The 57671-nt window shown below is 73.4% G+C and carries 48 protein-coding genes (1 of these 48 running past the window's edge); 32 read left to right on the top strand and 16 right to left on the bottom strand.

From position 1 onward, the window contains the following. Nucleotides 1–90, bottom strand: the start of a protein-coding gene (locus tag AH6_RS20635; RefSeq protein WP_067482283.1) for an aminoglycoside phosphotransferase family protein. The gene continues 822 nt to the left of window position 1, outside the view; only the first 90 of its 912 coding nucleotides appear in the window; the start codon lies at nucleotides 88–90; its stop codon lies off the left edge, out of view. A gap of 193 nt (nucleotides 91–283) precedes the next feature. Here AH6_RS20635 and AH6_RS20630 point away from each other — a divergent pair, with 193 nt between their 5' ends. Further along, nucleotides 284–2215, top strand: a complete 1932-nt coding sequence (locus tag AH6_RS20630) for a flavin monoamine oxidase family protein (protein WP_067482281.1) — start codon at nucleotides 284–286, stop codon at nucleotides 2213–2215. 76 nt (nucleotides 2216–2291) lie between these two features. Here AH6_RS20630 and AH6_RS20625 read toward each other — a convergent pair whose 3' ends face one another. After that, nucleotides 2292–3911, bottom strand: a complete 1620-nt coding sequence (locus AH6_RS20625; RefSeq protein WP_067482279.1) for a PucR family transcriptional regulator — start codon at nucleotides 3909–3911, stop codon at nucleotides 2292–2294. Nucleotides 3912–4052: 141 nt separating this feature from the next. Here AH6_RS20625 and AH6_RS20620 point away from each other — a divergent pair, with 141 nt between their 5' ends. Both AH6_RS20620 and AH6_RS20615 read left to right on the top strand, forming a co-directional pair. Next, nucleotides 4053–5360, top strand: a complete 1308-nt coding sequence (locus AH6_RS20620; protein ID WP_157431606.1) for an aspartate aminotransferase family protein — start codon at nucleotides 4053–4055, stop codon at nucleotides 5358–5360. Next, nucleotides 5357–6859, top strand: a complete 1503-nt coding sequence (locus AH6_RS20615) for a CoA-acylating methylmalonate-semialdehyde dehydrogenase (RefSeq protein ID WP_067482277.1) — start codon at nucleotides 5357–5359, stop codon at nucleotides 6857–6859. The genes AH6_RS20620 and AH6_RS20615 overlap by 4 nt, the downstream gene beginning before the upstream one ends. Here AH6_RS20615 and AH6_RS20610 read toward each other — a convergent pair. After that, nucleotides 6795–8225, bottom strand: a complete 1431-nt coding sequence (locus tag AH6_RS20610; RefSeq protein ID WP_067482275.1) for a phospholipid carrier-dependent glycosyltransferase — start codon at nucleotides 8223–8225, stop codon at nucleotides 6795–6797. The genes AH6_RS20615 and AH6_RS20610 overlap by 65 nt on opposite strands. 458 nt (nucleotides 8226–8683) lie before the next feature. Between AH6_RS20610 and AH6_RS20605 the strand changes: the two genes are divergently transcribed. The 3 genes from AH6_RS20605 to AH6_RS20595 all read left to right on the top strand — a co-directional run bounded on the left by AH6_RS20605 (nucleotide 8684) and on the right by AH6_RS20595 (nucleotide 12736). Continuing rightward, nucleotides 8684–9031 carry a hypothetical protein gene (locus AH6_RS20605; protein ID WP_067482273.1) on the top strand — a complete coding sequence of 116 codons (348 nt, stop codon included), beginning with the start codon at nucleotides 8684–8686 and terminating at the stop codon, nucleotides 9029–9031. Between the two features lie 416 nt (nucleotides 9032–9447). Continuing rightward, nucleotides 9448–10668, top strand: coding sequence for an extracellular solute-binding protein (locus AH6_RS20600; protein WP_067482272.1), 1221 nt, complete (start codon nucleotides 9448–9450; stop codon nucleotides 10666–10668). Between the two features lie 673 nt (nucleotides 10669–11341). Beyond that, complete coding sequence (locus AH6_RS20595; RefSeq protein WP_067482270.1) at nucleotides 11342–12736, top strand: sensor histidine kinase; 1395 nt, start codon at nucleotides 11342–11344, stop codon at nucleotides 12734–12736. Between the two features lie 7 nt (nucleotides 12737–12743). Here the strand turns inward: AH6_RS20595 and AH6_RS20590 are convergent, their stop codons facing one another. Both AH6_RS20590 and AH6_RS20585 read right to left on the bottom strand, forming a co-directional pair. Further along, entirely contained in the window at nucleotides 12744–13670 is a 927-nt protein-coding gene (locus AH6_RS20590; protein ID WP_067482268.1) for a trypsin-like serine peptidase, read from the bottom strand. 53 nt (nucleotides 13671–13723) lie between these two features. Then, a complete protein-coding gene (locus AH6_RS20585; protein WP_067482266.1) occupies nucleotides 13724–14680 on the bottom strand; it encodes a trypsin-like serine peptidase in 957 nt (318 codons plus the stop codon). A 198-nt stretch (nucleotides 14681–14878) separates the two neighbouring features. Here AH6_RS20585 and dxr point away from each other — a divergent pair, with 198 nt between their 5' ends. The 9 genes from dxr to AH6_RS20540 all read left to right on the top strand — a co-directional run bounded on the left by dxr (nucleotide 14879) and on the right by AH6_RS20540 (nucleotide 26860). After that, on the top strand, nucleotides 14879–16120 hold the full coding sequence (gene dxr, locus AH6_RS20580; protein ID WP_067482264.1) for a 1-deoxy-D-xylulose-5-phosphate reductoisomerase: 1242 nt from the start codon (nucleotides 14879–14881) through the stop codon (nucleotides 16118–16120). A gap of 12 nt (nucleotides 16121–16132) precedes the next feature. Further along, nucleotides 16133–17329 (top strand): M50 family metallopeptidase, encoded by a 1197-nt coding sequence (locus AH6_RS20575; RefSeq protein WP_067482262.1) that lies wholly within the window; start codon nucleotides 16133–16135, stop codon nucleotides 17327–17329. A 112-nt stretch (nucleotides 17330–17441) separates the two neighbouring features. Beyond that, complete coding sequence (gene ispG, locus AH6_RS20570; protein WP_067482260.1) at nucleotides 17442–18635, top strand: flavodoxin-dependent (E)-4-hydroxy-3-methylbut-2-enyl-diphosphate synthase; 1194 nt, start codon at nucleotides 17442–17444, stop codon at nucleotides 18633–18635. Nucleotides 18636–18848: 213 nt separating this feature from the next. Then, nucleotides 18849–20468 carry an alpha/beta hydrolase gene (locus AH6_RS20565; protein ID WP_067482258.1) on the top strand — a complete coding sequence of 540 codons (1620 nt, stop codon included), beginning with the start codon at nucleotides 18849–18851 and terminating at the stop codon, nucleotides 20466–20468. Between the two features lie 249 nt (nucleotides 20469–20717). Beyond that, a complete protein-coding gene (locus AH6_RS20560; RefSeq protein WP_245679391.1) occupies nucleotides 20718–22304 on the top strand; it encodes an alpha/beta hydrolase in 1587 nt (528 codons plus the stop codon). A 120-nt stretch (nucleotides 22305–22424) separates the two neighbouring features. Beyond that, complete coding sequence (locus AH6_RS20555) at nucleotides 22425–24101, top strand: alpha/beta hydrolase (protein WP_083983254.1); 1677 nt, start codon at nucleotides 22425–22427, stop codon at nucleotides 24099–24101. 15 nt (nucleotides 24102–24116) lie between these two features. After that, nucleotides 24117–24959 (top strand): GNAT family N-acetyltransferase, encoded by an 843-nt coding sequence (locus tag AH6_RS20550; RefSeq protein WP_067482254.1) that lies wholly within the window; start codon nucleotides 24117–24119, stop codon nucleotides 24957–24959. A gap of 33 nt (nucleotides 24960–24992) precedes the next feature. After that, on the top strand, nucleotides 24993–25841 hold the full coding sequence (locus tag AH6_RS20545) for a helix-turn-helix domain-containing protein (RefSeq protein ID WP_067482252.1): 849 nt from the start codon (nucleotides 24993–24995) through the stop codon (nucleotides 25839–25841). Nucleotides 25842–25951: 110 nt separating this feature from the next. Next, nucleotides 25952–26860, top strand: a complete 909-nt coding sequence (locus AH6_RS20540) for a hypothetical protein (protein WP_218005892.1) — start codon at nucleotides 25952–25954, stop codon at nucleotides 26858–26860. A gap of 6 nt (nucleotides 26861–26866) precedes the next feature. Here the strand turns inward: AH6_RS20540 and AH6_RS20535 are convergent, their stop codons facing one another. Both AH6_RS20535 and AH6_RS20530 read right to left on the bottom strand, forming a co-directional pair. Next, complete coding sequence (locus AH6_RS20535; RefSeq protein ID WP_083983252.1) at nucleotides 26867–27277, bottom strand: DUF3037 domain-containing protein; 411 nt, start codon at nucleotides 27275–27277, stop codon at nucleotides 26867–26869. Next, a complete protein-coding gene (locus tag AH6_RS20530; protein WP_067482250.1) occupies nucleotides 27274–28101 on the bottom strand; it encodes a HipA family kinase in 828 nt (275 codons plus the stop codon). Before AH6_RS20530 ends, AH6_RS20535 begins: the two co-directional genes overlap by 4 nt. Nucleotides 28102–28133: 32 nt before the next feature. Between AH6_RS20530 and AH6_RS20525 the strand changes: the two genes are divergently transcribed. Then, nucleotides 28134–28799: a cyclase family protein gene (locus tag AH6_RS20525; protein ID WP_067482247.1), complete on the top strand. Its 666-nt coding sequence runs from the start codon at nucleotides 28134–28136 to the stop codon at nucleotides 28797–28799. A gap of 71 nt (nucleotides 28800–28870) precedes the next feature. Here the strand turns inward: AH6_RS20525 and AH6_RS20520 are convergent, their stop codons facing one another. The 3 genes from AH6_RS20520 to AH6_RS20510 are packed head-to-tail and all read right to left on the bottom strand — an operon-like array spanning nucleotide 28871 to nucleotide 31849. Continuing rightward, nucleotides 28871–29752 carry a TIGR03619 family F420-dependent LLM class oxidoreductase gene (locus AH6_RS20520; protein ID WP_067482245.1) on the bottom strand — a complete coding sequence of 294 codons (882 nt, stop codon included), beginning with the start codon at nucleotides 29750–29752 and terminating at the stop codon, nucleotides 28871–28873. 4 nt (nucleotides 29753–29756) lie between these two features. Next, the gene (locus AH6_RS20515; protein WP_067482243.1) at nucleotides 29757–31007 is read right to left on the bottom strand and encodes an LLM class flavin-dependent oxidoreductase; all 1251 of its coding nucleotides are present in this window, start codon (nucleotides 31005–31007) and stop codon (nucleotides 29757–29759) included. After that, nucleotides 31004–31849, bottom strand: coding sequence for an alpha/beta fold hydrolase (locus AH6_RS20510; protein ID WP_067482240.1), 846 nt, complete (start codon nucleotides 31847–31849; stop codon nucleotides 31004–31006). The genes AH6_RS20515 and AH6_RS20510 overlap by 4 nt, the downstream gene beginning before the upstream one ends. Nucleotides 31850–31945: 96 nt before the next feature. On the opposite strand from AH6_RS20510, the gene AH6_RS20505 reads away from it, so the two are divergent. Next, nucleotides 31946–32794: an LLM class F420-dependent oxidoreductase gene (locus AH6_RS20505; RefSeq protein ID WP_245679390.1), complete on the top strand. Its 849-nt coding sequence runs from the start codon at nucleotides 31946–31948 to the stop codon at nucleotides 32792–32794. 14 nt (nucleotides 32795–32808) lie between these two features. Here AH6_RS20505 and AH6_RS20500 read toward each other — a convergent pair whose 3' ends face one another. Further along, a complete protein-coding gene (locus tag AH6_RS20500) occupies nucleotides 32809–33366 on the bottom strand; it encodes a DUF4870 domain-containing protein (protein WP_067482236.1) in 558 nt (185 codons plus the stop codon). Nucleotides 33367–33459: 93 nt separating this feature from the next. Then, nucleotides 33460–34557, bottom strand: coding sequence for an alcohol dehydrogenase catalytic domain-containing protein (locus AH6_RS20495; RefSeq protein WP_067482234.1), 1098 nt, complete (start codon nucleotides 34555–34557; stop codon nucleotides 33460–33462). A gap of 239 nt (nucleotides 34558–34796) precedes the next feature. Here AH6_RS20495 and AH6_RS20490 point away from each other — a divergent pair, with 239 nt between their 5' ends. From AH6_RS20490 to AH6_RS20455, 8 genes are all read left to right on the top strand, one after another. Then, complete coding sequence (locus AH6_RS20490; RefSeq protein ID WP_083983248.1) at nucleotides 34797–36047, top strand: ABC transporter substrate-binding protein; 1251 nt, start codon at nucleotides 34797–34799, stop codon at nucleotides 36045–36047. Between the two features lie 28 nt (nucleotides 36048–36075). Then, a complete protein-coding gene (locus AH6_RS20485) occupies nucleotides 36076–38757 on the top strand; it encodes an ABC transporter permease subunit (RefSeq protein WP_067482232.1) in 2682 nt (893 codons plus the stop codon). Beyond that, nucleotides 38750–39499, top strand: a complete 750-nt coding sequence (locus AH6_RS20480; RefSeq protein ID WP_067482230.1) for an ABC transporter ATP-binding protein — start codon at nucleotides 38750–38752, stop codon at nucleotides 39497–39499. The genes AH6_RS20485 and AH6_RS20480 overlap by 8 nt, the downstream gene beginning before the upstream one ends. 88 nt (nucleotides 39500–39587) lie before the next feature. Continuing rightward, nucleotides 39588–41666: an ATP-binding protein gene (locus tag AH6_RS20475; protein ID WP_067482228.1), complete on the top strand. Its 2079-nt coding sequence runs from the start codon at nucleotides 39588–39590 to the stop codon at nucleotides 41664–41666. 148 nt (nucleotides 41667–41814) lie between these two features. Continuing rightward, a complete protein-coding gene (locus AH6_RS20470; protein ID WP_067482226.1) occupies nucleotides 41815–42174 on the top strand; it encodes a hypothetical protein in 360 nt (119 codons plus the stop codon). A gap of 56 nt (nucleotides 42175–42230) precedes the next feature. Then, nucleotides 42231–42872, top strand: coding sequence for a PaaI family thioesterase (locus tag AH6_RS20465; protein ID WP_083983246.1), 642 nt, complete (start codon nucleotides 42231–42233; stop codon nucleotides 42870–42872). 117 nt (nucleotides 42873–42989) lie between these two features. Further along, nucleotides 42990–44966 carry a hypothetical protein gene (locus AH6_RS20460; protein ID WP_067482224.1) on the top strand — a complete coding sequence of 659 codons (1977 nt, stop codon included), beginning with the start codon at nucleotides 42990–42992 and terminating at the stop codon, nucleotides 44964–44966. Nucleotides 44967–45081: 115 nt separating this feature from the next. After that, entirely contained in the window at nucleotides 45082–45378 is a 297-nt protein-coding gene (locus AH6_RS20455) for a PGPGW domain-containing protein (RefSeq protein ID WP_218005891.1), read from the top strand. 113 nt (nucleotides 45379–45491) lie between these two features. Here AH6_RS20455 and AH6_RS20450 read toward each other — a convergent pair whose 3' ends face one another. Continuing rightward, nucleotides 45492–46280 carry an SDR family oxidoreductase gene (locus tag AH6_RS20450; RefSeq protein ID WP_067482222.1) on the bottom strand — a complete coding sequence of 263 codons (789 nt, stop codon included), beginning with the start codon at nucleotides 46278–46280 and terminating at the stop codon, nucleotides 45492–45494. A 50-nt stretch (nucleotides 46281–46330) separates the two neighbouring features. Here AH6_RS20450 and AH6_RS20445 point away from each other — a divergent pair, with 50 nt between their 5' ends. The 5 genes from AH6_RS20445 to AH6_RS20425 are packed head-to-tail and all read left to right on the top strand — an operon-like array spanning nucleotide 46331 to nucleotide 52971. Then, on the top strand, nucleotides 46331–47452 hold the full coding sequence (locus AH6_RS20445; RefSeq protein WP_067482220.1) for an acyl-CoA dehydrogenase family protein: 1122 nt from the start codon (nucleotides 46331–46333) through the stop codon (nucleotides 47450–47452). Continuing rightward, a complete protein-coding gene (locus AH6_RS20440) occupies nucleotides 47449–48399 on the top strand; it encodes an acyl-CoA dehydrogenase family protein (RefSeq protein WP_067482218.1) in 951 nt (316 codons plus the stop codon). The genes AH6_RS20445 and AH6_RS20440 overlap by 4 nt, the downstream gene beginning before the upstream one ends. Next, nucleotides 48396–50549 (top strand): hydantoinase/oxoprolinase family protein, encoded by a 2154-nt coding sequence (locus AH6_RS20435; protein WP_083983244.1) that lies wholly within the window; start codon nucleotides 48396–48398, stop codon nucleotides 50547–50549. Before AH6_RS20440 ends, AH6_RS20435 begins: the two co-directional genes overlap by 4 nt. Further along, nucleotides 50528–52132 carry a hydantoinase B/oxoprolinase family protein gene (locus tag AH6_RS20430; protein WP_067482216.1) on the top strand — a complete coding sequence of 535 codons (1605 nt, stop codon included), beginning with the start codon at nucleotides 50528–50530 and terminating at the stop codon, nucleotides 52130–52132. Before AH6_RS20435 ends, AH6_RS20430 begins: the two co-directional genes overlap by 22 nt. Beyond that, nucleotides 52129–52971, top strand: coding sequence for a TIGR03619 family F420-dependent LLM class oxidoreductase (locus AH6_RS20425; RefSeq protein WP_067482214.1), 843 nt, complete (start codon nucleotides 52129–52131; stop codon nucleotides 52969–52971). Before AH6_RS20430 ends, AH6_RS20425 begins: the two co-directional genes overlap by 4 nt. On the opposite strand, the gene AH6_RS20420 is transcribed toward AH6_RS20425, so the two are convergent. Next, nucleotides 52968–53468, bottom strand: a complete 501-nt coding sequence (locus AH6_RS20420) for a hypothetical protein (protein WP_067482212.1) — start codon at nucleotides 53466–53468, stop codon at nucleotides 52968–52970. The genes AH6_RS20425 and AH6_RS20420 overlap by 4 nt on opposite strands. Before the next feature lie 27 nt (nucleotides 53469–53495). Here AH6_RS20420 and AH6_RS20415 point away from each other — a divergent pair, with 27 nt between their 5' ends. Both AH6_RS20415 and AH6_RS20410 read left to right on the top strand, forming a co-directional pair. Then, nucleotides 53496–54176, top strand: coding sequence for a response regulator transcription factor (locus tag AH6_RS20415; RefSeq protein WP_067482210.1), 681 nt, complete (start codon nucleotides 53496–53498; stop codon nucleotides 54174–54176). Continuing rightward, on the top strand, nucleotides 54173–55516 hold the full coding sequence (locus AH6_RS20410) for a sensor histidine kinase (RefSeq protein WP_067482208.1): 1344 nt from the start codon (nucleotides 54173–54175) through the stop codon (nucleotides 55514–55516). Before AH6_RS20415 ends, AH6_RS20410 begins: the two co-directional genes overlap by 4 nt. A 21-nt stretch (nucleotides 55517–55537) precedes the next feature. On the opposite strand, the gene AH6_RS20405 is transcribed toward AH6_RS20410, so the two are convergent. Together AH6_RS20405 and AH6_RS20400 are read right to left on the bottom strand one after the other, a co-directional pair. Beyond that, nucleotides 55538–56824, bottom strand: a complete 1287-nt coding sequence (locus AH6_RS20405; RefSeq protein WP_067482206.1) for a threonine/serine exporter family protein — start codon at nucleotides 56822–56824, stop codon at nucleotides 55538–55540. Between the two features lie 115 nt (nucleotides 56825–56939). Continuing rightward, on the bottom strand, nucleotides 56940–57311 hold the full coding sequence (locus AH6_RS20400; protein WP_067482204.1) for a winged helix-turn-helix transcriptional regulator: 372 nt from the start codon (nucleotides 57309–57311) through the stop codon (nucleotides 56940–56942). Nucleotides 57312–57671: the final 360 nt, after the last annotated feature.

The raw sequence follows: 57671 nt of genomic DNA, 5'->3' as shown, positions 1-57671 counted from the left end.
CTCCGGCAGCCGCGCGAGCCACGCCCGGCCCGCCTCTCCGTTGGCGCGCTCCTGCACTTCGGCCAGGGCGGCCGGCACCTCGATCCTCATGATCGGTCCAACGCGGCAGAGGCCCGGAACGCTCCAGTACTCCGCATTGTCACGACGAACGAACCGCGTGTGAAAGGCGGTCCTTGTTTCCGATCCGTCGCCTCGTGGAAGATCTTCCGAGGGGCTTGTGATCGGGGGATCAATGTCGGAAGACAATTCGTACAAGCCTGTCTATTCCGACAAGGAACTCGGAATGGATAGGAAGATCAGCCGTCGGGACTTCCTCGACGGCGTGGCGGTGACCGCCGGGGTGGCCGCGGCGGGCGGCCTGCTGTCGGGCTGCGCCGCGGGCGAGTGGGGCGGCATCCACGACAAGGTCGTCGAGCCGCCGGACGGCTGGAACTACGCGGGCAAGGGCGACCCCGCCTACCCGCCCGCGATGACGGCGCTGCGCGGTTCCACCAACCCGGCGCTGCGCATCCCGCACGAGCTGCGCGACGGCATCTTCTGGTCGGGCGACCGCGACGTGCGCTCCAGCGGCGAGCACTACGACCTGGTCGTGGTGGGCGCGGGGATCAGCGGCCTCAGCGCCGCCTACTTCTACCGGCAGCAGCACCCGGGCGCCAGGATCCTCATCCTGGACAACCACGACGACTTCGGCGGCCACGCCCGCCGCAACGAGTTCCACCCCGACGGCAAGCTGATCATCGGGTACGGCGGCTCGCAGTCGATGGAGGGCCCGTCGGTGTGGAGCCCGGTCGCCAAGAAGCTGGTGGCCGACCTCGGCATCGAGATGAAGAAGTTCGAGAAGTTCTACGACCAGGACTTCAACAAGCGGTGGAAGCTCAACGACTCGGAGTTCTTCACCCGCGACCTGTTCTCCCGCGACCAGCTCGTGGTCATGGAGGGCGACGCCCAGACCGCCGCGTCGATGCGGAACGCGCCGATGTCGGAGGCAGCCAAGGCCGCCTACCTGGAGCTCCAGGACAAGCCCAAGGACTACATGCCCGGCCTGTCCGACGCCCAGAAGAAGGAGCGGCTGGTCGGGCTCACCTACCGCGAGTACCTGCGCGACTACGCGAAGATGCCCGAGGAGGTGCTGAACTACCTCCAGACCTACACCAGTGACGAGTGGGGCTTCGGGATCGACGCGTTCGGCGCCATCGACTCCTGGGCGCTGGAGTACCCCGGTTTCGACGGGTTGAAGTTGGATCGTTCCAAGCCTTACCGGTACTGCGGCCCGACGGTCCAGATCCAGTGGAACGAGGACGACCCGTACATCTACCACTTCCCCGACGGCAACAACGGCATCTGCAAGCTGCTGGTCGGGCAGCTCATCCCGGGCACCGGCGCGCCGCGCACCATGGAGGAGGAGCCGCTCGCGAAGATCGACTACTCCAAGCTGGACGTGGCGGGCAACGACGTGCGGCTGCGGCTGAACGCCCCGTGCGTGCGCGTGCAGCACACCGGCGGCGACATCAACTCCAAGACCGTGGACGTCAACTTCTTCAAGGACGGCAAGGTCTACCAGTGCACCGCCGGCGGGGTGGTGATGGCCTGCTACAACACGATGGTCCCGTACCTGATGCAGGACCTGCCCTCGCCGCAGAAGCAGGCGCTGTTCTACGGCACCAAGCTGCCGATCGTGTACGCCATGGTGCAACTGCGCAACTGGCGGGCCTGGGAGAAGCTGAAGATCTACTACACCCGCTTCACCAGCGGCGACTGGGTGGTGGCCGAGCTGGACTACCCGGTCAGCATGGGCGGCTACGAGTTCTCCAGGGACCCCGACCAGCCCGTCCTGGTGCACATGATCCGGATGGCGACGCAGCCGGGCTACCGCAACCCGCGCGGCGGCATCGGGCCCGGCCGCCGGGACCTGTTCAACCGCCCCTACGCGCAGTTCGAGCGCTCCATCCGCGACCAGCTCGCGCGGCTGCTCAAGGACGGCGGCTTCGACCCGGCCACCGACATCCAGGGCATCACCGTCAACCGGTGGGGGCACGGCTACGCGCTGGAGTACGGGCGTCCGTGGGCGGACTTCTGGCCGGACGGCCCGCTGCCCTCGGTGGAGGGCCGCACGCCGTACGGGCGGGTCACCATCGCCAACTCCGACTCGCAGAACCGCGCCTACGCAGACGCCGCGATCGACGCGGCCTGGCGCGCGGTCCGCGAGCTGAGCTGAGGCACAGACCGCGAACCGGCCTGAGGCACGGACCGCGAACCGGGTGGGACGCGGTCCGGGCCGAAAGACGCCACGGCTAGGAGCGTTCCCAGCGCACCGAGCTGAGCGCCAGCAGCGCCACGTGCAGCGACACGCACGACTCGACGTCGTCCAGGTCGGCGTCCAGCACCCGCTCGATACGGCGCAGCCGCTCGTAGAACGCCGGGCGCGACAGGTGGGCCTGCTGGGCCGCCACCGCCTTGTTGCGCCCGGCGTCCAGGTACAGCTCCAGGATGCGGGTCAGGTCGCTGCCGCGCTGGGCGTCGTACTCCAGCAGCGGCCCGAGCTCGCGCTCCACGAACGTCTGGAGCCGCGCGTCGTCGCGCAGCAGGTGCAGCAGCCCGCGCACCCGCAGGTCGGGCAGCCGGTAGAACAGCCGGCCGCCCGAGCCCCGGCAGGCCACGTCGGCGACCTGCTCGGCCTCCTGGAACGAGCGCCGCACGTCGCGGATCGACTCCACCACCGACCCGGTCGCCATCACGCAGTCGCCGCCGGACTGCTTGCGGACGCGGGTCGCGACCTCGTTCAGCGCGGTCTCGGCGTCGGCGCGGGCGGGCAGCGAGGCCAGCACGCCGACGCGGGCGTGCGGGGAGCCCTCGTCCAGGACGCCGACCAGCGCCGCCAGCCGGGCGTCCTTGCAGGCGGCGGCCGCGACCTCGGCCAGCTCCGACAGCTCGGCGGCGGGGGAGGCGGGCGCGGTGGCGCTGCGCGGCCGCAGCACCACGCCCAGCAGGCGGCGTCCGGCCAGCGGCACGCCCAGCGCGCGGGCGCGCGCGGCGGCCTCCTGGGGGTCGGAGTAGGAGTGCTCCAGGATGCGGGCGATGATCGTGCCGTGCGCCTGGCGCTCCATGCTCTCGGCGTGCCGGTCCAGCAGCCGGCCGAGCGCGAGGGTGGTGGCGGCGCGCTCGATCAGCACGGTCTCGCGCGGGCTGGGCGGCGCGCCCAGCACGATGATCAGCCGGCCCCAGTCCTCGCCGCGCGCGCCGACGGTGGTGACCAGCCAGCCCGACGACTCGTCGTAGGCGGTGCGCTGGTCGGGCCGCACCGCGCGCGAGCGCGTCTCCCACGCCGACAGCAGCTCGGCCGGGTCGCCGCCGTCGGCGTCGGCGGCCAGCACCTGGTGGGTCAGGTTCTCCAGCACCACCGGGTTGCCGCCGAGCGCGGCGACCTGCCGCACCACCTCGTCGGTGGAGGCGCCCTCCACCGACAGCTGGGTGAAGATCTCGTGCAGCTGCTCGGAGGCGCGCAGCTCGGCGAACTGGTCCTGCACGATGCGCGCGTGCACCGACTCGGTGATGTCGACGAACGCGGGCTCGTGCGCCAGCACCACCACCGGCAGGCCGTGGTCCTCGGCGGCGGCGATCAGCGCGGGCGGCAGCACGCTGGCGTAGCGGCGGCCGAGCTCCACCATCAGCCCGCTCACCCCGACCTCGGCCAGCTCGCCGATGTAGGCGCGCAGCCGGGCGGGCTCGTCGGGCAGCGCGATGCCGGTGGTCAGCACCAGCTCGCCGCCGTGCAGCAGGTGCGCGATGTCGGTGACCTCGGCGACGTGCACCCAGCGCACCCGGTTGCCGAGCCGGTCGCCGCCGGCGACCACGCGCGGCTGGCCGCGGCGCAGCGCGTCGAGCTGGAGCACGTCGGCCAAGGTGGGAAGCACCCTCCGGATGATATCCGGACACTTCGTCAGGACGGGTGACCGCGCCGTTACAGAGTGCCGGATGCACACCGTCAATCCGCGGGCCCCGGTCCTGACACTCTGCCGCTGGCCGCGCGGCGGGCCCGCGCGGAGACTGGGGCCATGGCCGAACACGCGACTCTCCTCCAGCGCCACCGGGCCGTGATGCCCGGCTGGCTCGCCCTGAACTACGCGGCGCCCATCGAGCTCGTCGGCGGCAAGGGCGCCCGCGTCACCGACGCCGAGGGCCGCTCCTACCTGGACTTCTTCGCCGGCATCCTGACCAGCATGATCGGGTACGACGTGCCCGAGGTGCGCGAGGCGGTGGAGCGGCAGATCGCCACCGGCGTGGTGCACACCTCCACCGCCTACCTGCTGCGCGGGCAGATCGAGCTGGCCGAGAAGATCGCCCGGCTGTCGGGCATCCCGGACGCCAAGGTGTTCTTCTGCAACTCCGGCACCGAGGCCAACGAGACCGCGCTGCTGCTGGCCACCTACGCCCGGAAGACCGACCAGGTGCTCGCCATGCGGCAGAGCTACCACGGCCGGTCGTTCGGCGCGATCGGCGTCACCTCCAACCGGACGTGGAAGAACAACTCCTACTCCCCGCTGAACACGCACTTCCTGCACGGCGCCGACCGGCACCTGCCGCAGTTCAGGGGCCTGTCGGACGCCGAGTACATCAAGGTGTGCGTCGCCGACCTGGAGCACGTGCTGGCCACCGCCACCGGCGGCGACGTGGCCGCGCTGATCGCCGAGCCGATCCAGGGCGTGGGCGGCTTCACCGCCGCGCCCGACGGGCTGTTCGCCGCCTACAAGGAGGTCCTGGAGCCCTACGGCGCCCTGCTGATCTCCGACGAGGTCCAGACCGGATGGGGCCGCACCGGTGACAGCTTCTTCGGCATCCAGGCGCACGGCGTCACCCCCGACGCGATGACCTTCGCCAAGGGCCTCGGCAACGGCTTCGCGGTGGGCGGCGTCGTCGCGCGCGGCGACCTGATGGACGCCCTGCACGCGGTGGGCCTGTCCACCTTCGGCGGCAACCCCGTCTCCATGGCCGCCGCCAACGCCACCCTCGACTACGTGCTGGACCACGACCTCCAGGCCAACGCCGCCCGCCAGGGCAAGACGATCATCGGCGGGCTGCGCGAGGCCGCGCCCCGGCTGCCGATCGTCGCCGACGTGCGGGGCCGGGGCCTGATGTTCGCGGTCGAGCTGGCCGACCCCGGCACCGGCGCGCCCTCGCCGGAGCTGGCGGTGGCGCTGATGGAGGCGACCCGCGAGCGTGGTCTGCTGGCGGGCAAGGGCGGGCTGTACGGCAACGTCGTGCGCATGGCCCCGCCGCTGACCCTGACCGACGCCGAGGCCGCCGAGGGCCTGGGCATCCTGATCGACTCCCTGGAAAACGTGAACGAGGCCGCCACCACATGACGACCAAGCACATCACCCACTGGATCAACGGCAAGCCCTTCGACGGCGCGGCCGGACGGCGCGGCGACGTCTACGACCCCGCCGCCGGGACGGTGTCCGGCGCCGTGGACTTCGCCGGGACGGCCGAGGTGGACGCGGCCGTCGCCGCCGCCAAGGCCGCCTTCCCCGCCTGGCGCGACGCCTCGCTGTCGCAGCGCGCCAAGGTGCTGTTCCGCTTCCGCGAGCTGGTCGCCGGGCACCGCGACGAGCTGGCGCGGCTGATCTCCGCCGAGCACGGCAAGGTCGTGTCCGACGCCGCCGGAGAGGTCGCGCGCGGCCTGGAGGTCGTGGAGTTCGCCTGCGGCATCCCGCACCTGCTCAAGGGCGGGTTCTCGGAGAACGTGTCGTCGCGGGTGGACGCCTACTCCATCCTCCAGCCGCTCGGCGTGGTCGCCGGGATCACCCCGTTCAACTTCCCGGCCATGGTGCCGATGTGGATGTTCCCGGTGGCGATCGCGTGCGGCAACACGTTCGTGCTGAAGCCGTCGGAGAAGGACCCGTCGGCGTCGGTGCGGCTGGCCGAGCTGTGGTCCGAGGCGGGCCTGCCCGACGGGGTGTTCAACGTCCTGCACGGCGACAAGGCGGCGGTGGACGGGCTGCTGGAGCACCCCGACGTGAAGGCCGTCAGCTTCGTCGGCTCGACGCCGATCGCCCGCTACATCTACGAGACCGCGGCCCGCAACGGCAAGCGCGTCCAGGCCCTCGGCGGCGCCAAGAACCACATGGTCGTGCTGCCCGACGCCGACCTCGACCTCGCCGCCGACGCGGCGGTGTCGGCGGGCTTCGGCTCGGCCGGGGAGCGCTGCATGGCGATCTCGGTCGTCGTGGCGGTGGACCCGGTCGGCGACGAGTTGCTGGCCAAGGTCAAGGAGCGCGTCGCCAAGCTCACGATCGGGCCCGGGGACAACCCGGAGTCGGAGATGGGGCCGCTGGTCACCCGGCAGCACCGCGACAAGGTCGCCTCCTACCTCGACAGCGGCGTGGCGCAGGGCGCGACGCTGGCCATCGACGGCCGCGAGACGCCGGTGCTGGGCGGCGGCGGGGACGGCTTCTGGCTCGGCCCGACCGTCCTGGACCACGTCACCCCCGAGATGGACGCCTACCGGGACGAGATCTTCGGCCCGGTGTTGTCGGTGGTGCGCGCCGGCTCCTACGAGGAGGCGATGGCGCTGCTGGACGCCAACCCCTACGGCAACGGCACCGCCATCTTCACCAACGACGGCGGCGCGGCCCGCCGCTTCCAGAACGAGGTGGAGGTCGGCATGGTCGGCATCAACGTGCCGATCCCGGTGCCGATGGCCTACTACTCCTTCGGCGGCTGGAAGTCCTCACTGTTCGGTGACAGCCACGCCCACGGCATGGAGGGCGTGCACTTCTACACCCGCACCAAGGCCGTCACGGCGCGGTGGCTCGATCCGAGTCAAGGCGGAGTGAACCTCGGGTTCCCCACCAACGGCTGAGGGTTCCATCGGCGGCCCCACCGGCCGCCGCACCGACCGGCCCTGTCGCCCCGCCATCCCCGTAACGGCGGGGCGACAGGGCCAACCCCACCGCCAGGCACGCGAAGGGCGCGGCCGGGACCACGTACCGGTAGTCGAAGTCGGCGCTGGCGATGGGGAACACCAGCAGCGTCACCGCCGTGCCCCAGGCCAGCAGCGACGCGCGCCGCCGCCGTCCCAGCACGATCCCGGCGGCCCCGGCGGCGAAGACCACGCCCAGCGCCGGGCCGGGCAGGTACACCGCGCGCTGGTAGGCGGCGATGCGGCCCGCGTGCGGCTGGACGACGCGGCTGGGCTCGCCGGTGCGCCCGTAACGGATCGCGTCGCTGAGCGCGGTGCCGTTCCCGCCGCCCCAGCCCTTACCGCCGGGAAAGAGTTGCGGGCGTTCGGGGAAGTGGTACAGCCCCTCGGTGGCGGCCGTCGGCACCGGGTGACGGTGCGGGCCGAACGCCATGCCGAGTCCGTCGCCGATCTCGCGGACGTAGTCGCCGGGCTGCGCGAGGATCGCGCGGATCGCGAAGTCGCGCAGGACCTTGTTGGCCTCGGGCGCGGTGACGTTCTCGTACACCCGCCGGGGCGGGACCTCGCTGCGCCAGATGAGATGGCCCGGGGCCATGTGCTGGGCCTTCAGCTCCGGGCTCAGGCACAACGCCTGCATGTGGGAGGGCGGCCGCATCTTCGCGCAGTCGGCGAACACCGCCGTGCGCCCCCACAGGTAGATGCCGTCGCTGCTGGTCAGCGCGTAGGTGCCGTGCGCGGAGTGGAACCAGGCCGCGTACGCCACCAGCGGCACGGCCGCCGCCGCGCCGAACGCCAGCGCGGGCCGCCAACCCCCGCGCCACAGCAGCAGGCACAGCAGCACGCCGGGGATCAGCGGCGCGCCCGCCGACCGCACCAGCACCGCGAACCCCAGCAGCAGGCCCGCCGCCAGCGCCGCCGCCCAGCCGGGCGCGGCGCGCGGGTCGCCGACGCGCCACAACAGCAGAGCCAGGGCGGTGGCGATGAGGAAGGTGAACAGCGCCTCCGACATCAGCAGGTGTTCCAGTTCGACCTGGTAGGCGTCGTAGAGCACCGGCAACGTGACCAGGGTGGCGACCCAGCCCCGCAGGCCCGCGCGGCGCAGCACCGTGTAGCCGAGGACGCCGACCGCCAGTCCCATCAGGTGCTGGAGGACCGCCACGGCGGTCAGGCTGTGCAGGGGTTCCAGCAGCCGCAGCAGGAACGAGTAGCCGAGCGTCTTGCTGGGGGAGGGCTCGGGACGCAGCGCGCGGCCCAGGTAGAAGTAGGAGTCGCCGGTGAACCACAACACACCGGGGTGGCCGCGCACCGCCGTCCAGCGGACCAGCGCCGCGCCCGCCAGGGCGACCAGGAAGAGCGCGTGACCGCGCGCCCCTCGCCCGCCCGGGGGACGAAGCTCCCTTAAAGGGGCAAATAGTGCAAATGCGCGTCCGGGGGCGGACGCTCGCCGCGAGGTGTCCTGGTTCACAATGAAGATCACGTTAGGCGGGCCCGGTGAAGTGGCGATGAACGCCGCATGGCACCCGGTGCGCGGCCGTCGCGCAGCGTGGGGCGCGGCCGGTGGCACGGCCCCGGGACTTTCTGCCGCCCGGATATTTCCGTCGTCAATTTTCGTCAATGGGCCTGTGACAAATAATAGCTACAAGTATTGACTGACTCTGTGGCGGACGACACAATCTGACTGTCCCAATTAATTGGGATGGAATTATAAAAGGTCAGTTCTCCGGAGCAGGTCCGGGGACGGGGTCCGGCGCAGGGAGCCGCGCTATGACTGCTGACGACCACGCCGCCGAGGTCGAGGCGCTGGCACGGCGCTACCCGGGCTGGACCGTCTGGTTCGGCCTGTTCACCGGGCACTGGTGGGCGCTGCCGCCGCGCGAGCGCGACACCGGCGCCTTCGTCGAGGCGGAGACCCCGCAGAAGCTCATCGCACGGATCGAGGTGATCCAGCACGCCGGCCCCCGGCGCGCACCGCACGACGACGGCCGATGGCCGTCCCCCATGCCCCGGCCGGACGCGCGGCGTCCCTCGAATCTCCTCCGTCTCGAGGGCGTCACACCGCCGCCGTTCCGCCGGGTGCCGGTCATCGCGTGGCCAGGCAGCACTGCAAGGTGATCCGCTGTTCCCCAACCTCGCCACGCCGGCCGGTGCCGCCGCGGCGCCGGGACGGGCGGCAGTCCGCGCCATATCCCTCTCCAGCAACCTCCGTGTATGGCGCGGACGCCAGCACCCACCGCCCTCCCGGCCCGCGGCGGTCCTTTTTTCTCGGAAATGGCCGCCGAAAAGCGCGCCGCCTAAAGAATCGCGTCTGCTTTCCATTGGCATTGTGACGTGTTCGCGCGACGGTCCGGCGGTGAGGTCGTGAAAAACCTGCGATCGGCGCGCCCGGCGGCCCTCCGCCCTTCCGACGCGGCACGCCCGCCGTCCCACCGTGGCGAAGGCGCTACGCTGCGCCGGTGGGCCGGAGCGTGCGCGCCCGTCGGCGGACACCGGCGCGCGGCCGGATCGGGGCGGACGGAATCGGGAGCGACATGGGGCTGTGGGCCGGGCGGCTCGGCGGGAAGCCGGTCTTGGCGGCGGCGGCCGCGATCCTGACGCTGGCGCTGGGCGCCTGCAGCGGCGGCGGTGGCGGCGACAAGCCCGCCGGAACGGTCAAGCCCGCCGGAACCCTGGGGCCCGGCGAGGGCGCGCTCAACCTGGTGACGCTGCCGGGCTACCTGGAGAACGGCGGCAGCGACCCGCGCGTGGACTGGGTCACCCCGTTCGAGGAGCGCACCGGCTGCAAGGTGAACTGGCGCGCGGTCCGGGACGTCCGCGAGATGACCGACCTCATGCAGAACAGGGCGCGGCGCTACGACGGCGTCTCGGCGCCGCCCGAGGTCGCGGGGCGGCTGGTGGCCGGCGGCCACGTCGCCCCGGTCAACCCCGACCTGGTGGACGGCTACAAGAAGCTGGAGCCCCGGCTGCGCGGCCTGCTCAGGAAGGGCCGCGAGTACTACGGCGTGCCCTTCGTGTGGAGCTCCAACCTGGTCATGTACGACACCCGGGCGGTGCAGCCCGCGCCCGGCGGCTGGGGCGCGCTGCTGGACCCGGCCCAGGCCCGGCGCTACTCCGGCCGGATCATCATGCGCGACAGCCCGCTCACGCTGGCCGAGGCGGCGCTCTACCTGCGGAACAAGAACCGCAAGCTCAAGATCTCCGACCCCTACTCGCTGACCCCGGCGCAACTCTCCGCGGCCGCCGAGGTGCTGGCCGCGCAGCGCCCGTACGTCAAGACCTACTGGAAGCAGCCCGCCGACGCGGTCGCCGCGTTCGCCGGGGGCGGCGCGGTGCTGGGCGAGGCGTGGCCCTACCCGGTGGACGTGCTGAACCGCGCGGGCCGCCAGACGCAGGCCGTCGCGGCCTCCGACGGCGTGACCGGCTGGATGAACGCCTGGATGGTCGGGGCCCGCGCCGAGCACCCCAACTGCATGTACCAGTGGTTGCAGTGGACCGCCTCGCCGGACGTGCAGCAGCAGGTCGCCGAGTGGAACGGGGTGGCCCCGACCAACCCGCAGGCGTGCTCGGGCGACCGGCTGAAGGCGGGCTTCTGCGGCGCGCACCATGTGGGCGACCGCGGCTACCTGGACAAGGTGATCTTCGCGCACACCCCGGTCCGCGAGTGCGCGGCGGCGGGCGCGGCGGGCGCCAAGCGCGACTGCACCGACTACGACGACTGGACGCGGGCCTGGATCGAGGCCACGCAGAAGTAGGCGGCGCTAGAACGGGGGTGGCGCGCCCAACCGCCCTCCAGACAACGGGGCCGCGCCTGTCTTCAAGCGGAGGAACGGGGGTGGCGCGCCCAACCGCCCCCAGTCGGGCGCGCCTCTCGCGGGTGGTCCCGGGCCTCCCCCCGAATGCCCGGGTCACCCTCTTCCTGGAGAGACCTCCAGTACGGCGGTCCAAGCGTGGTCCGCCGCCTTCGCCGATGCCGGTTCCAAGACCGGTCCTCCGGCGGGCGTGGCCGTCTTTCCCGAGCCGGTGGCCCGTCGGGGCAGCGGCAGGGCGCGCGCGCACTCGTGGCACGCGAAGACCCCGGCGCCTTCCGGGACACGGCCGACTCGAACGGGCGGGCGCGGCCACCTCTTCCCGCACACGACGCACGCGTCGCCATGGCGTTGCGCGCGGCTCAGCGGGCGAGGGTCGAACCTCGGCTCGCTCATCGGTTCCATGTCACCTCCCCGGTGGAAGTCGGCTGCACTGCTTCCTTTATAGGACGCGCTGTGTGATGTGATCGTTACCCCAGGTGAAAGGGGCGGCAAAGGCTTGGGCACCGGCGGCCGTGTCGGCGCCGCGACGATGATCGGCGGGCGCTAGGCGGGTGCCGGACCCGGGCCTGGGGGTCCCTTGGGCCGGGCTTGGCGCACGGCTGCGTACAAAGGAGAGATGCGCCCGGGGGACGCCGTGCCCAGCGTGCGGCCGCGCCGGCCGCGCTCGTTGCGTGCCCGGACCACCCTGGCGGCGACGGTGGTGATCGGCTCGCTGCTGCTGGCGGCCGTGCTGGTCACCGGCGTCGCCGTCCACGCCCTGGGCACGCGCCACTTCGTCGAGCAGGCCGCCACCGCGGCGCGGCAGACCGCCGTCGCCGCCGGCGCCGGGCGGCTGCCCGACCCCATCCCCGCCACCGAGGGGGTGATGCTGATCCAGGTGGTGTCCGACGACACCGGCCAGGTGGTGGCGGCCAGCGCGCCGCTGCGCGGCAAGCCTCCGATCACCACGCTGCGGCCGGGGCCGAAGGACACCCGCGTGGACGGCCGGGTCTGCCCGGACGGCGACCTGGTCCCCGACTGCATGGCCGTGACCGGCTACGACATCCAGACCCCCTCGTATGGCGGCGTGATGGTCTACGCGGCGGTGGCGTGGCCGTGGACGTTGTCCAACGGGCTGCTGGAGGCGGTGCTGGGCGGCCTGTGCGCGGTGGTCCTCGGCCTGCTCGCCTGGGGGATGTGGCGCGCGGTCGGCCGGGCGCTGCGGCCGGTGGCGCGGATCGAGGGCGAGCTGGCCGAGATCAACGCCACCGCGCTGGACCGCCGGGTGCCGGTGCCCGACACCGGCGACGAGATCGAGCGGCTGGCCCTGACCCTCAACCGGACGCTGGACAGGCTGGAACGGTCGGCCGACCAGCAGCGCCAGTTCGTGGCCGACGCCTCGCACGAGCTGCGCACCCCGCTGACGGGCCTGCGCACCCGCGTCGAGTTCGCCTTGGCCGACCCCGACGACACCGACCTGCCGGAGACCCTCCGGGAGGTGCTCGGCGACGCCGAGCGGTTGCAGCGCATCGTGGAGAACCTGCTGGAGCTGGCCCGGCTGGACACCGGGACGGAGTCGGCCCGCGAGCCGCTGGACCTGGGCGAGCTCGCGGCGGCCGAGCTGGCCGCCCGGGAGCCGCGCGTACCGGTCAAGGCCGACCTGTCCGAGGGCGTCACGGTCGTCGCCAACCGGCTCCAGCTCGCCCGCGTCCTGGCGAACCTGCTGGCCAACGCCGACCGGTACGCCGAGTCGTCCGTCGAGGTGACCGTGCGGGCCGAGGGCGGGGACGCGGTGCTGGAGGTGCGCGACGACGGGCCGGGCATCCCGCCCGCCGACCGGGAGCGCGTCTTCGAGCGCTTCACCCGGCTGGACACCGCGCGCAGCCGGGGCGCCGGGGGCAGCGGGCTCGGCCTGTCCATCGCCCGCGAGACCGCGGACCGGCACGGCGGGCGGCTGGAGGCCGCGGACGTGCCCGAGGACGAGCAGGGCGCGCGGCTGGTCCTGCGCCTGCCGCTGGCCCCGAAGAAGTGACGCCGGGTCAGGCGCGCTGCGCCCGCTCGTAGACGCGGCGGACCGAGGCCCCGAACGGCGGCCCGTACAGGACGGTCTGGTCGTCGGCGAACTTGAAGCTGCTGACCGAGGTGATGACGCCCTCGCCCGTCGCCGGATCGAACCCCGTCAGCCACGGTCCGCCGCTGGCCCCGCGCGACAGGTCGCAGCGCAGCCCCCGCCCGGTGGTGTCGCCGCGACGCGGGCGCGCGGGGTCGCCGCTGCAATACGCCAGCCGCTCGCCGTTGTAGGGGGTCAGCGTGGGGTAGCCGAAGGCGTGGGTGCGGCGTCCGCCCGGCCCGTCGAACGCCAGCCGCTGCCCGCCCACCACGTCCATCACGTGCCGCCCGGCGGCCGGGGCCAGCACGACCAGCGCGACGTCGTGGTCGCCGCCGACCGGGCCGCCCGGGTCGCGCAGCCATTCGGCGGTGACGAACATGCGGCGCGCGGTGAAGCCGCCGTACGGGGCGTTGCCGTCCCGGTAGCCCGGCACGAAGATCCAGTTGGTGGCCCAGCCGCGCGCGGGCCGCACGCAGTGCGCGGCGGTGATCACCACGTCGCGGTTGGCGCTGCGGACGGTGGAGGCCGAGCAGACGTGGTCGCGGCCCGTGACGGTGTAGAAGACCTTGCCGGTGGTGCGGGCCACCGCGCCGCCCCGCGCCCACAACCCGCCGACGACCGCCCGGGCGGGCGGGGCGGGTGCGGGCACGGGTGCGGGCGCGGAGGCCGTGGCCATGCGCGCGGGCGTCCAGTAGCGGCGGATCAGGCCGTCCAGCAGCGGGGTGAGGCCCACGTCGTGGCCGGTCACGCCGGTGGGGCCGGGGGCCGACGCGTGCGCGCCGGCCCCCGGCCCCGTGCAGATCGCCACCGTCAGCGCGGCGGGGAGGAGCAGCCGCCCGGTCGTGCGCAGGTCCATGCCCCGCAGTCTCCAGCACGGAATGTGCCCGGGAGGTCGCCTCCGGTTAAAGGCTAGGAGTTCTGTGCCTGGTTGTAGAGGTTCTGGGCGTCGGCGCCGAAGTAGGGCCCGAACATGTAGGCGTTCAGGATCGGCAGGTTGTACTTGAACGAGTTGACCGAGTTCTGCACGCCCGCGCCGGTGCCCTCGTTGAAGTTCAGGAACCAGGGGCCGCCGCTGGACCCGCCGGTCATGTTGCAGCGCAGGCCCAGGTCCTGGCTGCCGAGGAAGTCGTTGACGACCCGCCCGCTGCAGTAGATGAGCTTGGAGCCGTCGTAGGGCGCGGCGGCCGGGTAGCCGAAGGCGTACATGTTCTGGCCGCGCGCCTGGTTGAAGGCGATGCCCTGGCCGCCGACCACGTCGGTGAGGCGCTGGCCGTTGAGCTGGTTGACCACGGCCGCGCCCACGTCGTAGTTGAGGTCCTCGGTCGCGCCCCACTGCGGGGTGGCGAGCGTCTTGGCGGCGGTCCAGGTGCCGTAGGGGGTGCTGCCGTTGTTGTAGCCCGGCACGAACACCCAGTTGGTGTGCCAGGCCCCCTCCAGCTTCACACAGTGCCCGGCGGTGACGACGGTGCTCTTGTTGGCGCTGGTCACCGCGTCGCCGGAGCAGGAGGCGGTGCGGTTCTGGTAGGTGAAGAACACGCGCCCGGCGGTGCGGACGACCTGGCCGCCGCCGGTCCAGGCGCTGCCGCCGTTGGGGATGGACTGGACCTGCACGGGCGGCGCGACCTGCGCCAGGCCGCGCCGGACCTCGGCGGGGGCGACCGGCCGGGGCTTGAACAGCTTCTCCATCGGCGTCGCCGACCTCATGCGCGCGGGCGTCCAGAACGCCAGGACGCGGCGCTGCTGCGCGGCGTCGTCGGCCTGCCGCGTGGAACTGGGCGCGGGGGAGGGATCGGCCTGGGCGGGGGCCGCCAGCAGCGGGAGGGCCAGGGCGAGGCCGCCAGCCAGGGGGAGCAGGGAGCGTTTCATGCGGTCTCCGAACGTCGGGTGGGAGACGGGCCGCGGGGCGCACCGTGGTCGTGACGGGGACGGTGAACACCCGCGGACGGAACGTACGTTCGTGGCCTGTGACGCGCCTAGTGGCAGATCTCGACAAACGCGGTCAAGCCGGTGCACAGCTTTGGCCGTTCGCCCAAGTGGTCCGCCGGTACCGCGCGGTCCGGCCCCATGGCCGACAATGGTGCGGTGACGACTTCCTCCAGCACCGCCGCCGCCCCGGCCCGACGGGACGTGGTCCTGCTCGGCTCCACCGGCTCGATCGGCACCCAGGCCCTCGACGTGATCCGCCGCAACCCCGACCGGTTCCGGGTGGCCGGGCTGGCCGCCGGGGGCGAGCGGGTGGAGCTGCTGGCGGCGCAGGCGCTGGAGTTCCGGCCCGAGGTCGTCGCCGTGGCGCGCGCCTCGGCCGCCCAGGACCTCCAGCTCGCCTTCTACGCCGAGGCGGGCAAGCGGGGCTACGCCACGGGCGACTACCCCATCCCCAAGATCGTCGCGGGGCCGGAGGCGGTCGCCGAGGTCGCCGCCTGGCCCTGCCACACCGTGCTGAACGGGGTGACCGGCGCGCTCGGCCTGGCCTCCACGCTGGCCGCCCTGGACGCCGGGCGCACGCTGGCGCTGGCCAACAAGGAGTCGCTGATCATCGGCGGCCCGCTGGTGCGCGAGCGCGCCCGGCCCGGCCAGATCGTCCCGGTGGACTCCGAGCACTCGGCGCTGGCCCAGTGCCTGCGCGGCGGCCGCGAGCAGGAGGTGCGGCGGCTGGTGCTGACCGCCAGCGGCGGCCCGTTCCGCGAGCGCACCCGCGCCGAGCTGGCCGGCGTCACCGTCGAGCAGGCGCTGAACCACCCGACCTGGGACATGGGCCCGGTCGTCACCATCAACTCCGCGACCCTGGTCAACAAGGGCCTGGAGGTCATCGAGGCGCACCTGCTGTTCGACGTGCCGATGGACCGCATCGAGGTCATGGTGCACCCGCAGTCGGTGATCCACTCGATGGTCGAGTTCGCGGACGGCTCCACCCTCGCCCAGGCGAGCCCGCCCGACATGCGGCTGCCGATCGCGCTCAGCATGGAGTGGCCCGACCGCGTCCCCGACGCCGCGCCCGGCATCGACTGGACCAAGGCGCACACCTGGGAGCTGTTCCCGCTGGACGACGAGGCGTTCCCGGCCGTCGCGCTGGCCCGCCACGCGGGCGAGCGGGGCGGCACCCTCCCGGCCGTCTACAACGCCGCCAACGAGGAGTGCGTTGACGCCTTCCGTGCCGGGAGGCTGCCCTTCCTGGGGATAGTCGACACGATCGCGCGGGTAGTGGAGGAGCACGGCGCCGGAACGCCCGGCGCGCTCACCCTCGACGACGTCCTGGCGGCCGACGGGTGGGCGCGGGCCCGGACCCGGGAACTGACCTCTTCCTGACAGGGAGGCCGCATGGCCTTTCTCCTCGGCGCGGTGGCCTTCGTCATCGCGCTGCTGGCGTCGGTGATGCTGCACGAGGCCGGGCACCTGCTGACCGCCAAGCGCTTCGGCATGAAGGCTGCCCAGTACTTCGTGGGGTTCGGGCCGACGCTCTGGTCGCGGCGGTGGGGCGAGACCGAGTACGGCGTCAAGGCGATCCCGCTGGGCGGCTTCGTGCGGATCGTCGGCTACACGCGGCTGGAGAAGGTGCCCGAGGCCGACCGGGAGCGCGCCTTCTACCGGCAGCCCGCCGGGCGGCGCGCCGTCGTCATCGCGGGCGGCGTGGTCGCCAACTTCGTGGTGGCGTTCGTGCTGCTGGCGGTGATGGCGATGACGATCGGCGTGCGCGACGGCGGCGCGCCGACCGCCACCGTCCGGCAGGTCAGCGCCTGCGTCCCGGCGTCGGCCGGGGCCCCGTGCGAGGCGGGCCGCCCACGCTCGCCCGCCGCCCTCGCCGGACTGCGCGAGGGCGACCGCGTGGTGGCGTTCGACGACGTGCAGGTGGAGGACTGGAACGACCTCCAGCGGGCGATCGGCGCGACCCGCCCCGGCCAGACCGTGCCCGTCGTCGTCGAACGCGAGGACGACGGGCACGAGACCCGCCGCACGCTCCAGGTGCGCTTGGCCGACTCCGAGGGCCGCGCCTTCTTCGGCATGTCCCCGGCACAGCGCTACGTGCGCGAGAACCCCGTCGACGCGGCGGTCTTCGCGGCCCAGGGCATCGGCCGGACCGTCGGCGGCATCGGCACGGCCTTGGCCGACCTGCCGTCGGCGCTGCCCCGGCTGTTCTCACCCGACCGGGGCGACACCCCCGGCGGCCAGGTCGGCAGCGTCGTCGGCGCGACCGGGGTGTCCGGGCAGATCTTCGCGTCCGGCGCGACGTTGCGCGACAAGACGGCGCTGTTCCTGTCACTGGTCGTCTCGGTGAACATCTTCTTGGGGGCGATGAACGTCCTGCCCCTGCTGCCCTTGGACGGCGGCCACCTCGCGGTGCTGGCCTACGAGCGCGCCCGCGCCCGCGTCGCCCGGCTACGCCACCGCCCCGACCCCGGCCCGGTGGACCTGACCAAGCTGATGCCCTTCACCTACCTGGCCATTTTCCTGCTGGTCGGCCTGGGCGTACTGCTCATCCTCGCCGACGTGCTCAACCCGCTGAAGCTGCCCGGGTAGAGCGTTGGGTAACGGAAAGTAGTCGAACGGTCACGGTCTTCGGTCGTTCTCGACGTCATCCCATCGTCCTGGGGCACTTAGGGTTGGAGGGGGTTGAGTCAGAGGGAGAAGGATGAGCGTCTCACTGGGTATTCCATCGGTTCGCGGCGAGGGTCAGGGGCAGGGGGCTCCACGTCCGGTAGCGCCCCGGCGGAAGTCCCGGCAGATCATGGTCGGCAACGTCCCGGTCGGCGGCGACGCCCCGGTCTCGGTGCAGTCCATGACCACCACGCTGACCGCCGACGTCAACAGCACGCTCCAGCAGATCGCCGAGCTGACCGCGTCCGGCTGCCAGATCGTGCGGGTGGCCTGCCCGTCGCAGGACGACGCCGACGCGCTGCCGGCCATCGCGCGGAAGTCGCCGATCCCCGTGATCGCCGACATCCACTTCCAGCCCAAGTACGTCTTCGCGGCGATCGAGGCGGGCTGCGCGGCGGTGCGGGTCAACCCCGGCAACATCAAGAAGTTCGACGACAAGGTCGGTGAGATCGCGCGCGCCGCCAAGGACGCGGGCGTGCCGATCCGCATCGGCGTCAACGCCGGGTCGCTGGACAAGCGGCTGCTGGAGAAGTACGGCAAGGCCACCCCCGAGGCGCTGGTGGAGTCGGCGTTGTGGGAGTGCTCGTTGTTCGAGGAGCACGACTTCCGGGACATCAAGATCTCGGTCAAGCACAACGACCCGGTGGTGATGATCGAGGCGTACCGGCAGTTGGCCGCCGCCTGCGACTACCCGCTGCACCTCGGCGTCACCGAGGCCGGGCCCGCTTTCCAGGGCACGATCAAGTCGGCGGTGGCCTTCGGCGCGCTGCTCAGCCAGGGCATCGGCGACACCATCCGGGTGTCGTTGTCGGCGCCTCCGGTCGAGGAGATCAAGGTCGGCAACCAGATCCTGGAGTCGCTGGGCCTGCGCCAGCGCGGTCTGGAGATCGTGTCGTGCCCGTCCTGCGGTCGCGCCCAGGTGGACGTCTACACGCTGGCCGAGGAGGTCACCGCGGGGCTGAAGGGCTTCCCGGTGCCGCTGCGCGTGGCCGTCATGGGCTGCGTCGTCAACGGGCCGGGCGAGGCGCGCGAGGCCGACCTCGGCGTGGCCTCCGGCAACGGCAAGGGGCAGATCTTCGTCAAGGGCGAGGTCATCAAGACCGTGCCGGAGGCGCAGATCGTGGAGACCTTGATCGAGGAGGCCATGCGCATCGCTGAGGAGATGGGTGTGGAGATCGGTGAGGACGGGTCGGTGAGCGGGCCCGGCGCCGAAGTCGTCGTGAGCTGACGCCAGAACGCGGTCGAAGGCCCCCGGGGTGATCCCCGGGGGCCTTCGCCGTGTCCGGGGAACGGTGTCGGAAACGCCTTACCGCTTTGCGGAGTTCCAACACCTTGATCACGTTTTGGTAACAGCACTGGCGTCCCTTATGTCGCATTAACCAGGCTCCTCCCGACATGCGCTGGGGTTCGGCTCCCGGACCCGCGCAGGAGGAGTGATTCAGTGAGAAGAGTCGTCATCGTCGCGGCGACCGCCGGCCTGGGCCTGACCGGCCTCGGCGCCGTCGGCACCGCGTCCGCCGCCCCCGCCCCCACCACGGGCGGCCTGAAGTGGCACACCTGCCAGGCCGACCTCGTCAACGAGGTCAAGGCGTACGACGGCCTCAGCCCGGTCAAGGTGTCGGAGATCATCCGCTGTGCCGAGCTCCAGGTGCCGCTGGACTACAACCGCCCGTACGGCAAGAAGATCACCCTGCAGCTCACCCGCACGCCGCACACCGGCACGGGCAAGGCCAAGGGCGACATCGTGGTCAACCCCGGTGGCCCGGGCGGCAGCGGCGCGGGCTTCGGCGCGCGCGTGTTCGCCCAGAACTCCCCGGCGATGCAGGCCGCCTACAACGTCATCGGGTTCGACCCGCGCGGCGTCGGCCGCAGCGTCCCGGCGCTGAGCTGCGACGTCAACTACAGCAACGCGCCGCGCCCCGACTACGGCACCGGCGACCGCAAGTCCGTCGCCATCTGGCTGAAGAAGTCGGCGGCCTACAGCAAGGCGTGCGCGAAGGCCGACAAGATCGGTCTACTCAAGCACATCAAGACCGTCGACTCGGCCAAGGACCTGGAGTCCATCCGCCGCGCCACCGGCAACAGCAAGCTCGACTACTACGGCGCGTCCTACGGCACCTACCTGGGCGCGACCTACGCCACGCTGTTCCCCAAGCGCGTGGGCCGCATGGCCCTGGACGGCGTGGTCGGGCCGAAGGGCGTCTGGTACGAGGCCAACCTCAACCAGGACGTCGAGTTCGACAAGAACATGAACTACTACTTCGGCTGGATCGCGAAGTACGACTCGGTGTACCACCTGGGCAAGAAGCAGGCCGACGTGCGCCGCTTCTTCTACGGCCTGCGCGCCAAGCTGGCCAAGAAGCCGGTCTACCAGACCCTGGACGGCACCCGCGTGGCGGTCGGCCCGGACGAGCTGACCGACGTCATCCAGAACGCCGGTTACCGCCGCAGCCAGGCCGTGTGGCACACCTTCGCCGTGGGCCTGTCGGCCTACAAGAAGGGCGACCTCGCGACCTTCGCGGGCACCTTCGGCGCCCAGACGACCGGTGGCTCCGACGACAACAACTTCGCCGTCTACAACGCGGTGCAGTGCACCGACGTCCAGTGGCCGACGAGCTGGAAGAAGTGGCACCGCGACAACACCCGGATCAACAGGAAGCACCCCTTCCTGACCTGGGGCAACGTCTGGTTCAACGCGCCGTGCCTCACCTGGCCGGCCAAGGCGGGCAAGCCGGTGGACATCGGCCGCACCCGTGACCTGCCGAAGAACATCCTGCTGTTCCAGTCGACCAACGACGCGGCCACGCCGTACGGCGGCGCGCTGGACATGCAGAAGCGGCTCAAGGGCGCGCACCTGGTCGTCCAGGACGGCGACCGCACGCACTGCATCGTGCACCGCGGCTCGGCCAAGGTGGACGCCTACTTCGACGCCTACTTCCTGAGCGGCAAGCTGCCGTCGAAGAAGACCGTGCACGTCCCGCAGCTCGGCGACCCCGTGCCGCCGGCGGGTGTGCAGGCCAAGAGCGCTCCGGCGCCGGTGTTCGACGACGTGATCAAGTAGTCGCGCGGCCCGCGGCGCGGGCGGTGTGACGGCGGGGCCCCGGGTGCGACCCCGGGGCCCCGTACGTTTTCGATCATTACGAAGTTCCACGGATCTCGTCACGATCGGGTATCCGCTCGCCCCGCCCCCTGCCGCCACGAAGCCGACAAGGGACACAATCTGCCTCATCCCACTCATCGGCTACTCATCGGCATGGCTCCCCCCGCCCGCCGAACGCGGGCGCGCCGGGCCGCCGATCAAGGGGGCGCAGTGCGCACAATCGTTGTCCTGACCGCCGCGACGGCCATCGCGGCGACCGGCGGCACCGTCGTCGCCGGTGCCGCGGGCGCCGCACCGGCCGCACCCGCCGCGGCACCGGCCGCCGTCTCCGCCATCGCCTGGAGCCCGTGCACCGGCGACCTGGAGGGCCTGGCCGAGTGCGGGCAGTTGCGGGTCCCGCTGGACCACCGCAAGCCGCACGGCAAGCAGATCTCGATCGCGGTCTCGCGGGTCAAGGCCACCGACCGCAAGAACTACCAGGGCGTCCTGCTGGTCAACCCCGGCGGTCCCGGGGGCAGCGGCCTGGCCTACAGTGCCGGGCTGGCGCGCTGGTTCAAGGGCGTCGGCCACCCCGAGGTGCCCGCCAAGTACGACATCATCGGGTTCGACCCGCGCGGCGTCGGCGCGAGCAAGCCCGCGCTGAGCTGCGACCCGAACTACCAGAACCCGATCCGTCCCGACTACGTGCCCTCCTCGGCGAAGGAGGAGCTGGTCTGGATCGCGAAGTCGGCCAAGTACGCCAGGGACTGCACCAAGAAGTTCGGCTACCTGCTGCCGCACCTGCGCACCACCGACGTCGCCCGCGACGTGGACGCGCTGCGCGGCGCGCTCGGCCAGCAGAAGATCAGCTACTACGGCTTCTCGTACGGCACCTACCTCGGCGCGACCTACGCCACGCTGTTCCCCGGCCGCGTGAAGCGCATGGTCTGGGACGGCAACGTCAACCCGAAGACGGTCTGGTACGACGCCCAGCTGGAGCAGGACAAGGCGTTCGAGCGCAACATGAAGCTCTGGTTCGCCTGGATCGCCAAGTACGACGGGCTCTACCACCTCGGCACGACCGGCAAGGCCGTGGAGGCCCGCTACTACGCGATCCGCGCCGCCGCCAAGAAGGCCCCGATCGGCGGCAAGATCGGGCCGTCGGAGCTGGACGACATCGTGCTGAGCGCCGGGTACAACACCGGCTACTACATCCCGTTCTCGCAGGCGCTGTCGGCGTGGGCGAACCAGAAGGACGCCGGGCCGCTGCTGGACTACCTGAACCCCGGCGGTGACGACAACTCCTTCGCCGTCTACAACGCGGTGCAGGCCGCCGACGCCCCCTGGCCCCGGAACTGGGCCAAGTGGCACAACGACGCGGCCCGCCTCTACAAGCAGGGCTACCGCTTCAACACCTGGTCCAACGTCTGGTTCAACGCCCCGGTCGCGTTCTGGCCGTTCAAGGGCGGCCCGCGCCTGCCGCTGCACGGCGGCAAGGGCCTGCCGGGCGTCCTGCTGGTGCAGTCCACGCTGGACGCGGCCACGCCGGTCGCGGGCGGCACCGAGATGCACAAGCTGTTCCCGTCCTCGCGGCTGGTCGAGGAGATCGGCGGCAAGACCCACGCCAACACCCTCAACGGCAACGCCTGCCTGGACGACAAGGTGGCCGCCTACCTGAACGACGGCGCGCTGCCCAAGGGCCGCCCCGGCGCGGACGCCTACTGCAAGGCGGTCCCGGCGCTGAACGACCCGAACCCGGTCGCGGTGAAGTCCGCCGTGGCCCCGGCCGGCAAGGACCTGCCGGTCGGCCGCCCGTAACGATCCGCGCGAACGGCCGTGAGACCCCGGTGGTCTCGCGGCCGTTCGCCGTTTTTCCGCTGGAAACGCGCAAGTCCAGATCACAGCGCCGCGCGGTCGTGCCGCCGATAGAACACCGGAGTGTTGAACGCCGCTGGAAAGACCGCACTGGCGGGCGCCGTCGCCGCCGCGGCCCTCGGGTCGCTGCTCACCCCCGCGTCCGCCGCCCCCGCCGACCCGCAGCCCGGGACGCGCCCCGATCTCCCGTCCGGCCTCCCGTCCGTCCCGCTGCCCTTCCCGCCCCTCGCCCCGCCCCCCGCCGTCGCCTGGAAGCCCTGCCCCGACAAGGACCCCGTCGAGCAGGGCGCCCTGAAGGGCCTGGAGTGCGGCACCGTCCGGGTGCCGCTGGACCACGCCCGCCCCGGCGGCGAGCAGATCACCCTCGCGCTCTCCAGGGCCCGCGCCACCGACCGCGAGCACTACCGGGGCGCGGTCCTGCTCAACCGGGGCGGCCCCGGCGCGCACGGCCGCGACATGCCGAAGATCTTCACCCAGGGCCTGCCGGAGCAGGTCGCGGCCGGCTACGACTGGATCGGCTTCGACCCGCGCGGCGTCGGGGCCAGCAAACCCGCCATGATCTGCGACCGGTCCTACCAGTATCCCGGCAAGCCGCGCGCCGACACCGTGCCCCGCGCCCCGGCCGCCGAACGCGCCTGGCGTGCGCGCGCCCGCGCGTTCGCCGCCGACTGCGCCAAGCGCTACCCCCGGCTGCTGCCGCACATGGGCACCGAGACCTGGGCGCGGGACCTGGACGTCGTGCGCGCCGCGCTCCGCCAGGACAAGCTCAACTACTTCGGCTACTCCTACGGCACCTACCTGGGCGCGGTCTACGCCACCCTGTACCCCGACCGGGTCGGCCGGATGGTCCTGGACAGCGTCGTCAAGCCCAGCAGCGTCTGGTACAAGAGCAACCTCGAACAGAACGTGGCGTTCGAGAAGCGCATCCGGGCGTACTTCGCCTGGATCGCCAAGCACCACAAGACCTACCGGCTCGGCAAGAACCGGAAGGCCGTCGCCGCCGCCTACGCCAGGGCCCGCAAGGCCCTGCGCGCCAAGCCCGCCAAGGGCAGGGTGGGCGCGACCGAACTGGACGACCTGTTCCTGGCCGACGGGTACGCCAACTACTCCTGGCCCGCGCACGCCCGCCTGCTGTCGGCCTATGTCGTCAAGCACGACGCCGCCGCCCTGTCCAAGGCGTGGAACCCGCCCGGGTGGCTGGACCAGAACAACTACGCCGTCTACACCGCCGTGGAGTGCCGCGACGCCGCCTGGCCCCGCGACTGGAAACGCTGGCACGCCGACAACTGGCGGCTCTACCGCGCGGGCTACCGTTTCGAGACCTGGGGCAACGCCTGGTACAACGCCCCGTGCGCGACCTGGGCCGCCCCCGGCCGCGCCAAGCCGCGCGTGCAGGGCCGTCCCGGGCTGCCGCCGATCCTGCTGGTGCAGGCCACCGAGGACGCCGCCACCCCCTACGACGGGGCCGTGGAGACCCACCGGCTGCTGCCCGGGTCGCGGCTGGTGGTGCAGAAGGGGGGCGGCAACCACGGTGTGGCGATGAGCGGCGACGACTGCGTCGACAAGGCCGTGGCCGCCTACCTGGGCGACGGATCGTTGCCCCCGGACCGGCCCGGTCCCGACCTCACCTGCAAGGCCCCCGGCCCGCCCGGCCCCGCATCGGCCGAACGCCGTGCCGGAGGCGCAGGTGACCGGCCGGTAAGGGAGCCGGTGGCCGCACCCCCCGTCGCGCCGTCATAGGCTGGGAACATGCGCATGCTGGGATCGCTGCCGGTGCGGGTCCTGGACGACCGGCACCGCGATGAGGTCCTGGCCATCCTGGACGCCGACCCGGTGTCCAACGTCTTCGTGGGCTCCCGGGTGCACGCCGCCGGGCTGGACCCGCGCCGGCTAGGCGCCCAGATGTGGGGCTATCCCCGCGACGGGCGGCTGACGGCGCTGTGCTACTCGGGCGCCAACCTGATCCCGATCGCGGCCGGGCCCGAGGCCGTGCGCGCGTTCGCCGAGCGCGCGCAGGCCCAGGGCCGCCGCTGCTCCTCGATCGTCGGCCCGGTGGACGCGGTGGGCGAGCTGTGGGACTTCCTCGCCCCCTACTGGGGGCCGCCCCGCGCCGTGCGCTCGGTCCAGCCGGTGATGGCGACCTCCGCCGGGCCGCCGGTCCCCGCCGACCCCTGGGTGCGGCGGGTCGGCATGGACGACTTCGACGTCGTCTACCCCGCCTGCGTCGCGATGTTCACCGAGGAGGTCGGGGTCTCCCCGAACGTCGGCGACGGCGGCGTGCTGTACCGGGCCCGCGTCGCCGAGCTGATCCGGGCGGGCCGCGCGTTCGCCCGCATCGAGGACGGCCGGGTCATGTTCAAGGCCGAGGTCGGCGCGGTCACCCCGCGCGCCTGCCAGGTGCAGGGCGTGTGGGTGCCGCCCGACCTGCGCGGCCGGGGCCTGTCGGTGGCCGGGATGGCGGCGCTGGTGCAGGAGTCGCTGCGCTCGATCGCGCCGACGGTGTCGTTGTACGTCAACGACTACAACACCCGGGCCCGCGCCGCCTACCGCCGGGTCGGGTTCGCCGAGACCGGCGCGTTCATGTCCGTCCTTTTCTGATCGTTTCCCCCGTTCTGGGGATACCATCCGGCCGTGGACTTCGCCGGAGCGCTGCGCGAGGCCGTCCAGGCCAGCGGCCTGACCCTGGAACGGGTCCGGCACCGGCTCGCGGCGCGCGGCCTCACCGTCAGCGTGGCCACCCTCAGCTACTGGCAGCGCGGCCGCAGCCGCCCCCGCTCCCGCGCGGTCGTCGCGGCGCTGGAGGAGATCCTGGGGGTGCCGCCCGGCGTGCTGACCGGGCTGCTGGACGACCGCGCGCCCGAGGCCGCCGAGTTGTGGCCCGACCCCGCCCGGCACGCCCGCGTCGTCGGCGAGCTGGACCGCTCGGGCGAGCACCGGCTGGAGCGCGTCAGCGTCCACGACGTGATCGGGATCGGCGCCGACCGGGCGCTGCGGTCCCTGCGCGTGCGCGAGGTGCTGCGCGCCACCGGCGACGACGTGGACCGGGTCGTGTGCGTGCACCGGCTCGGCCCCGACGGCCCCGACGGCGGCCGGGAGGGCTTCGAGCTGACGGGCCTGCGCTACTGCCGGGCGGGCCGGGTCCGCGCCGAGGGCGGGCTGGTGGCGTTCGAGCTGGTCTTCGACCGGGTGCTGGCCACCGGCCGCACCGCCGTGGTGGAGTACGAGCTGAGGCCGCCGCCCGGCGGCCCGGCCGCCGACCGCTACGAGCGGCGGTTCGCGCGCCCGGTGCGCGACTACCTGGCGATCGTCGGCTTCCACGACGAGGTGTACCCGGCGCGCTGCTACGGCTACTCGGCCGAGACCGGCATCGCCGCCCGGGAACGGCTCGGCGAGTTGTGGATCGGCGCGTCCGGCAGCGCGCACCTGGTGCTGCCCGACGTCCGGCGCGGCGTCATCGGGCTGGAGTGGGAGTGGGAATGAGATCGCTTGGCAGGGGTCGCGCCGGGCCTTACAGTGAACGCTGAGATCGCAAACCCGACTGTCAAGGGCCGTGACGGGGGCCCGGCCGGATCCGATCCGGAGGCCACAGGGTGCAGACCGTCACCGAGGACGATCTCCTCCAGATGCTCCAGTACGGCCCGTTCAACGTCGCGTTGCAGGCGGCGATCCAGGCGCGCGGCCTGAGCCTGGAGGCGTTGCGCCGCAGGCTGGAGGAGCAGGGCATCGCCGTCAGCCTGTCCACCCTCAGCTACTGGCAGCGCGGCCGGACCCGGCCCGAGCGCGCCGACTCGTTGCGCGCGGTGCGCGGCCTGGAGGTGATCCTGGAGCTGCCCCGCCACTCGTTGCTGACCCTGCTGCGGCCCACCGCCGAACGGTCGGCCGGGCCGTGGCTGCCGGTGGAGGAGTTGTGCCCCGAGCCGGGCGTGCGCGACCTGCTGGACGAGATCGGCGACCGGGGCGCGCGCCAGCTCACCGGCCTCAGCCTGCACGACCAGTACGTGGTGGGGCCGCGCCGGGAGCTGGCCGAGATGCGCACCCGCGCGGTGTTCCAGGCCCAGCAGCGCGGCGTGGACCGCTGGGTCGCGGTCTACCACCACCCGCAGCGCGCCCTGCCGTCCTCGCGCACCGCGCACGGCTGCCGGTTCGGGCGGGTGCGGGTGGACGAGGCCAGCGGCCTGATCGCGGCCGAGCTGCTGTTCGACCGGGCGCTCGGCCGGGGCGAGACCTACCTGCTGGAGTACGGCTTCGGGTTCGAGGAGACCGGGCCGCCGATCGCCGAGGAGGGCCGCGGCTTCCACACGCCCCAGCACGAGTATCTGATCGAGGTGCGGTTCCACCCGGCGGCGCTGCCCGCGCGCTGCTACCGGACCTGGCGGCCGGACGCGCGCACGAGCCTGAAGGACGCGGCGGATCTGCGGCTGTCGAGCTACCGCAGCGTGCACTTCATCGAGTTCGGGTTGGCCGCCGGCTACCACGGCATCCGCTGGGAGTGGGATTGACCGGACCTACCTGACCAGCAGGTCCAGCAGTCGTTCCAGTTCCGCTTCGGGGTCGGTGGTCAGTCCCGAGTGCACCGGGCCGGGCTGCACGATCGTGCTGCGCGGGGCCATCAGCCACCGGAACCGGGCCCCGGCGGGCTCGGCGGCGGCCTGCCCGGCGGCCTCGCCACCCGCGCAGACGCCGGAGACGCCCGCGAGCGCCGCGCGTATGCCGTCCAGGTCCAGGCCCTTGTCCAGCGCCCGCAGCCGCGGCTCGTCCAGATGCACCCGGCAGCCCAGGTACTCCAGCGGGCGGCAGTACACGACCACGCCGATGTTCATGCTCTCGCCGCGCTCCAGGCGCGGCACCAGCCGCAGCGCCGCGTACTCGAAGACCTTGCGCTCCGCGCCGGGCGTGATGTTGGACCACTCGCTCACACCGGGCCTCCGAGCCAGCCGGGACGGTTCTCGCCACGCCGCGACCCGGTGTCGGGGCGGTGCCCGCTGACGTCCAGTTCCGGCAGCCAGTCGCGCGGCCGTCCGGCGCGGTCGAGCAGGATCTCCACGTAGGCGTCGCGGACCGCGTCCGGCCCGGCGAAGCCAGGCTCACCCTCCAGCCAGCGGTCGGGCACCTCGGCCACCAGCTCGCGCAGCAGCCCCTCGGTGATCCGCGGGGCGAGCTCGGCCTCGGCGGCGGCGAGGCCGGTCGCGAACGGGGTCAGCACGTGGTCGTCCACGTCGTAGGGCCCGGCGAACAGGCGCGCCGCGTTCGCCCACGCGTGGTGGAAGATCAGCGAGGCGCCGTGGTCGATCAGCCACACCTCGCCGTGCCACACCAGCATGTTGGGGTTGCGCCAGCTGCGGTCGACGTTGCCGATGAAGGCGTCGAACCAGAGCACGCGCGAGGCGAAGCCGCGGTCGGGCCGCCAGCCCAGCGGGTCGAAGCCCAGCGAGCCGGGCAGGAAGTCCACGCCGAGGTTCCAGCCGGAGCTGGCCTTCAGCAGGTCCTGCACGTCCGGGTCGGGCTCGTGCCGGCCGATCACCGGGTCCAGGTCCATGATCACCAGGTCCGGCACGCGCAGCCCGAGCCGGCGCGCCAGCCCGCCGGCGACCACCTCGGCGATCAGGGCCTTGCGGCCCTGCCCGGCGCCGTGGAACTTCATCACGTAGGTGCCGAGGTCGTCGGCCTCGACCACGCCCGGCAACGACCCGCCCTCGCGCAGCGGCGTCACGTACCGGATGGCCGTCACATGGGGTAGCACCTGATCACGTTATCGGACGCGATGATGGGCCGATGGACCTGATCGACCTCACCCACGCGATCACCACGGGCATGCCCGTCTACCCGGGCGACCCGGAGGTGCGGTTGTCAGCCGCGCTCACGGTCCCGGCCGACGGCGTCCACGTGCGGTCGGTGCACATGGGATCGCAGACGGGCACGCACGTGGACGCGCCGTGCCACATCGACGACGCCCTGCCGCGCCTGGACGACCTGCCGCTGACCCGCTTCCTCGGTCCGGCCGTCGTGCTGGACGCGCGCGACGTCGCGGACCGCGCCCCGATCGGGCCCGAGCGGCTGCCGGACGGGCTGGAGCCGGGGACGATCCTGCTCATCGCCACGGGCCGGGCGGGGCAGTGGGGGACAGACGGCTACCTCGCCCATCCGTACCCGTCGCCGGAGCTGGCCGAGCGGATCGTTGCCACCGGGGTCCGCACGGTGGGCGTTGACGCGCTGAGCGTGGACCGCACGCCGCCGCCGGGTGACGCGGACTTCTCCCTGGCCACTCACCGGGTGCTGCTGGGCGCGCACGCGGTGATCGCTGAGAACCTGACCGATCTCGCTCTGCTTCTGGACGCCCAGGAGGAGGGGCGGCGGATCGAGGTGTCGCTGTTCCCGATCCGTCTCCAGCACGACGGCGCGCCCGTCCGCGCCGTCGCGCGCATCACGGACGGCGGCTAGAACCGGGCGAGCCCTGTCCGGCCGTCCTGCGGGCGGCCGGACAGGGCTGTCGGGCAGGGCTGCCGAACGGGCTACATCTTCGCCATGACCTCGTCGGCGAACCGCTCCATCGTGGCGACCTTGAGGTCCAGGCCCGTGCCGTGCCGGGCCTTCTCCTCCGGCGTGGCCAGCCACCACGGGGCCGCCATCGTCCCCGACACGCCCCGGTCGGCCCACTTGCGGTACAGGTCGGCCGACGGCATCGCCCCGATCGGCGCGATCACCTTGAGGTCGGCCAGCGTGCGGCCGTGCTCGGCGAGGAAGCCCGACAACCGCTCCAGCAGGTCGCCGAGCTGCTCCTCGGAGTAGATGCGGTTGCCGATCCAGCCGTCGCCGACACGGGCCGCGCGGCGCAGCGCGGCGTCGCTGTCACCGCCGATGTAGAGCGGGACGGGCTCGGCCGGGACCGGGGCGATGCTGAGCGGGCCGAAGTCGTAGTGCTCGCCGTGGTGCTCGACCATCCCGCCCTTCCACAACTCGCGCAGCGCCGGGATCATCTCGTCCAGGCGCTTGCCCCGGGTGTGGAAGTCCTGGCCCGTCTGGAGGAACTCGTCCTTGCACCAGCCGACGCCGAGGCCGAGGATCGTCCGGTCTCCGGACAGGACCGCGGCCGTGGACACCGCCTTGGCGACGGTGAACAGGTCGCGGGCCGGGGCGATGTAGACGTTGGTGGCGAAGCGCACGCGCTCGGTCACCGCGGCCATCGCGCCGATCGTCACCCACACGTCCGGCCAGTGCGTGTCGGGCTGGTAGGGCGGCGCGCCGGTGTCGGTGTAGGGGTAGGACGCGTCGTAGTCGGTGTAGAAGATGTGGTCCGACACCGCGATCGTGTCGTAGCCGAGGCGGTCCGCGGCCTGCGCCAGGCCGCGGAACTCGGACGTCTCGACGAAGGCCGCTCCGAGCCAGAACTCCACCGCGTCAGTCCTGGAACTCGGGGATGACCTTGGTGGCGAACATCTCCAGGTTGCGCTTGACCGTGTCGAGCGGCAACACGCCCTGCTGGCCCTGCATGAACAGGCCGAACCACTCCAGGTCGGGCATGCGGTCCAGCATGCGCTGGATGCCGCGCTTGACGTCGTCGGGGGTGCCGAGCAGCGCCATCTCGACCTCGTTCATGCGCTTGAAGTCGCCCTTCTCCGGGGAGATGGGCTGGTGCCTGTCGTCCTCCTTCTTGCGCAGCACCTCCAGGTACCCGAAGGGGCCGAAGAACGAGGCGAAGTCCTTCTGCATGCCCTTGCCGTAGGTGGCGATGGCCTCCTCGCGGGTGTCCGCCATGCCGACGATCTTCAGGATGCCGGTGTGCTCGCCGAGCTTGTAGTCCTTGCCCTGCTTGGCGCACTCCTCCTGGTAGAGCTTGGCCTTGGCGGCGTGGTCGTCGGGGTTGGGGGTGAACATCCACGGCATGATGCCCTCCTGGGCGGCGCGGATGACCGAGCGGTCGGAGACGGTGAACGGCTGCCACAACTCCGGGTGCGGGTTCTGGTAGGGCTTGGGGCACACCGACACCGACTGGATGAGGCCGTTCTCGTCGATCTCGCCGGGCGCGCCGAAGGTCTGCGTCCACTCCTGCGCGGGCCAGCCCTCGATGCCGCTGAACGGGGCGGGGATCTCGTAGTCCAGCACCTCGCTCTTGTAGCGCAGCGAGTCCTGCTCCCACGCCATCTTCATGATCTTGAGGACTTCGCCGAACACGTCGAAGTTGCGGGTGTCGGACTTGGAGCCGTCCGAGCGCGCGGCGGCGGCGTGCCAGCGCTGGCCGAGCACGTTCATCCACCGGTTCTGGTAGCCGCGGGCGACGCCGAGGCGCAGCCGGCCCTTGGAGAAGTGGTCCAGCAGCGCCACGTCCTCGGCGGCCCGGATCGGGTCCCAGGCGGGCAGCACGATGCCGAGCGGCGCGAGCAGGATGCGCTCGGTGCGGGCCGCGAGGTCGGTCAGGAACATCAGGGGGTTCACCGAGAACTCGAAGCCCTCGGAGTGGAAGTGGTGCTCGGTCATCATGAGCGCGTCGAAGCCGATCTGGTCGGCGTGCACCGCGATCTCGCGCACCTCGTGCAGCAACTTCTGGTACGACTCGACGTCCCGCCCGATCGGCCGCTTGGCCTTGGCGTTCTCCTCGGCCGCCCAGCCGGAGCCCGGAATCTGCGGGTTGAGGAAGAGGGAAAACTTCACGCGGACTTCTCCTTGTCGAGTTCGTCGAGCCACTGGTCGACGACGAGCAGGAATTCGGCCGGCCGCTCTACGTGCAGCCGGTGCCCGCCGCCGGGCCAGGCGAGGGCCCGGGAGGCGGGATGCTTGAACAGGCCGTTCTCCCAGTCCGCCGAGGCGGCCTGCGCGGCCGACCAGCACGACAGCACCGGGCAGTCGCGGCGGGCCAGGTAGGCGTCGGCGGCGGGGCGCACGCCGAACTGGGCCTCGCCCTCGTACATGGCGGCGAAGGCGTGGGCCAGCGCCTGGGGTGAGGTGCCGAGGATCTTGCGGCGGTGCCACTCGCGCAACCAGCCGGGTGAGGCGGGGGTGTAGCACCACCGGTCGTTGGCGAGCGCGACGGAGTAGGGGTCGTCGCCGCGCAGCGCCTCGATCATCGGGGGGAACATCGCGGCGATCTCGGGCGGCTGCCCGTACCCGGGGTCCACGCACACCAGCGCCCGGACGCGCGCGGGGTGCTCGACGGCCAGGGCGCTGACGACCAGCGCGCCCATGGAGTGGCCGAACGCGGTGACGCGCTCGACGCCGAGCAGGTCCAGCAGCCGCACCAGGTCGCCCGCCAGGTCCTGCGGCCGGTAGCCGGAGCCGGGGGCCGAGGAGTAGCCGTGCCCGCGCAGGTCGGGGGCGATCACCCGGTGCCCGGCGGCGGTCAGCCCGGGGATGTGGAAGGCCCAGTCGTGGGAGTCGGCGCCGAAGCCGTGCACCAGCAGCAGCGGGGTCCGCCCCGCGGCCTCGTGGGAAGGGCTGTCGGAGGGCGCGTCGTCGGTGTAGAACAGGCGCACATCCCCCAGGTCAGCGAATGGCATGGGCACCCTCTCCGGCCGTTGTTCCCGAACAAGCGCACGCTACATCAATACCCACGAGCCGAGCAATCGCTTGGTTAAGTGGATAGGGTGTGACGCATGTCGCGCAAGGAGAGGAGCGGCCGGATGCGCCTCGGCGTCACGATGTTCGCCACCGACCGGGCGATGCGGGTCCACGAGCTGGCCCGCGAGGCCGAGGACCGGGGCTTCGCCTCCCTGTACGTCCCCGAGCACACCCACATCCCGGTCTCCCGGAAGACCCCGGCCCCGACCGGCGTGGATCATCTGCCGGAGGAGTACGCCCGCACCGTGGACCCGCTCGTCTCGCTCGCCGCGGCGGCGGCGGTGACCGGGCGCATCACGCTGGGGACGGGCGTCTGCCTGCCCGCCCAGCGCGACCCGATCGTCACCGCGAAGGCCATCGCGACGCTCGACCGGATCGCGGGCGGGCGCTTCGTGCTGGGCGCGGGCTACGGCTGGAACGCCGAGGAGGCCGCCGACCACGGCGTGCCCTGGAAGCGGCGGCGCGCGATGGTCCGCGAGCACGTGCTGGCCATGCGGGAGTTGTGGACGAAGGAGGAGGCGGCCTTCGACGGGGAGTTCGTGTCGTTCGAGGCGGCCTGGTCCTGGCCCAAACCGGCCGGACGCGTGCCGGTCCTGCTGGGCGGCGCGCCCGGCCCGACGCTGTTCGCGCACATCGCCGAATACGGGGACGGCTGGATGCCGATCGGCGGCGCGGGCATCCGCGAGGCGCTGCCGGACCTGCGCGCCGCGTGCGCGAAGGAGGGCCGGGACATGGTGCCGGTCGTGCCGTTCGGCACCCTGCCGTCCCCGGAGAAGCTGGACTACTACGCCTCGCTGGGCGTCGAGGAGGTCGTGCTGCGCGTGCCGTCGGCGGACCGCGACGCCGTGCTGCCGGTGCTGGACGACTTCACGCGCTACCTGTGAGCTGGACGTGTGGGCTAGCGGACCATCCGGAAGCAGAAGAAGGTCGGGAAGCGCACGTACTGCCCCTTCCCGGCCTTCACCGCGCCGATGACGCCGAACACCCACGGCCCGAAGACCGCCTCCAGGTAGACCACCCCGAGCGGGATGAACAGCGCCGGCTGGTCGGCGAGCAGCGCCGCCGGGACGCAGACCGCCGCCAGGGCCAGGGCGCGCAGCAGCAGCGAGATCTGGTAGTTCAGCGCCTGCGCGGCGTGGTAGCGGACGAACGGCGACTCGTTGCGCTTGATGAGGTAGATCACCAGCGGGCCGATGAAGCCGGTGACGCACATGAGCAGGTAGGAGATCAGCGCCATCGTCGTGTCGTCGGAGGAGCCGCCGCGCTGCGGGCCGTAGGGGCCGCCGGGCGGGCCGTAGCCCCAGCTCGGGTCGTAGGGCTGGCCGGGCGGCGGCCCGTACCCGGGCGGGGGCTCGTACCCCGGCGGCGGGGCGGCGCCGGGCGCCTGCCCGTAGGGGGAGTGGTGGGGCGGCGGCTGATCGTCGGCACCGGATGACGAGGGCGGCGTATCGGTCACTGGTGTTCCTGTTCGCTTATGCGGTGAAAGAGCAGGGCACCATGGAACCGGACGCGGCGGGTCGGCGTCCATCCGGCGGGTCGGCCGGACGGGTCAGTCGAAGACGATGACCGAGCGGGCGACGGCGCCCTCGCGCACGTGCGCCACCGCCTCGTTGATCTCCTCCAGCGGCACCCGCTCGCTGACCAGCGCCTCCAGGTCCAGGCGGCCGCGCCGGTACAGGTCCACCAGCAGCGGCAGGTCGCGGGCGGGGTTGGCGTCGCCGCCCTGGGTGCCCATCAGGCGGCGCGAGCCGAACAGCGTGCCCGGCGGGATCTCCAGGTTCCTCCCGGCGGCGGGGCTGCCCACCATCACGGTGGTGCCGCCCGGCTGGGTCGCGGCGAACGCCTTGGTCAGCACCTCCGGGACGCCGGTGACGTCGAAGGCGTAGTCGGCGCCGCCGCGCACGATCGCGCCGACCTGCGCGGGCAGGTCGTCGGCCAGGACGGTGTGCGTCGCGCCGAACCGCTCGGCCAGCTTCAGCTTCGACTCCACGACGTCGGCGGCGATGATCGTCGTCGCGCCCGCCAGCACCGCGCCCTGCACGACGTTCAGCCCGACGCCGCCGCACCCCACCACCAGCACGCTGGAGCCGGGCTCCACGGCGGCGGTGTTGAGCACCGCGCCGACGCCGGTGACCACGCCGCAGGCCGTCAGCGCGAGCAGGTCCAGTGGCGCGTCGGGAGCGACCTTGACGCACATGGCCTCGCCGACGACGGCCTTCTCGGCGAACGAGCCGATGCCGATGTAGGGGCGCACGACCTCGCCGCCGGCCGACAGGCGGGTGGTGCCGTCGGCCATCAGGCCCATGATGGCGGTCATGCGGGCCCTGCCGCTGCACAGGTGCACCCGGCCGCGCGCGCAGTTGCGGCAGCGGCCGCACGGCCCGTTCATCGCGATGACGACGTGGTCGCCGGGCTTGACGGCGGTGACGCCGGGCCCGGTCCGCTCGACGACGCCCGCGCTCTCGTGGCCGAGCACGCAGGGCAGGTGGGTCACCACCGGGCTCTTGCCGTCGATGGCCTTCAGGTCCGAGCCGCACACCCCGGAGGCGGCGATGCGCACCAGCACCTCGCCGGGCCCCGGGTCGGCCACCGCCACCTCGGCGATCTCCAGGGGAGCGCCGAACTCCCGCAGCAGCGCCGCCCGCATGCTCGTCCCCGCCGTCCCCGCCGTCGTGCCCGTCACCTGGTCCCGCCTTTCCCCGGCCGCGCGCTGAACGGCATCACGGTAGCACCAAGCACTTGCTTGGTATAGCGGCCCGGAATCGTTGACAGCCGCCGGAAGGCGAACTTACGCTCACGCCCAAACGAGCGCTAGGTCATGTCCGATGCCGCGCCCTCGTTCGCCCGTGCCCTTTCGCATGTCCGATCACGTACCGGAGGCGCGCCATGCAGACGTCCCCCATCCCCCGCGCCGCCGCCCTCACCGCGGCCGCGCTGCTGCTGGCGGGCTGCGCGACCAGCAACGAGTCCTCCTCCGGTGGCGGCGGGGGCACGGCGGGCGTGACCGGCACGGCCGTCAAGGTCGGCGGCGTGCTCACCGTGACCAGCGCGACCGGCTACTCCACCGGCGGCGCGCAGCTCGGCGCCAAGGCCCGCTTCGAGCGCGCCAACGCCGAGGGCGGCGTGCACGGCCGCAAGATCGAGTTCATCGGCGTGGAGGACGACGGCATGGCCCCCGACAAGGGGGCCGCCGCCGCCAAGAAGCTGGTGCAGCGGGAGAAGGTGTTCGCGCTGCTGCCGGTCAGCGCCCCGCAGTTCGGCGGCGCGGAGTTCCTGGAGCAGCAGAAGGTGCCGTGGTTCGGCTGGGCGACCGGCCCGTTCTGGTGCGGCAAGCAGAGCGCGTTCGGGTTCAACGGCTGCCTGGCGCCCAAGCCCGGCCAGGGCACCCAGACCTGGTGGGGCAACCAGGTCGCCGCGCAGCTCGGCGGGGGCAAGGGCAGGACGGCGTGGATCCAGGCCACCGACTCCACCGCCAGCAAGTACGGCATCCAGACCATCGGCAAGTCCTTCACCGCCGCAGGGTTCGCGCTCGCGGGCACCTCGGCGGCGCTGCCCGCCCAGGCCCCGCCGCAGGACTGGTCGCCCTACGTCAACAAGATCATGAAGAGCGCCGGCGGCAAGGCCCCTGACGTGGTGGTCTCGGTCATGGCGGGCGGCAAGTTCAACTCCGGGCTGTACGCGGCGCTGAAGAAGGCCGGGTACAAGGGCCTGATCACCGACGCGACCTCCTACGACCCCAAAGTGCTCGCCGACCCCCAGACCCGGCAGGCCCTCGACGGCGTCTACGCCGCGCCGCAGTTCGAGCCCTACGAGTCCGACGCGCCCGAGGTCGCCCAGATGAAGGCCGACCTGCGGAAGACCGGCGGCGCGTCCGCCGTCCTCGACCAGCACGCCGCCACCGGCTACTGGTCGGCCGAGGTGTTCCTGAAGATGCTGGAGAAGGCGGGCAAGGACCTGACCCGCGACTCCTTCTACAAGGCCGCCGAGAACTTCTCCTACGAGAACAAGGGCTTCGGCCGCATCCAGTACCCCGCAGCCAAGACCGAGTCCAACGGGTGCGGCGCGCTGGTGCGGCTCCAGGGCGACAAATTCACCATCGCCCAGAACCTCAAGTGCTTCGACAACACCAAGCTGTGACGGCCCCGAACCGCTGGGGAGGTGACCGGTGACGGAACTGGCCGGTTATGTGCTGAGCGGCCTGGTGACCGGCGCGATCTTCGCGCTGCTGGCGTCCGGCCTGACCCTGTCGTACGCGGCCACCGGGGTGTTCAACTTCGCGCACGGCGCGGTGGGCTTCCTGACCGCGCTGCTGTTCTTCGAGCTGACCGCCGGGCTCGGCTGGCCGGTGTGGCTGGCCGGGCCGGTGGCCGTCGCGGTCTTCGCGCCGCTGCTGGGCCTGCTGCTGCACCGGCTGATGTTCCGGGGCCTGGCGGGCGCGGGGGAGACCGCGCAGATCGTCGCCACCATCGGCCTGACGATCGCGCTGCCCGCGCTCGGGTTGTGGACCGTGGACGTGCTGGTGGACACCTTCGGCGCGGACCTGCCCAAGGTCACCGAGGGCGCGTCCGCGCGCGGGCTCGGGCCGCGTCCGGTGCAGAGCTGGCACCCGTTCGGCGGGGTGGCGCTCGACTCCGACCAGCTCACCACCTTCGTGCTGGCGGTGCTGGCGGCGGGTGTGTTGTGGGCGGTCATGCGGCACACCCCGCTCGGCCTGCGGATGCGCGCCACCGTGGACCGGCGCGAGCTGGCCGCCATGCGCGGCGTGGACGCCGACGCCGCCTCGGCGCAGGCGTGGATGCTCGGCTCGACGCTGGCGGGCCTCGCCGGGGTGCTGGCGGTGCCCGCGCTCGGCCTGGACTCCAACGCCTTCACCGTGCTGCTGTTCGCCTCGGCGACCGCCGCGGTGTTCGGCCGCCTCCAGTCCATCCCGGTCACCTTCGCGGCCGGGCTCGCGCTCGGCGTCGTGCAGAACCTGGTCGCCGGGTACGCCGACTTCGCCGAGAAGGTCACCGGGTTCCGCACGGCCGTCCCGGCGATCCTGCTGTTCGCCGGGCTGCTGGTGCTCGGCCGGTCCCGGCAGCGCGTCGCCGGGTCGATCGCCGAGGACGCGCCGCCGCCCGACTACCTGGCCGACCTGCCGCGCTGGCGGCGCGCGCTGCCGTGGAGCGTGTCGCTGGCGGCGCTGCTGGTGTGGACGTTCACCCTCGGCGACGACTACTGGGTCGGGCTGGTCGCGCAGGGCCTGGTGCTCGCGCTGGTCTTCTGCTCGTTCGTGGTGGTCACCGGGATCGGCGGCATGGTCAACCTGGCGCAGGCGTCGTTCGCGGCGCTGGCCGCGCTGTCGGCCGGGCTCGCCTTCAGCAAGGGCCTGCCGTTCCCGGCCGCCGTGCTGATCGGCGTGCTGGCCGCCGTCGCCGCCGGGGTGCTGGTTGCCCTGCCCGCGCTGCGCCTCGGCGGGCGGGTGCTGGCCCTGGCGACGCTCGCGCTGGCGCTGCTGGCCGACCAGGTGTTGTTCCAGATCGACGCGTTCTCCAACGGCACCGTCGGCTGGAAGTTGCCCGCCTTCTCGCTCGGTTTCGCCGACACCAACGACCCGCGCGTGCGCGTCGTGCTGCTGCTGGCCGTCATCGGGCTGGTCGCGCTGCTGATCCGCAACCTGGAGCGCTCGGCGTCGGGCCGCGCGGTCCTCGCGGTGCGCTCGGCCCCGACCGCCGCCGCCGCGATCGGCGTCTCCGCCACCCGCGCCAAGATCACCCTGTTCGCGCTGGCGTCGGGCATCGCCGGGCTCGGCGGGGTGCTGTACGCGACGTTCAACGGCCAGATCACCGCCACCGACCTGCCCGCGCTCACCGGTTTCGTCTGGCTCGCGGTCGTCGTCCTGCAAGGGGTGCGGCGGATCGGCGGCGCGGTGCTGGGCGGCCTGGTCATGGCGCTGTCGCCCGAGGTGCTGCACCTGGTCACCGACTCGCAGTACGTCGGTCTGGTCCTGTTCGGCCTGGGCGGGGTGATCCTGGCCAAGCACCCGGACGGCGTGCTGGCCCAGTTCGCCGAGCAGCGCTACCGCCGTCGCAAACGGCACGCGAGGAAGGCCGAGGCGGTGGAGATCTCCCACACGCCGCAGGCCCCGCAACCGGCGGACGCGGTGCTGCGCCTAGAGGGCGTCGTCGCGGGATACGGCGACGCGACCGTCCTGTGCGGCGTGGACCTCGCCGTCCCGGCGGGCAGCGTCGTGGCGCTGCTCGGCGCGAACGGCGTCGGCAAGTCCACCGCCTGCGCGGTCGCCGCCGGGACGCTCACCCCGACCGCCGGGCGCGTCCTGCTCGACGGCCAGGACGTCACCGGCCGCCCCGCCCACCTGCGCGCCCGCGACGGCCTCTACCTGGCCCCCGAGGGACGCGGCGTCTTCCCGGCGCTCACCGTCGAGGAGAACCTGACGCTCTGGTTGCCCTCGGCCGCCGACCGCGCCGACGTCTACCGCCGCCTGCCCCGCCTCGCCGAGCGCCGCGCGGTCGCCGCCGGGGCGCTGTCGGGCGGCGAGCAGCAGATCCTCGCGCTCGCGCCCGCCCTGGTGCGCCCGCCCCGCGTGCTCATCGCCGACGAGCCCTCGCTCGGCCTGGCCCCGCTGGTGGTGGAGCAGGTGTTCGAGCTGTTCGGCGAACTGCGCGACCGGGGCGTGGCGCTGCTGGTGGTGGAGGAGAAGGCGGGCGAGGTGCTGGCGCTGGCCGACACCGTCGCGTTCATGGAACCGGGCCGCGTCTCCTGGACGGGCACCCGGTCGGAGGTGGACCAGGACCGGCTGACCTCGGCCTACCTGGGCCTGGCGGGAGTGGGGGACAGCGGTGATTGAGATCGCGGACGTCGGCGTGCGGTTCGGCGGCGTGCACGCCCTCAGCGGCGTCGGCCTCACCGTCGCCGAGGGCGAGACCTGCGGGGTGATCGGCCCGAACGGCGCGGGCAAGACCACGCTGTTCGACGTCATCACCGGCCTGCGCCGCCCCACCACCGGCACCGTGCGGCTGGACGGCCGCGACGTCACCGCCGCCGGAGCGGTGCAGCGCGCCCGCCTCGGCGTGCGCCGCACCTTCCAGCGCCCCCAGGTGTTCGGCCGCCTGACGGTGCTGGACAACGTGCTGGCCGCCGTCGAATGGCACGGCGGGGGCGGCGGCCTGGCCGCCGACCTGCTCGGCCTGCGCGCCCGCCGCCGCCTCGCCGACCGCCGCCGCGAGCACGCCCGCGCCGTCCTGGAGCGCTGCGGCATCGCCGACCTCGCCGACCATTACGCCGCCGACCTGCCGATCGGCCGCCGCCGCATGGTGGAGCTGGCCCGCGCCCTGGCCGACGAGCCGCGCGTGCTGCTGCTGGACGAGCCGACCTCCGGCCTGGACGGCGAGCAGGCCGCCCGCTTCGGCGAGGTCGTCGCCGGGCTGGAGGCCACCGTCCTGCTGGTCGAGCACGACGTCGGCTTCGTGATGGCCGCCTGCGAGCGCGTCGTGGTGCTCGACCTCGGCAAGGTGATCGCCGACGGCCCGCCCGCGCGGGTCCGCGAGGACCCCGCCGTCCGCACCGCCTACCTCGGCGCCTCCGCCTGATTTCACATACTGAAATCGCGGCGAAGGGGTCGTGGGAAGGGGACGGCGGTCGCATACTGAGGTCGGTCGGTGGCGGAGAGGCGGCGCGATGGACGGTCCGTGGCGGCCCTGGGACGACCTGCCCGCGGAGGCGAGCAGCTTCGTCGGGCGGGCGCGGGAGCTGCGCGCGGTCCGCGACGCCCTGGAGCGCGTCCGGCTGGTCACCCTCACCGGGCCGGGCGGCGTCGGCAAGACCCGCCTCGCGCTGCGCGCCGCCCGCGACGCGGCGCTGTCGTTCCCCGGCGGCGTCCACCTGGTGGAACTGTCCGGGCTGCGCGACGGGGCGCTGCTGCCCGACACCGTCGCCGAGGCGATGGGGCTGCGCGACAGCATGGCCGGCACCCCGCTGGAGCTGCTGGCCGGCTTCCTGCGCGACCGGCGGGCGCTGCTGATCCTGGACACCTGCGAGCACCTGGTGGCCGAGAGCGCCGCCTTGGCGGGCACGCTGCTGGCCGGATGCCCCGAGCTGCGGCTGCTGGTCACCAGCAGGCAGCCGCTGGACGTGCCCGGCGAGGAGGTGCTGGTGGTGCCGCCGCTGGCGGTGCCGGACGAGCCGGACGGGCCGCAGGGCGCGGCCGACGCGGTCGCGCTGTTCGCCGCCCGCGCCGCCGAGGCCGTGCCCGGCTTCACGGTCACCCGCGCCAACCGCGACCGGGTCGAGCTGCTGTGCCGGAGGCTGGACGGCATCCCGCTGGCCATCGAGCTGGCGGCGGTGCGGTTGCGCTCGCTCAGCCTCGACCGGCTCGTGCGGCGGCTGGACGTGCTGTTCTGGGTGCTGGACAACGGGCCGTCGGAGCTGACACGGCACCAGGCGCTGCGCACCACGGTCGGCTGGAGCCACGAGCTGTGCGCCCCGCACGAGCGGTTGTTGTGGGCCCGGCTGTCGGTCTTCGCGGGCGGGTTCGACGCGGCGATGGCCGAGGAGGTGTGCGCCGACGACCGGCTGGACCGGGTCGAGGTGGCCGAGCACCTGGCGGGCCTGGCGGAGAAGTCGATCGTGCAGCGCGCCGGGCCCGGCCGGTACGTCATGCTCGACACCGTCCGCGAGTACGGCGCGGCGTGGCTGGAGGCCGTCGAGGACGCCCGCCCGCTGCGCGTCCGGCACCGCGACTGCATGACCCGGCTCGCGTCGCGCGCGTCCGCCGCCTGGCTGACCGACGGCCAGTACGCCTGGGTGCGGCGCATGGAGGGCGAGCGCGACAACCTGCGCGTGGGGCTGGAGTTCTGCTTCACGGCGGGCGGCGAGGGGCGGGCCGGGCTGCGGCTGGCCACCGCGCTGTTCCCGGCGTGGATGTGCGTGTCGCGGTTCACCGAGGGCCGCTACTGGCTGGACCGGGGCCTGGCGGCGGTGCGTGAGCCGTGCCCCGAACGTGTCGAGGCGTTGTGGCAGGCGGCCTACTTCCGTACCAACCAGGGCGAGTCGCCCACCGCACTGCCGCTGCTGGCGGAGGCCATCAAGCTCGCCGAACGCACCCACGACGCGGTCGGGTACGCGCGGGCGCAGCGCACGCTGGGCACCGCCGCCACGTTCATGGGCGACGCCGCGCGGGCCGAGCGCTGCTTCGACGAGGCGCTGGAGGTCTTCCTTGAGGCGGGCCTGCGCAACGACCTGATCATGCTGCGGGTGCTGCGCGGCTTCCACCGCGCCCGCACCGGCGCGTCCGCCGCCGCGCTGGCCGAGTGCGCCGAGGCCGGACGGCTGCTGGCCGACGCCCCGCAGGAGTGCTGGATCCGCGCCTGGGCCGGGTACGTACGGGCCCTGGCGCACTGGTTCCAGGACGAGGCCGACCGCTGCGCGGCGGAGCTGCGGTCCTGCCTGGCGATGTTCCGGCGGATGGAGGACCCGGTCGGCCTCACCAACAGTTTCGAGCTGCTGGGCTGGGTGTTCGCGCGGCAGCGTCGCTTCGCCGAGGGCGCGATCCTGCTGGGCGCGGCGGCCCGCTATCCGGCGCAGGTCGGGGTGCCCCGGCTGGGCGACGCGGCGCTGGAGAGCCAGCACCGCGAGCTGGAGGCGCAGGCGCGCGCCGCGCTCGGCGGCGACGCCTTCGCCCGGCACCACGGCCGGGGCCGGTCGCTGACGCTGGACGAGACCGTGCGCTTCGCCTGCGGTGACCTTCCCGCGACCTGACCGCTTCCGGGCGTAACGCCGCAACGCCGTCCGCGACGACGGCGGCGCTGGCCATAATCCCCGCGTGACCGACGAAAAGCGCGCCCGCAGGCCGGATGACCAGCCAAAAAACCCGCATAACGTCGAATTACGTCCGGAAACGTTCATCGTGACCTACTGCGACTACGCGCGCGCCCTGTACGAGGAGGGCAGGCCCGCGTCGACGGGGGAGTGCCGGGACCTGCTGCACGCGCTGGTGCCGCGCGACGGCAGCTTCATCACCTGTGAGGACGTCGCCGGCACCGTCGTGCAGGCGATCTGGGAACCGGGCCCGGTGGCGTGGACGCCCGTGTTGTGGATGGAGGTCCTGGACCCGGCCGCCGAATGCTCGCACGGCCGCCACGTCACCGTCGCGCAGGCCGCCGGGGTGCTGGCGACGCTGGCCGCCGAGGGACGGGTCGCCCTCGCCGACCTGGGCGCGCTGCGCACCGTCCGCTGGCCCGGCGTGCCGCTGGCCGGACCGGTCTGAGCCCCGCCCGCCGACGATCTAGAATCAGGTTCGGTCAACGGGCACTGGGAGGCCGGATGAGCGGGGCCGAGGCGGCGATGCGGCGCGTGTTCGCCACACGGGAGCGGCACGTGCTGGGCGAGGCGCAGGTGACGGCCCTGGCGGAGCTGGCCGCCCGCGTGCGGGAGTTGACCGACGCGGTGGTGCACACCGACGTCGATCCGGCCGAGGTCGCGGCGGTGTCGGCCGAGGTCGCCGCGCTGACCGAGCGGCTGTCGGCGGCGCGGCGCACCGATCCGCCGGTCGCGCGGCTCGGCCCCGACGGCTCGGTGCGCCAGCTCGCCAGCCCGGTCAGCGGCCCGCTCAACCCGATCGCGCCGCCGGTGGAGATCGAGCTGGGCGCCGACGGGTCGGCCCGCGCGAGCTTCGTGCTCGGCGGCGTCTACGAGGGGCCGCCCTCGTTCGTGCACGGCGGCATGTCGGCGATGGTGCTGGACCAGCTGCTGGGCGCGGCGGCCGCCGCCAACGGCACCCCGGGCATGACCGCCACGCTGGACCTTCGCTATCGCCGCCCGACCCCGCACGGCGTGCCGCTGACCGCCGCCGCCAAGGTCACGCGCGTGGAGGGCCGCAAGACCTTCGCGGAGGCCGCCATCACCGGACCGGACGGCAGGACGACGGTCGAGGCGACGGCGATGTTCGTGATGCCGCTGCGCTGAACGCCACTGCGCTGACCTGCCGGAAGCCGCCGGACCCTTGAAACGTGAGCAATGTTCATGATTGCATCCTGGGGTCCGGGCTCCCCCCGCCCGGCGCCCGGAGCGAGTGGAGCGCCCGTGAACGAGAACGCCAGGCCGGACCGGCGCCGGTTCCTCAAGCTGAGCACCGCCACGGCGGCCGTGACGGCGGGCGGCTTCGCCCTCCCGACCCTGGCCGCCCGCCCGGCCTTTGCAACGGCCGGGACGGTGGCCCTGCATCTCGACAACGTCCAGCAGGCCACCTTCAAGGGCCTCGGCGTGCACTTCTCGCCGTTCGAGACCGAGCTGACCGACGCGCAGTGGGCGCTGGTCCACCGGCGGCTGGCGTTCATGCGGCCCCAAGTGCTGCGCGTGGTCATCGGCGCGGGCTGGTACTGCACCGGCTTCGACGCGGCGGGCGAGCCGGTCTACGACTGGGACTCGGCCAAGATGCGGTCGTTCTACCGGATGCTGGACTGGGCGGAGCAGAACGGCGCGGAGGTCGTGCTCGGCGAGTGGTCGCCGCCGTCCGGCCCGCCGCTGAACCTCAAGGCCGAGGACCCGCGCTGGGCCCGCCTTGTCGGCGACCTGCTGCACCAGGTCCTGAACGTGCGCGGCTACACCTGCCCCAAGCACTACAACCTGCACAACGAGCCGAACCTCTGGTTCCCCGACTACGGTCCCTTCGACCCGTGGCTGACCTCGGCCCGCAACATGCACGCCGAGATCGCGCGGCGCGGGCTGCTCGGCCGGATCACGCTCGTCGGCCCGGACGCCACCGAGGCCGACGACGTGCTCAGCAAGACCGCCGACCTGCTGTCCGGGCAGAGCGAGAGCTGGGTGGTCCGGACCGTCGAGCGCGGCAAGGAGCTGATGGGCGCCTACGACGTGCACAAGTACGAGTACGTCTACAACGTCGAGCGCGGCGACCTGGAGCAGCGCCTGTGGTGGCAGCGCCAGTACATCGACAACCGCGACACCGCCGCCAAGCCGTTCATGGTCCTTGAGGCGGGCATGGACCGGGGCCTGGACGTGCCCGAGATCGGCATGCACGCCCCCGACACCCAGAAGGAGCGCTACGGCTTCCGGTACGGCGTGCAGATGGCAGACTACGCCGTCCAGGTGATGCGCGCGGGCCTGGCGGGCGTGGCGGCCTGGAACCTCGACGACGCCCAGCACACCGGCGGCGAGTACGGCAGCAAGAACCTCAAGGGCTGGGGCTTCTGGAACTCCCTCGGCGGCCGGGACGGCTACCCGGTGAGCGACCTGGACCTGCGCCCGTGGTTCTACACCTGGTCGTTGCTGAGCCGCTGCTTCCCGCGCGGCAGCCGCGTCCTGAACGCCCCGGCGACCGGGTACGCGGGCGTCCGCGTCACCGCCGCCCGCACGCCCGGCGACGGCCTGTCGATCGCCGTCGTCAACCACACCGGCTCCGCCCGCACCCTCACCCTGCGCGTCCCCGACGCCGCGCCCGGCGCGACGCTGGCCGAGTACCGCTACTTCGAGGACGACCGGCCCGCCGACGCCGAGGGCTACCCGGTGCCCAAGCGCACCGTGCGGCTGACGGGCGACCTCACCGTCACGCTGCCCGGACGCGGCGTCGTGGTGCTGACCTCCACCGGCGAGGTCCGCGCCACCGGCGGCACCCGCTCCTGGACCGACGACCTCGCCGACCTGCGCAAGACCCACGCGCACAGCCCCGGACTGGCGATCGACACCGCCAACCCCGGATCGTTCTCCGGCGAGGCGGCCCGCCTCAAGCGCACCGGCTTCGCGCCCGGCTGGGTGGTCTACCGGCAGCCCGGCCTGACCAGCTTCGCGCTGACCGTCTACCAGGTGACCGCGCTGCTGGGGAAGGTGACGGCGGAGGTCTCGGCCGACGGCACCACCTGGCGGCCGGTCGCGCTGGCGTCGTCCCCGAGCTACAAGGTGGACGCCGCGCTGGGCTGGAAGGGCGCGGTGCTCACCCCGGCCGAGGCGCTGCCCGCCGGAACGGCCTACCTGAAGGTGCGGCTCGCCGACGATCCGCTGGTGTTCTCGCCGCAACTGGCGCGGGTGCGGCTGAACCACCGCTGATCCGGCGGGGTTTCCGGAACGCCTATGGCGGTGCTCACAACCTCTCGCGGGATCGTTGCGGCCCTCCCGTACGTCGAACAGGACAAGGACGCCAACGACGCCCAGAGGAGAGCATGTGACCGTCACCGCGCCCGAACGGCCCGAGACCGAGACCGCGGCCGGGAGCGCCGCCCCGTCCCGGCTGCGGCTGGTGCGCAAGGTCGCCGTCGCCGTCACCGGCGGCGCGCTGATCGTCGTCGGCCTGCTGCTGATGGTGCTGCCCGGCCCCGGCCTGGTGGTCCTGTTCGCCGGGCTCGGGCTGCTGGGCACCGAGTTCCCCGCCGCCCGGCGGCTCAGCGACCGGCTGACCGGCTACGTGCGCGCGGTCTGGCACAGGGTCCGCCCGCCGAAGAAGGCGGCGGCCGGGTCCTGACGACCGCGCGCCGACGCACGCCGCCCTAAGCCCTGGCCCGGCCTCCGGGTCAGGGCTTCGGCGTTCCCCGGCGCAGCGCGACCACCTCGCGTGGGGTCCGCTTGAAGTCCGGCTCAGGTGAACTGCTGGCCGCCGTTGACGTCGAGGGTCGCGCCCGTCGTCGCGGCCGCCCGCTCCGACGCCAGAAAGATCACGGCGCGCGCCACGTCCTCCTCCGACGCGATGCGGCGCAGCGCCATCGCCGCCACGTCGCGGGCGCGGACCTCCTCGAAGGTCGTGCCCTCGGCGGCGGCGCGGGCGCGCATCCAGTCGTCCAGCGTCCCGCTGGCGATCCAGCCGGGCGCGACGCAGTTGACGCGCACGCCCGACGGCCCCAGCTCGTCGGCCAGGCAGTGCGACAGCAGGTGCACCGCCGACTTCCCGGCCGCGTAGTCCGAACGTCCCGCGTATCCGACGCGGCTGGACATCGAGGTCAGGTTCACGATCGAGCCGCCGCCCGCCGCGACCATGTGCGGCGCGAAGTACCGGCACGACAGCAGCGTGCCGTAGGCGGCGATCTCGACGGTCCGGCGCCACTGCTCCAGGTAGGCGTCGTCCATGTCCAGGACGTTCTTGCGGTGCGTGCCCGGGAACGCCGCGTTCACCAGAACGTCCACCCGCCCGAAACGCTCCATGACGGCGTCGGCCAGCCCCCGCACCTGCCCGGGGTCGGACACGTCGGTCGGCACGGCCAGCGCCCGCCGCCCCTCCGCCTCCACCTCGGCGGCGATCTTCTCCAGGGTGCCCGCGCCGCGCGCCGCGACCGCGACGTCCGCGCCCTCGCGGGCCATGAGGACCGCCAGCGTGCGGCCCAGCCCGGGGCCCGCGCCGGTGATGACGGCCGTCTTGTCCTTGAGCAGCATGGCCGTTACCGTACCAAGCGATCGCTAGTTTGGTCTCGTTCGGAGGTCGGGTGGATCTCACATTCAGCGCACGGCAGGACGCGTTCCGCGCCGAGGTCCGGGACTGGCTGGCCGCGCACGTGCCGCGCGAGCCGCTGCCGTCGATGGACACCGCCGAGGGGTTCGAGCGGCACCGCGAGTGGGAGCGGCGACTGGCCGACGCCCGGCTGTCGGCGGTGTCGTGGCCGCGTGAGTACGGCGGGCGCGGCGCGGGCCTGCTCGACTGGCTGGTCTTCGAGGAGGAGTACTGGGCGGCGGGCGCGCCCGGCCGGGTCAGCCAGAACGGCGTCTTCCTGCTCGCCCCGACCCTGCTGGCCTACGGCACCGACGAGCAGAAGCGCCGCCACCTGCCGCGCATGGCCCGCGCCGACGACGTGTGGGCGCAGGCGTGGTCGGAACCGGAGGCGGGCAGCGACCTGGCCGCGCTCCGGGCGACCGCCACCCCCGACGGCGACGGCTGGCGGCTCAACGGCCAGAAGACCTGGAGCTCGCGCGCCGTCTACGCCGAATGGTGCTTCGGGCTGTTCCGCACCGACCCCGAATCGCAGCGGCACCGGGGCCTCACCTACTTCATGCTGCCGCTGGACAGCGAAGGCGTCACCGTCCGGCCCATCGCGCAGCTCGACGGCGAGCACGGCTTCGCCGAGATCTTCTTCGACGACGTGTTCGTGCCCGCCGACGGCGTGCTCGGCGGCGTCGGCCAGGGCTGGAAGGTCGCCATGGCCACCACCAGCTCCGAGCGCGGCCTCACCCTGCGCAGCCCCGGCCGGTTCATGGCGACCGCCGACCGGCTGCTGGAACTGGCCCGCGCCAGCGCCGACCAGACGTTGCGCGACGCCGCCGTGCGGGCGTGGTCCGACAGCCGCGCCTACCGCCTGCACACCTTCCGCGCCGCCGCCCGGCTGGCCGAGGGCGTCGAGCTGGGCGCCGACTCCAGCCTGATGAAGGTGTTCTGGTCGGAGCTGGACCTGCGGATGCACGAGCTGGCGCTCGACCTGCTCGGCCCGGCCGCGCCCGTCGCCGGGCGCTGGCTGGACGGGTTCCTGTTCGCGCTGGCCGGGCCCATCTACGCCGGGACCAACGAGATCCAGCGCAACATCATCGCCGAACGCGTCCTGGGGCTGCCACGATGAGGTTCTCGTTCACGCAGGACCAGCGGCTGCTCGCCGAGGCCGTCCGCGAGGTGCTGGAGAAGACCTGCCCGCCCGAGGCCGTGCGGTCCGGGCCCCGGCCCGGACCGGGCTGGAAGGCGCTGGCCGAGGTCGGGCTGCTGGGCGCGCACGTCGCCGAGGAGCACGGCGGGCTGGGGCTGACGCCGCTGGACACCGTGCTGGCGTTCGAGGAGACCGGCCGCTTCGCGGTGCCGGGGCCGCTCGCCGAGACCGTCGCGGTCGCGCCGCTGGTCGTCCCGGCCGGGCGGCACGCCGAGATCGCCGCCGGGGCGCTCACCGTCACCGCGCGGTCGGCCGGGTCGCCCTACCTGCCCGACGCCGACCTCGCCGACCTGATCGCCGCCGGGACGCTGGTCGCGCCGCACGGCGAGGTGGCGCTGACCCGGGTCCGGTCGGTGGACGCCACCCGCCCGCTGTTCACCGACGACCTGAACGCCGACGACTCGCCCGCCTTCGACCACGCCGCGCTCGCCACCGCCGCCCAGCTCGTCGGGGCCGGGCGGCGGCTACTGGAGGAGGCGGTCGGGTACGCGCAGCAGCGCCGCCAGTTCGGGCAGGTCATCGGCTCCTTCCAGGCCGTCAAGCACAAGCTCGCGGACGTGGCGATCGCGCTGGAGTTCGCCGCGCCGCTGGTCTACGGAGCCGCCTACGCGCTCGCGCACGACGAACCCGACGCCTCGCGCGACGTGTCGGCCGCCAAGCTCGCCGCCAACCGCGCCGCCCACCAGGCCGCCCGCGCGGCCCTCCAGGTGCACGGCGCGATCGGCTACACCGACGAGCTGAACCTTCAGATCTGGCTCAACCGGGTGTGGGCGCTGCGTCCGGCCTGGGGTGACGACGGCGTGCACCGCGCGCGCCTGCGCGCCGCCCTACTGGACGAGGCGCGGCCGGAAGGAGCCCGCCGGTGAGCGCCACAGCAGACGGCACGGCGGATGGCGCGCCGGACGTCACGGAAGGCAACGCGTCGGGCGTCACGCTCGCCAGCGACGTCGGCGGCACCTTCACCGACGTCGTGCTCATCGGCACCGACGGCCAGGTGCGCGTCGCCAAGACCCTCACCACCCCCGACGACCCCACCACCGGCCTGTTGCGCGGCGTCGAGCAGGTCTTGGCCTCCTCCGGCGTCGCGCCGGGCGAGGTTGGCCGGTTCGTGCACGCCACGACCCTGGCCACCAACGTCATCCTGGAGCGCACCGGCGTTCCGGTCGCGTTCGTCACCACCGAGGGCTTCGGCTCGATGCTGGCGCTCGGACGGCAGGCACGCGTGGAGGAGGAGCGCTACGACCTGGCCTACGAGCAGCCCGACCCGCCCGTCCCGCACACCCACACCTTCACCGTGCCCGAACGCGTCGCCGCTGACGGGCAGGTGCTCGCCCCACTGGACGAGACGGCCGCCGCACGCGTCGCCGACGACATCGCCGCCCTGCGCGTCGCGGCCGTCGCGATCTGCCTGCTGCACTCCTACGTCAACCCCGAACACGAGGAACGCCTCGCCGCCATCATCCGGGCGCGACTGCCGGAGAGCGTCCCCGTCGTCACCTCCGCCTCGGTCTGGCCGGAGCTGGGCGAGTACGAGCGCGCCACCACCACCCTCATGTCCGCCTACGTCGGCCCCGTCATGGCCTCCTACCTGGACCGGCTCGGCGGCCGCCTGCGCGACCTCGGCGTCACCGCGCCGGTGCACGTCATGGAGTCGGCGGGCGGCGTGCTGCCCGCCGCGCTCGCCGCCGCCCGCGCGGTCTACACGATCGAGTCGGGCCCGGCCGCCGGGGTCATCGCCGCCGCGCGGCAGGGCGCGCGGCGCGGCCTGGCCGACCTGATCTCCTTCGACATGGGCGGCACCACCGCCAAGGCCGGGCTGGTGCGCGGCGGGCGGCCCGGCGTCACCCACGAGTTCCAAGTGGGCGGCAAGGGCAGCTTCGGGGGCCGCCGCCCCGGCACCGGCGTCCCCATCAAGATCCCGGCGATCGACCTGGCCGAGGTCGGCTCCGGCGGCGGCTCGATCGCCTGGGTGGACGCCGGGACGCTGCGCGTCGGGCCGCGCTCGGCGGGCGCCGACCCCGGCCCCGCCTGCTACGGGCGCGGCGGGGAGCTGCCGACCGTCACCGACGCCAACCTCGTGCTCGGCTACCTCGATCCCGACGGCTTCGGCGAGCTGCGCCTGTCGCCCGAACGCGCCGAGGCCGCCATCGCCGAGCACGTCGCCGGGCCGCTGGGCGTGCCGGTCGTGGAGGCCGCCGCCGCCGTCCACGACATCGCCAACGCCCAGATGGGCGCGGCCATCCACGTGGTGACGGTGCGGCGTGGCATCGACCCGCGCGGCTTCACCCTCGTCGCCCTCGGCGGCGCGGCCCCCACCCACGTGGTGCGGCTGGCCGAGCGCTTCGGCATCGGCCGCGTGCTGGTGCCGCCGCAGGCGGGCGTCGGCTCGGCCGTCGGGCTGCTCCACGCCGACCTCGCCATCGAGCGGGCCCGGACCTTCCTCGCCCCGGTCGGCGAGCTGGTGTCGTGCTCGGTCGGCCGCGACCGGCTCGGGGAACTGGCCGACGTCCTCGCCGACCTCGAACGCGCCGCGCTCGTGGACCTGGCGGTGGACCGGGCGGAGGTGTCGCGTTCGGTGGGGATCAGGTTCACCGGCCAGGCGCACGCCTTCACCGTCGAGCTGCCCGCCGGGCCGATCACCCCCGGGGTCGTGCGGGGCGCGGCGGAGGAGTTCTACAAGCGCTACCACGAGTCCTACGGCATCGACCTGCGCGACCCGGCCGAGCTGACCACCGCCCGCGTCCGCGCCGTGCTGCCGTCCGGCTCCCGCGACACCCCGCGCGCCGAACCCGCCCCGGACGTCGCGGGCGCGCGGCGGGTGTGGCTGGACGGCGCGTTCCGCGAGGTGCCCGTCCGGGCGCGCGGCGGCATCGCGCCGGGGGAGACCCTGACCGGCCCGTGCGTCCTCACCGAACCGCAGTGCTCGCTGCTGGTCCCGCCCGGCTGGCGCGGCACCGCCGACGACCACGGCGCCCTGCTCCTGGAGAGTGGCACATGGCCCCAGAAAACGACCTGACCGCCGAGATCCTCCGCAACGCGCTGTGCGTGGCCGCCGAGGAGGCCAGCATCGTCGTGGTGCGCTCGGCCTACTCCACCTTCATCGTGGAGGGCGCCGACGCCGCCGCCGCGATCCTGGACGCCGACGGCCGCCTCGTCGCGCACTCTCTGTCCACCGCGCTCATCCAGTGCGCCAGCCTCCGCAGCGCGCTGCCGCACGTCTTGAAGGCCCATCCCGCCGCCGCGATGCGCCCCGGCGACGTGTTCGTGCTCAACGACGTCTACCAGGGCGGCATCCACGCCAACGACCTGCTGGTGTTCCGGCCCGTGTTCGTGGACGGCGCGCCTGCCTACTTCACCGGCACGCTGATCCACGTCGCCGACCTGTCCGGCCTGTCGGCGGGCGGCATGGCCTCCGACGCCACCGACGTCTACCTCGAAGGGCTCCAGCTCCCGCCGGTCCGCGTCGCCACCGCCGCCGGGCTCGTGGACGACCTCGTACGGGTGCTGGCCGCCAACAGCCGCACCCCCGACAAGCTCGTGGGCGACCTGCGCGCCCTCATCGCCGGGGCCAACGTCGCCGCCCGCCGCCTCGAAGAGATCATCGCCGAGCACACCCCCGCGGGCCTCGCCCGCGGCGTCGCGGGCTACCTCGCCCACACCGAGCGGCGCATGCGCGCGGGCCTCGCCGCGCTGCCCGCCGGGACCCACCGCGGCGAGTACACCCTCGACGACGGCCACACCGTGCGCGTCGCCGTCACCGCCGACGGCGCGGGCGCGCTCGTGGTGGACTTCGACGGCACCGACGAGCAGGTCCCGCTGCCCGTCAACTCCGGCTTCTCCCAGACCCACGGCGGCGTCATGTACGCCGTACGGTGTTTCGTGGACCCCGACCTGCCCATGAACGAGGGCTGCTTCGCGCCGGTGGAGGTGCGGATGCCGCCCGGCACGCTCGTGCACTGCACCCCGCCGTTCCCCGGCGGCGGCCGGTTCGGCACGGTCGCGGCGGCGGAGGAGGCCATCTTCGCCGCCCTCACCGAGGCGGGCGGCGGCGTGGCCGCGTCCGGCATCCTCCAGGCGTTCAGCATCAGCGGCGCGCGGCGGCCCTGGCTGCACATGTCGTTCGACCTCGGCGGCACCGGGGCCCGCGCCGACCACGACGGCGCGGACGCCACCGGCGCGCTGTTCGGCGGCGGCCGCAACATCATCCCCCAGGCCGAGCCCATCGAGGCGCGCCTGCCCGTCCGCGTCGAGGAGGTCGCCCTCATCCCCGGCTCCGGCGGGGCGGGCCGCCACCGGGGCGGCCTCGGCACCCGCACCGTCATCCGCATGCTGGAGGACGCCCGCGTCGACACCCGCGGCGACCGCCTGCACCGGCCCCCGCCCGGCGCCGCCGGAGGAGCCCCCGGCCGCGCGGGCGGCTACCACCGCCAACGCGCCGACGGCACCCGCGAACCGCTCGGCTCCAAGGCCACCCGCCAGCCCCTCGCCGTCGGCGAGGCCCTGGTGGTGGAGACCTCCGGCGGCGGGGGCTACGGCGACCCCGCCGACCGCGACCCCGCCGCCGTCCGGCGCGACCGCGCCGAAGGGAGGACCGCGTGAAGTTCGGAGTGCCGCTCGGCCTGGTGCACCCGGCCGTCTGGACGGACCTGGCGGTCGCCGCCGACCGGCTCGGCTTCGAGTCGGTGTGGCTGCCCGAGCACCTGGTGTTCGCCACCGACCTGTCCACCGCCCGCTACCCCGGCACCGAGGAACCCGGCATCCGGCCGCAGACCCCGCTGTTCGACGCGCCCGCCTACCTGTGCGCGCTCGCCGCCGTCACCGAACGGGTCAGGCTCGGCACCGCCGTCTACCTGTACGGGCTGCGGCACCCGTTCGTGGCCGCGCGCGCGTTCGCGACCCTGGACCAGATCTCCGGCGGGCGCACGATCGTCGGCGTCGGCGCGGGCTGGTACGAGGGCGAATGGCTGGCCGCCGGGGTGGACTTCGCGACGCGGGGCCGCCGCCTGGACGAGGCCATCGCCGTCTCGCGCCGCCTGTGGACCGAACCCGCCGTCGAGCACCACGGCGAGTTCTTCGACTTCCCCGAGGTCGCCTTCGAGCCCAAACCCGTCCAGGCGCGGCTGCCGATCGTGGCGGGCGGCGAGTCCAGGGCCGCCCTGCGCCGCGCCGCGTCCCTCTGCGACGGCTGGATCAGCATGCCGCAGACCCTCGAACGCGCCGCCCCGCAACTGGAACGGCTGCACGCCCTCCGCAAGGAGGCCGGGCGCGCCGACGACCCGTTCGAGATCACCGTGCACGCCTACGAGCTGTCGGGCCCCGACGAGGTCGCCGAATGGGAGCGGCTCGGCGTGGACCGCCTGATCGTGCGGCCGTGGACGCGCACCCGCGAGGCAGCCGACCGCCTCGCCGCGTTCGCCACCGACTACGGCCTCGCCTAGTACTCGTAGGTCCGCACGACCGGCTTCTGCCGGTACCAGGTCGCGATCACCGACGACGTGCCCTTCCCGCCGATGAAGTCGAGCCGCAACCAGCCCTCGGCCTCCGACACCCGCGTCTCGAACCCCGGCTCGGGCGTCGCCGACACCAGCACCACCTTGCCCGGGGCCAGCGCCAGCGCGGCGCGCCCGCCCCGGGTCGCGTAGCTGCGCACGTCGCCCAGATCGACGCTGGGCGCGGCGGCAGGCGTCTTCGTGGACGGCTTGGCGGACGGCTTCGCCGGTGGCTTCGGGGTCTCGGCGGACTGCTCCCCGCGCGAGGGGCTGGTCATCGGCCGCACCGTCGGGCTCGCGTGCGTCACGGGTCCGGTCACCGGGACGGGCGCGGAACGGTCCGACACCGCCGTGCGCACGACGTCGCGCACACCGAGCCACGACAGCGTCACGGCGAGCGCGGTGACCACTGCCCACGGCGCAACATACGACATCGCGCGACGCATCAGCACATGGTGGCATAGGTTGCGGGCATGGCGAGTGTTCTGGTGGTGGAGGACGACGCCAACGTCCGTACCGCCTTGATCCGCGAGCTGTCGGCGCGCTCGCACGTGGTGCGCAGTGTCGGGACGGCGATGGACGCGCTGCGCGAGGTGACCCAGGCCCCGCCCGACGTGGTGATCCTCGATCTCGGGCTGCCCGACCTGGACGGCGGCGAGGTGCTGAAGATGGTGCGCGGGGTGTCGGACGTGCCGGTCATCATCGCGACGGCGCGCGACGACGAGCCGGAGATCGTGCGGCTGCTGAACGCCGGGGCCGACGACTACCTCATCAAGCCGTTCTCGGCCGAGCATCTCAGCGCCCGGCTCGCGGCGGTGCTGCGCCGCTCGTCGCGTTCGGGCCCGGCCGCCGAGCTGCGCGTCGGCGGCCTGCACATCGACCTGGACCGGCGCGAGGCGGCGCTGGACGGCGCGCCGCTGGAGCTGACCCGGCGCGAGTTCGACCTGCTGGCCTACCTGGCGGCGCGGCCGGGCCGGGTGGTGGCGCGGCGCGAGCTGCTGGCGGAGGTGTGGCGGCAGGCGTACGGCGACGACCAGACCATCGACGTGCACCTGTCGTGGTTGCGCCGCAAGCTGGGCGAGACCGCGGCCGAGCCCCGCTACCTGCACACGGTGCGCGGGGTGGGCGTGCGGCTGGCGGATCCGGGCCCATGAGGCGGACGCTGGTGCTGGTGTCGCTGGCGGTGACGTCGATGGTGGCGCTGGCGTTCCTGATCCCGCTGGCGCTGACCGTCCGGGAGATCGCGCGGGACCGCGCGATCTCGGCCGCCGAGCGCCAGGCCAGCGCGCTCGGGCCGGTGCTGGTGGTGACCGACGATCCGGCCGCGCTGGAGCGTGCGGTGGCCACCACCCAGGCCGGGGCGGCGCACCGGATGGCGGTGCACCTGCCCGACGGCACCGACGTGCCCCGGGACGCCAACGGGTCGCGGGCGCGGCCCGCCCAGCTCGGCGAGGCGGCCCGGCGCGGCCGTTCGCACACCGCGCGCGTCCCCGGGGGCTACGCGCTGCTCCAGCCGGTGGCGCTGGAGGGCGGGCAGACGGCGGTGGTGGAGGTGCACCTTCCGGCGGCCGACCTGTCGCGCGGGGTGTGGAAGGCGTGGCTGGTGATGACGGCGGTGGCGGCGGCGCTGGTGGCGGGGTCGGTGGCGGTCGCCGACCGGCTGGGCGCGCGCATGATCCGGTCGACCCGGCGGCTGGCCGAGACCGCGGCGGCGTTCGGCGAGGGCGACCTCGGCGCGCGCATCGAGCCGGACGGGCCGCCCGAGCTGGTGGAGGCGGGGGCGGCGTTCAACGCGATGGCCGACCACGTGGTGCAGCTGCTGGCGGCCGAGCGGGAGATGGCCGCCGACCTGTCGCACCGGTTGCGCACGCCGCTGGCGGCGTTGCGGCTGAACGCCGAGGCGCTCGGTGAGGGCCCGGTGGCCGACCAGACGCGGCAGGCGGTGGACCGCATCGAGCACGAGGTGGACCTGATCATCCGGACGGCCCGCAAGCCCGCGGGCCGGGGGAGTTGCGACGCGGCCAAGGTCCTGCGGGACCGGGTGGCGTTCTGGTCGGTGCTGGCCGAGGACGAGGGGCGGGGGTGCGAGCTGATCGGGGCCGAGCAGGCGGCGCCGCTGCCGATCCCCGCCACCGAGCTGGCCGCCGCCGTGGACGCGCTGCTGGGCAACGTGTTCCGCCACACCCCCGACGGCACCGACTTCGCCGTGACCCTGCACCAGGGGCAGGGCGTGACGGGCATCCTGGTCGCGGACGCGGGCCCCGGGATCGCCGATCCGGACGCGGCGCTCCAGCGGGGTCGCAGTGGCGGCGGCTCCACGGGCCTGGGGCTGGACATCGCGCGGCGCGCGGCCGAGGCCACGGGGGGCCATCTGCGCATCCACCGTTCGGTTCTGGGCGGGGCGCAGATCCAGTTGTGGTTCCGCACCAAGTGGTTGCCCCCGGCGCGCCGCCGTTCGCGCCGCCTGGTGGGCCGCCGTCCCTCCCGGGCCTGACCGTCACCCGCCGGACGACGGTCAGGGGGCGTCCATGCCGAGGCGGGCGGCGGCGGTGCGGCCGGCCCGCCCGGTCCCGACGAAGTTGCCCAGCACGACGCCGACGCCGATCGCGGCGGTGGTGATGAGGGCGCCCATCAGCGCCGACGACGCTCCCGCCGCGCCCGAGGCGTACTTGACCAGGGCCAGGTAGACGTCGGGGCCGGGCAGGAGCGCGCCGGTCACGCCGGGGATCACCAGCACCGTGGACGGGATGCGCAGCCGCCGGCCCGCGTGCGTCGCGGCCCAGCCGAGCACGGCCGCCGCCAGCAGCACCGCCAGGGGCGCGGCCAGGCCGAGGCCCGAGCGGGCCAGGTTGTTGACCGCGCCGGTGAGCAGGCCCGCGCCCACCCCGACCGGGAGCAGCCGTGCCGCGCCGCCGTTGAACAGCGTGTTGCCCGCCGCGCCCACCGCCGCCGCGGCCAGCGCCACCACCAGCGGCAGTTGCGCGAACTTCACGCCGTAGGCGTCCTGCTCGAAGTCGGTGGCGTCCAGGGCCAGCGAACCGGCGATGGCGACGCCCACGAACAGCGCGCCCAGCGTCATCGCGACCTCCACGATCCGCCCGGCGGCCATCAGCGTGAACCCGGAGATGGCGTCCTCCGACAACGACACCACCGACAGGATCGGCAGCAGCAGCACCAGGTTGGCCGCGACCAGCCCCGCCACCGCCTGCCCCGACAGGCCGAGCGCGAAGAACAGCAGGCCGATCCCCACCGCGAGCGCCGCCTTGGCCATCACCAGGTAGAAGCCGGGCAGCCCGGTGCGCGACACCAGCACCCCGCCCCGGTCCACCAGCACCAGCAGCAGCGCCGACACCAGCGCCCCGGCGGCCGTGCCGCCCGCCTGGAGGCAGATCATCGCGGCCAGCACCGCGCCCCCGGCGACCCGCACCCACCACGGCCAGCGGCCCGCGACGCGCGCGATGCGGTCCAGCTCGCGGTCCGCGCCCGCCGCGTCGGTGCGGCCGGTCACGATCTCCTCGACCAGCCGGTGCACCAGGCCCATCCGGTCCAGGTCCTTGCCGTCGTCGGTGCGGGTGACCCGCATCATCACCAGCGGCGGCCCGCCCGGCGGCCGGTACTGGAGGTGGATCGAGCGGGCGCTGATGTCGGCCTCCAGGCCGCGCAGCCCGAGCCGCGCGGTCACCGCCAGCAGCGCCGTCTCGACGGTGCGCGTCTCCGCCCCCGACACGAACATCTCGTCGCCGAGCCGCAACGCCAGCATCATGATCTGCTCGGCCCGCCCGTCGTCCCCGCTGCCTTCCACACCGGACCTGTCACCGGGTTGCGGCAAAGCCCACCTCACCCCAGCGCAAGATCTCGTGTCCGGGCGCTGGTGACACCGTCCTGCCACTCGGCACGCGGTCCCCGGCGGTGGCCGGTCACGGGGCCGCGTGCTGCTCCTGCGCGTCGAGCAGCTCGTCCCAGTGCTCCGCCGCCCATGCGCACGCGGCCTCCAACGGTTCCAGCAGGCTGCGGCCCAGCGGCGTCAGCGCGTACTCCACTCCCGCTCTGGGGTCGGCGTGCACCGTGCGCGAGACGAGACCGTCGCGCTCCAGGCCGCGCAGCGACTGCGTGAGCACCTTGGGGGTGACGCGGTGCAGCGGCACGCGGAGCTCGGAGAACCGGCGCGGCCCGCCCTCCAGGCAGCGAAGGACCAAGGCCGCCCACTTGTCGCCGAAACGGAACGGCAACAGCGAGGACGGGCACAGCTCGTCGAACATGTCGGCGGGCAGCGGCTGCCGATGCGTCATGCCCTCTCCTACCTGTCGGCCTTCGATATCCGGGTGACCACCCTCGCAGATACCTTTCCGGACATCCGACCAGCGGAGGGTATTCCCCGACGGGCAGATCCGTGACCGGAAGCTCTCTCGGCGAGGTCACGCAGGAGGACAAGGCCCTGTCCGGCTCCGCTGGCCAGCGCCGAAGATGATCGAAATAAGTCTCGCTCAGCCCTTCCCTAAGCGAGGCTTAAGAGCGTTCCCCCAGCGCGCGGTGGCCCATAACGTCTGAGTTGTTACATCGGAGCTACGCGGAGGTGCACAGGCTGGAGAGCGAAGCGTACGTCGGCTGAGGTCCGACTGAGGTTCCTGATTGAGACAGACTTCTGGCCC

Source organism: Actinomadura hibisca NBRC 15177 (genome assembly GCF_001552635.1).
In the GTDB taxonomy this organism is placed as follows: Bacteria; Actinomycetota; Actinomycetes; order Streptosporangiales; family Streptosporangiaceae; genus Spirillospora; species Spirillospora hibisca.
Note: the sequence above shows the minus strand (reverse complement) of the source record. Positions and strands in the feature narration are given on the sequence as shown.

Excerpts from the sequence above, each read along its gene's own strand:
- AH6_RS20630 (WP_067482281.1), top strand. The coding sequence starts at position 284 with ATGGATAGGAAGATCAGCCGTCGGGACTTCCTCGACGGCGTGGCGGTG.
- AH6_RS20620 (WP_157431606.1), top strand. The coding sequence starts at position 4,053 with ATGGCCGAACACGCGACTCTCCTCCAGCGCCACCGGGCCGTGATGCCC.
- AH6_RS20615 (WP_067482277.1), top strand. The coding sequence starts at position 5,357 with ATGACGACCAAGCACATCACCCACTGGATCAACGGCAAGCCCTTCGAC.
- AH6_RS20605 (WP_067482273.1), top strand. The coding sequence starts at position 8,684 with ATGACTGCTGACGACCACGCCGCCGAGGTCGAGGCGCTGGCACGGCGC.
- AH6_RS20600 (WP_067482272.1), top strand. The coding sequence starts at position 9,448 with ATGGGGCTGTGGGCCGGGCGGCTCGGCGGGAAGCCGGTCTTGGCGGCG.
- AH6_RS20595 (WP_067482270.1), top strand. The coding sequence starts at position 11,342 with ATGCGCCCGGGGGACGCCGTGCCCAGCGTGCGGCCGCGCCGGCCGCGC.
- AH6_RS20590 (WP_067482268.1), bottom strand. The coding sequence starts at position 13,670 with ATGGACCTGCGCACGACCGGGCGGCTGCTCCTCCCCGCCGCGCTGACG.
- AH6_RS20585 (WP_067482266.1), bottom strand. The coding sequence starts at position 14,680 with ATGAAACGCTCCCTGCTCCCCCTGGCTGGCGGCCTCGCCCTGGCCCTC.
- dxr (WP_067482264.1), top strand. The coding sequence starts at position 14,879 with ATGGCCGACAATGGTGCGGTGACGACTTCCTCCAGCACCGCCGCCGCC.
- AH6_RS20575 (WP_067482262.1), top strand. The coding sequence starts at position 16,133 with ATGGCCTTTCTCCTCGGCGCGGTGGCCTTCGTCATCGCGCTGCTGGCG.
- ispG (WP_067482260.1), top strand. The coding sequence starts at position 17,442 with ATGAGCGTCTCACTGGGTATTCCATCGGTTCGCGGCGAGGGTCAGGGG.
- AH6_RS20550 (WP_067482254.1), top strand. The coding sequence starts at position 24,117 with ATGCTGGGATCGCTGCCGGTGCGGGTCCTGGACGACCGGCACCGCGAT.
- AH6_RS20525 (WP_067482247.1), top strand. The coding sequence starts at position 28,134 with ATGGACCTGATCGACCTCACCCACGCGATCACCACGGGCATGCCCGTC.
- AH6_RS20510 (WP_067482240.1), bottom strand. The coding sequence starts at position 31,849 with ATGCCATTCGCTGACCTGGGGGATGTGCGCCTGTTCTACACCGACGAC.
- AH6_RS20505 (WP_245679390.1), top strand. The coding sequence starts at position 31,946 with ATGTCGCGCAAGGAGAGGAGCGGCCGGATGCGCCTCGGCGTCACGATG.
- AH6_RS20495 (WP_067482234.1), bottom strand. The coding sequence starts at position 34,557 with ATGCGGGCGGCGCTGCTGCGGGAGTTCGGCGCTCCCCTGGAGATCGCC.
- AH6_RS20490 (WP_083983248.1), top strand. The coding sequence starts at position 34,797 with ATGCAGACGTCCCCCATCCCCCGCGCCGCCGCCCTCACCGCGGCCGCG.
- AH6_RS20475 (WP_067482228.1), top strand. The coding sequence starts at position 39,588 with ATGGACGGTCCGTGGCGGCCCTGGGACGACCTGCCCGCGGAGGCGAGC.
- AH6_RS20465 (WP_083983246.1), top strand. The coding sequence starts at position 42,231 with ATGAGCGGGGCCGAGGCGGCGATGCGGCGCGTGTTCGCCACACGGGAG.
- AH6_RS20450 (WP_067482222.1), bottom strand. The coding sequence starts at position 46,280 with ATGCTGCTCAAGGACAAGACGGCCGTCATCACCGGCGCGGGCCCCGGG.
- AH6_RS20440 (WP_067482218.1), top strand. The coding sequence starts at position 47,449 with ATGAGGTTCTCGTTCACGCAGGACCAGCGGCTGCTCGCCGAGGCCGTC.
- AH6_RS20430 (WP_067482216.1), top strand. The coding sequence starts at position 50,528 with ATGGCCCCAGAAAACGACCTGACCGCCGAGATCCTCCGCAACGCGCTG.
- AH6_RS20420 (WP_067482212.1), bottom strand. The coding sequence starts at position 53,468 with ATGCGTCGCGCGATGTCGTATGTTGCGCCGTGGGCAGTGGTCACCGCG.
- AH6_RS20415 (WP_067482210.1), top strand. The coding sequence starts at position 53,496 with ATGGCGAGTGTTCTGGTGGTGGAGGACGACGCCAACGTCCGTACCGCC.
- AH6_RS20410 (WP_067482208.1), top strand. The coding sequence starts at position 54,173 with ATGAGGCGGACGCTGGTGCTGGTGTCGCTGGCGGTGACGTCGATGGTG.
- AH6_RS20400 (WP_067482204.1), bottom strand. The coding sequence starts at position 57,311 with ATGACGCATCGGCAGCCGCTGCCCGCCGACATGTTCGACGAGCTGTGC.